Genomic DNA, 56306 nt, shown 5'->3' on the forward strand with positions numbered 1-56306 from the left:
TAGCATCCACCACGACTCGTTGATCACCACGCGTGACTCACGCCGATCCGAAGTCCACCACCCCACGGGGCACTGCCTGGGCCGAGATCCCCGACACGAATTCTGGCCGGACAGTCTATCGTTCGCCGATGTCACGCTCACGGGTGTCATCGGCCATCGGCAGGTAACCGACGCATATCTGGCGCAACTGGCCCGAGCTCACAACGGGCGGCTCGCCACCTTCGACCGCGGTTTGGCCGAGCTGCACAGCGACGTCGCAGAGCTGCTGTCGACCGAGTAGGTCATCAGCGGCTCCTGCACAAGATGATCAGTGAGCGTGCCGCCACGAGGACGGTATGTCCCGCCTCAACCGACAGCTCGCTGCGGCCGGCGGCGTCGGCGGTGTCGATCACCGCGCGCCAGCCCTGCGCGTAGCCGCCGTCAGGGGTGACGAAGTCCACCGGTGTCTCGCCGGCGTTGAAGCACAGTAGAAACGAGTCGTCGACGATGCGCCGGCCGCGGGCATCGGGTTCGGGCAGTGCCTCGCCGTTGAGGAAAACCATGACGCACCTGCCGAATTCGCTGTCCCAGTCCTGCTGGGTCATCTCGTACCCGGCCGGGGTCAGCCAGGCGATGTCGCGCACCTCGTCACCGCCGCGGATCGGTCGGCCTTCGAAGAACCGCCGCCGCCGGAACACCGGGTGAGCGGTGCGCAGCGCGGTCAACGCCCGGGTGAACGCCAGCAGGTCGGCGTTCTTGTCGACCAGCGACCAGTCCATCCACGACAGCTCGGAGTCCTGACAGTAGACATTGTTGTTGCCGTGCTGGGTGCGGCCCAACTCGTCGCCGTGGGCGATCATCGGGGTGCCCTGGCTGATCAGCAGGGTGGCCATGATGTTGCGGACCTGGTGCGCGCGCAGCGCCAGGATGGCGGCGTCGTCGGTCGGTCCCTCGACGCCGCAGTTCCACGATCGGTTGTAGCTCTCGCCGTCGGTGTTGTCCTCGCCGTTGGCCTCGTTGTGTTTCTCGTTGTAGGACACCAGATCCGCCAGCGTGAAACCGTCGTGGCAGGTGACGAAGTTGATGCTGGCACCGGGACGGCGACCGGTCGCCTCGTACAGGTCCGACGAGCCGGTCAGTCGGGAGGCGAACTCGCCGAGGGTTTCCGGCACACCGCGCCAATAGTCGCGCACGGTGTCGCGGTACTTGCCGTTCCACTCCGTCCACAGCCCCGGGAAGTTGCCCACCTGATACCCGCCTTCGCCGACGTCCCACGGCTCGGCGATCAGCTTGACCTGGCTGACCACCGGATCCTGTTGCACCAGATCGAAGAACGCCGAAAGCCGGTCGACGTCGTGCAGTTCCCGGGCCAGCGTCGAGGCGAGGTCGAAGCGGAACCCGTCGACGTGCATCTCGGTCACCCAGTAGCGCAGTGAGTCCATGATCAGCTGCAGGGTGTGCGGATGCCGGGCGTTGAGACTGTTGCCGGTGCCGGTGTAGTCGGTGTAGAGCCGCGGATCGTCATCGGACAGCCGGTAGTAGGCGGCGTTGTCGATGCCGCGGAAGTTGATCGTCGGGCCCAGGTGGTTGCCTTCGGCGGTGTGGTTGTAGACCACGTCGAGGATCACCTCGATGCCGGCCTGGTGGAAGGTGCGCACCATCGCCTTGAACTCCGCTACCGCGCCGCCGGCCTGGCGGCTGGCCGCATACGAGTTGTGCGGCGCGAAGAATCCGACGGTGTTGTAGCCCCAGTAGTTTCGCAGCCCCAGCTGCCGCAGCCGATGATCGTGCAGGAACTGGTGCACCGGCATCAGTTCGATGGCGGTCACGTTCAGCGACTTGAGGTGATCGATGATCACCGGGTGTGCCAACCCGGCGTAGGTGCCGCGCAACTCCTCCGGGACGCCGGGATGGGTCTGCGTCATGCCCTTGACGTGCGCTTCGTAGATGATCGTCTCGTGGTAGGGCGTGCGCGGCGCGCGGTCGGCCGCCCAGTCGAAGAACGGGTTGATCACCACGCTGGTCATGGTGTGCCCCAACGAGTCCAGCGTGGGGGGAGGGCCGTCGGGGTCGTTCAGGTCGTAGGAGAACAGTGCCGGGCCGAAGTCGAAGTCGCCGTGGAACGCCTTCCCGTAGGGATCCAACAACAGCTTGCCGGGGTCGCAGCGTTGGCCAGCGGACGGGTTGAACGGCCCGTGCACCCGGAATCCGTAGTGCTGACCGGGCCCGACGCCGGGCAGATAGGCGTGCCAGACGTACCCGTCGACCTCGTCGAGGCCGATGCGGGTTTCGGTGGTGTCGCGGTCGTCGATGAGGCACAGTTCGACGCGGTCGGCGACCTCGGAGAACACCGCGAAATTGGTTCCGGCCCCGTCGTAGACGGCGCCGAGCGGGTAACTGTGGCCTGGCCAGACCGCGGCGACCGGGCTCACCACCATCCGGTGGCCGCACCCATCTGCCGGCCGAGCTCACCGGTCATGGTGCGCATGTAGGTCGCCGAGAGGTGATGGGAGTCGTGATAGATCAGCACATTGCCCTCCACCGCGCGGCAGATATCGGTGTCGCACACGGCGTCGGACAGATCCAGCGGCTTGAGCAGCGGGAAGCGTTTGACGAAATCCAAGGTGGGGTTGCGGTCGACGAGGACTTCGGAGCGTTTGATGCCGCAGGACTCCGCGTCGCCGCCGGAGGCCAGGCAGTCCGCCGGCTGGAACGGTCGGCCGTCGCGCACCAACCAGGGGGTGTCACGTACCCCGAGGATGGGAATCTTGTTCTCGGACAACCTTTTCCAGATCCCGATGTAGGTTCCCGGCATCACGTCACCGGGTTTGATGTTCCACGGCCGGGTGGCGGTGGTGAACACGTAGTCCGGGTGGTCGGCGATCAGCTTGTCCATGGTCTTGCCCACCCATTCGTAGCATTGCGGGTAAGGCGCGTTGTTGCCCATGATCAGCGGCACCTTCTCGGTGGACAGCGGGCAGCCCATCTTGAGGTAGGTCACCACCTTGAAGTGGTGTCGCTGGCCGAGGATGTCCAGTGCCGGCAGCCAGTGCTCGGCGTGCGATCCGCCGGCCAGCGCAACGGTGCGGCTGGCCTCCGGGTCGCCGTAGGTGCAGTTGATCAGGGCCGGATTGCTGAACGTGCTGATGCAGCCGTCCCGGGTGGAGCGGGGCAGGTCCTTCTTGGCCTCCAGGATGGTGGGCCGCATCCGCAGCTTGGGCACCCGCTGGTGTTTGAGCAGAGCGCGGGCGCCCGGGTAGTCGTCTTTGCTGAGTTTGGCCAGTTCCTTGCCGCTGGCGCGCTGGACGGTGACGTGCTCCCGCCAGGTGAACGACGTCGCCGTCAGCGCCACGCCCAGCAGCACCACCGTGGAGCCCAGCGCCAGCGTCGGTCGCTTCCACCAACCGGGCGACGGCTTGCGCCAGGGGTTGCGCCGCGCCGGAGGGGCGCCGGCGCCGGCCGGACCGCGGTAGCGCAGCGGGTCTTCGACGAGCCGGGTGGTCAGGTAGGCCAGCACCCCGGACAGCAGCAGGATCACCGCCCCCTCGAGTACCGACGCGTGCCGGTTGCCGGTATAGGACAACCAGAAGATCAGCAGCGGCCAGTGCCACAGGTACAGCGAGTAGGCCATCGCCCCGAGCCTGACCAGCGGCCCGCTCGCCAGCCACCGGTTGGGCCACGGCAGTTTGTCGCTGGTGCTGGGGTGCGCCTGGCGGTTGGCCCCGGCCAGGATGAACGCCACCGTGGCGCCGACCGGCACCAGCGCCCAGGGGCCGGGGAACTCTTGCACCCCTTCGATCAGGGCGCCACAGCTCAGGATCGCGGCCAGCGCCAGGGTGGCCACGGTGGTGCGCAGCCACATCGGCCAGCGGATGTAGGGGATGAGCGCCCCGGCCAGGGCGCCGAGCAGCAGTTCCCAGGCGCGGGCGAAGCTGTTGTAGTAGGCCAGCGCCTGGTTGGCCTGGTGCGCGACAATCGCGTACCAAAACGACGCCACCGTCAGCGCGGTGAGCAGCACCACGAAGGCCGAGCGCAGGTGGGTGCGCAGCAGGCGCCGGAAGGCGAACGCGAAGCCGAAGATCAACAGCAGGAAACTGAGGTAGAACTGGCCCTGCACCGACATCGACCAGATGTGTTGCAGCGGGCTGACGGCCTCACCGGCGCGCAGGTAGTCCGAGGCGGTGCGCGCCAACTCCCAGTTCTGGTAGTAGCCGAGGCTGGCCAGGCTCTGGTCGGCGAAGGTCTCCCAGCGGGTCTGCGGCTGGATCCATATCGTCAGCACCGCGCACGCTGCCAGCACCACGACCAGGGCGGGCAGCAACCGGCGAACCAGCCGGATCAGGTCGGGCACCGGGGACAGCGACGAGGACGGGTTCAGCGCCACCCGCAGTAGCTTGCCGCCGAAAAAGAACCCGGACAGCGCCAGGAAGACGTCGACTCCGCCGGAGACCCGCCCGAACCAGACGTGGAACACCGCCACCAAGGCGATCGCGATGCCGCGCAGCCCGTCGAGGTCGTGGCGGTAGAAGCCCGCCTTGCGGGTTCCCATCGCGGCGGCGGTCCCGGCGGCCGGCCCGGCGGCCGGAACGGATCCGGCAACGGACCCTCCGGCGGGGGGTGCCGCAGCAGGTGTTGCCGCCGGTCGCGGCGGGGAGAGGGCAATCATGATCGCCCGATAATCTACCTAACCGGGCGGTAGAAACCGCATTCCAACCGGTGTGACGTCCGCCGGGTGTGTCAGGGGATGACCCGGGTCAGATACGGGACCATGTTGGAGGTACGCGCCGGCGATACGGCGACCGCCGGGCTGGTGCCCTCGATCATCTGATTGTTGCCGAGGTACAGTGCGACGCTTTGCGTGCCGCCCGGCCCGTAGCAGAGCAGGTCGCCGGCCCGGGCCTGCGCGGGCGGGACCTTCTGCCCGACGCTGCACTGTTCGCCGGAGGTGCGCGGCATCTTGATGCCGGCGCCGGCGAACGCGTACTGGATCAGGCCGGAGGCGTCGAACCCGACGGTGGTGGTGTCGGGGATGTCCTCGCCGGGCGCCGGCGTGGTTCCCGGCAGGCCGGGGGTGGTGCTGCCGGCCGCGATGGGGCCCCCGGGCCGGCTGGTGCGGCCGGTGAGATCGGTCAGCGCGCCGCGGGTGGTGGCCGCCCTGGCCCGTGCATTGTTGGTCGGGCCGTTGATGTCGCCGCCGCCGTAGACGAAGGGCACGCCGCGTTGCGACAGCGCGCGCTGGACAACGCGGTCGATGAGCTGGTTCTGGCCGGTCTGCGAGAGCGGGTCGGCCCCGGCCGGGCCGGCGGCGCTCAACGTCGGGGCGATTGCCGCTGCCAGTGCGATCGCGGTGGCGCAGATGCGTTTCATCGGTCATCTCCTTTCGCGCCGGTAATCACGGCAGCATCATTGGTCACTCCTGTCACAGAGCCTACCGGCGCTTACGCGTGGTTCCGCGCCGCTGGGGAGAAATTGGGCAACCTGTGACCGAACGGTTACGCCGGCGGTCGCCCGCATTACTGTCGTCAGTCATGTCCGCGTTGAGTCCCGAGCAGATCAGCGCGATCGACGCCGCACATTTGTGGCACCCCTACAGCACGATCGGGTCCGAAACGCCGGCCCCGACGGTGGCGGTGGCGGCCCGGGGTGCCTACCTGACGCTGATCGTCGATGACGCCCCGGTCGAGGCGCTCGACGCCATGAGCTCCTGGTGGACCGCGATCCACGGGCACGGCCATCCGACGCTGGACGCCGCGCTCACCGCGCAGCTGGGCACCATGAACCACGTCATGTTCGGCGGGCTCACCCACGAGCCGGCCGCCCGGCTGGCACAGCTGCTGGTGGACATCACCCCGGCCGGGCTGGACACGGTGTTCTTCTCCGACTCGGGTTCGGTGTCGGTGGAGGTGGCGGTGAAGATGGCGCTGCAGTACTGGCGCGCGCGCGGCCGCCCCGGCAAGCACCGGCTGATGACCTGGCGCGGCGGCTATCACGGCGACACGTTCACCCCGATGAGCATCTGCGATCCCGACGGCGGCATGCACACGTTGTGGACCGGCACGCATTCGGTGCTGGTCCGGCAGCTGTTCGCCCCGCAGGTGCCCCGCGATTACGACCCGGCCTATGTCGCCGCGTTCGAGGCGCAACTGGAGCGTCACCGCGACGAACTGGCGGCCGTGGTGGTCGAGCCGGTGGTCCAGGGCGCCGGTGGGATGCGCTTCCATGATCCGCGCTACCTGTCGGAGCTGCGCGAGGCCTGCAGCCGGCACGGCGTGCTGCTGATCTTCGACGAGATCGCCACCGGTTTCGGTCGCACCGGTGAGCTGTTCGCCGCCGAGCATGCCGGTGTCAGCCCCGACATCATGTGCGTCGGCAAGGCGCTGACCGGCGGCTACCTCAGCCTGGCCGCCACGCTGTGCAGCACCGAGATCGCCCATGCCATCAGCGGCGGGGAGGCCGGTGCCCTGATGCACGGCCCGACCTTCATGGCCAACCCGCTGGCCTGCGCGGTGTCGGTCGCCAGCACCGAGCTGCTGCTGGGCCAGGACTGGCGGTCCCGCGTCGGTGAGATCGGCTCCGGGCTGACCGCCGCCCTGCAGCCGGCCCGCGACCTGCCCGGCGTCGCCGATGTGCGGGTGTGCGGCGCGATCGGGGTCATCGAATGCGAACGGCCGGTGGACCTGGCGCTGGCCACCCCGGCCGCACTGGCTGCCGGGGTGTGGCTGCGCCCGTTCCGCAACCTGGTGTACGCGATGCCGCCGTATATCTGCACGCCCGAGGAGATCGCCCGGATCGGTGCCGCGATGCTCGGTGTGGTCCGTGCCTTAGCCTGAACGGTGTTCAACGACGAGGGAGCACACGGTGACCCGCACGGACCTGTCGCCACTGGCCTGGCTGGCCGAAGTGGAACAACGCCGTCGGCAGGCCGGGCTGCGCCGCTCGCTGCGGGTGCGGCCCGCGGTCGCCACCGAGCTGGACCTGGCCTCCAATGACTACCTCGGGCTCGCGACGCACCCGGACGTCATTGCCGGCGGCATCGAGGCGCTGCGCATCTGGGGGGCCGGCGCCGGCGGGTCCCGGCTGGTCACCGGCAACACCGAACTGCACGCCCGGTTCGAACAGGACTTGGCCGACTTCGTCGGTGCGCCGGCGGGCCTGGTGTTCTCCTCGGGCTACACCGCCAACATCGGCGCCGTCGTCAGCCTGTCGGGGCCGGGCTCGCTGCTGGTCTCCGACGCTTACTGCCACGCGTCGCTGGTGGACGCCTGCCGGTTGTCGAAGGCGCGGGTGGTCATCACCGGTCACCGTGACGTCGACGCGATGGCCGCGGCCCTGGCCGACCGTGCCGAGGAGCGTGCCGTGGTCATCACCGAGTCGGTGTTCAGCGCCGACGGGGCGCTGGCCCCGCTGCGTGAGTTGCACGAGGTATGCCGCCGGCACGGCGCGCTGCTGATCGTCGACGAGGCACACGCGGTCGGTGTGCGCGGCGACGGCGGCCGCGGCCTGGTACACGAGGTCGGGCTGGCCGGGGCGCCCGACGTGGTGGTGACGACGACGCTGTCCAAGGCGCTGGGCAGTCAGGGCGGGGCGGTGCTGGGACCGGTCGCGGTGCGCGATCACCTCATCGACGCCGCCCGGACCTTCATCTTCGACACCGGCCTGGCTCCGGCGGCGCTCGGCGCTGCGTCGGCCGCCCTAGGCGTGCTGGCCGCGGAGCCGTCGCGCGCCACCGACGTAGTGCGCCACGCCCGCACGCTGGCCGCGGTCTGCGGGGTGCCCGAACGCCCGGAGTCCGCGGTGGTCTCGGTGATCCTCGGCGACGCCGAGACCGCGGTGTCGGCCGCGACCGCCTGCCTGGATGCCGGGGTGCGGGTGGGCTGTTTCCGGCCGCCGACGGTGCCGGCGGGAACGTCGCGGCTGCGGTTGACCGCCCGAGCGTCGCTGACCGAGGCGGATCTGGAGCTGGCCGGCCGGGTGCTGACCACGGTGTTGCGTGATCATCCCGCCGTGACGCGATGACGGTCCTGGTGATCACCGGCACCGGCACCGGTGTCGGCAAGACGATCGCCACCGCGGCGTTGGCCGGTTGCGCACGGCAGGCCGGCCTGGAGGTGGCGGTGGTCAAGCCGGTACAGACCGGCACCGCCGGCGGTGACGACGACCTGGCCGAAGTCGGCCGGTTGTCCGGGGTAACCGACCTGTTCGGGACCGCCCGATACCCGGAGCCGCTGGCCCCGGTCGCCGCCGCGGAGCAGGCCGGGATGGCACTGCCCACCGGCGCCGAGTTGCTGGCCGCGATCCGCGCCGCCGACCGGCCGGGCCGGTTGACCCTGGTCGAAGGCGCCGGCGGGCTGCTGGTTGAACTGGCCGCCGATGGTGTCACACTGCGCGATCTGGCAGTCGATCTCGGCGCCGCCGTGCTGGTGGTGGTCAACGCCGAGCTGGGCACCCTCAACCACACCGCTCTCACCTTGGAATCGCTTGCCGGACAGGGATTGTCGTGTGCCGGCCTGGTGATCGGCAGCTGGCCGGGCCAGCCGGGTCCGGCCGCCGCCGGCAACCGGGCCGCGTTGGGTCGCCTGGCGCCGGTGCGCGCGGTGCTGCCGGAGGGCTGCGGACGGCTCGACGCGTCGCAGTTCTCGGGCATGAGCCGCACCGCGTTCGACACCGGCTGGGTGCGCTCGCTGGTGGGCTGAGCGATGGTGCACTCGATCGAGTTGGTCTTCGACACCGACACCGAGACGGCCATTCGGCGGATCTGTGCGGACCTGGCCGCTGCCGGGGTCCCGAGCCAGGCGCCGGCTGGGCGCCCGCACGTCACCCTGGCGGTCGCCCAACGCATCGATCCGCAGGTCGACGCCGCGCTGACCACGGTGCTGGAGCGGCTGCCGCTGGAATGCGTCCTGGGCGCGACGGTGATCTTCGGGCGCTCCCACGGTGTGCTTGCCCGGCTAGTGGTACCGACCGTCGAGCTGCTGGAACTGCATGCGCAGACGTACCGGGTGTGCGCCCCGCACCTGATTCCCGGACCGATGCCCAACGTCGTGCCCGGCCGGTGGACCGCCCACGTCACGTTGGCCCGGCGCGTCGGCCCAGCGCAGTTGGGCCGCGCCCAGCGCATCGCCGGGCGCGGTGAGATCACCGGCCGATTCGTCGGATTGCGGCGCTGGGACGGCGACAGCCGCACCGCGTACCGGGTCTGACCGCCAGCCGTTGTCAATAACGCGGCCCTGACAAATAGTTTGGGCAGTGGATTTCGGGTATAGTCGAATGTATGTTCGAACAGTCTTCGTCGAGGCTTCCGTCGCCAGAGTCGGTCGCGCGGCTCAATGAGCGGTTTCGGCGGCGTTATCCGGCGGCGACGCCAGAGTCGGCGGCGTTGGTGGATCGGATCTGCGCCTCGGCGCGGGCGGAGAACCGGGCGGCAGCAGCGCACCTGGTGGCGATCGGGGAGTTGTTTGCGCTGCGGTTGAGCCGCTGTGGTGAAACTCAGGACTGGGCGGTCGATACCGAGGCGGCAGTAACTGCGGAGGTGGCGGCGGCGTTGCGGATCAGCCAAGGGCTCGCCGGCAGTCGGTTGCGGTATGCCCGGGCGATGCGTGAGGAGTTGCCGCAGGTGGCGCAGGTGTTTACGGCCGGCGATATCGATATCCGGCTGTTCCAAACCATCGTGTATCGCACAGGTTTGATCACCGATCGTGAAGTGTTGGCGGTCGTCGATAGGCAACTGGCGGCGCAGGTGACGCGCTGGCCGTCGCTGACCAGGAACCGGTTGGCGGCGCGCATCGACAAGATCGTCGCCAAGGCCGATAAGGACGCGGTGCGGCGCCGCAAGGATCGCCAAGCCGAACGCGAGATTCTGTTCGGCACCTTTGCCGAAGGTGGGCTGTCGGAGATCCAGGGCAGCATGTTCACCCCCGATGCGCGTGCGCTGGATAAGGCGTTGGATGCGCTGGCCGCCACGGTGTGTAAACACGATCCCCGCACTCGCGAGCAGCGCCGTGCCGACGCGATGGGCGCGTTGGCGGTGCGAGCCGAGCGGCTGGGGTGCCGTTGTGGTCGCTCCGACTGCGCAGCGTCAGGGCGCCCAGCCGCCTCACCAGTGGTCATTCACATCATCGCTGAGCAGGCCACCGTCGACGGAGCCGGTGATGTGCCGGGCTCCTTAGTCGAAGCTGACGGGCTGATCCCGCCGGAGCTGATCGCTGAACTCGCCCGATCGGCCCGGTTGGTGTCGTTGGTGCACCCCGCTGACGCTCCGCCCGAGTCCGGGTATGCGCCCTCGAAGGCGTTGGCTGACTTTGTGCGGTGTCGGGATCTGACCTGCCGGTGGCCGGGCTGTGATCGGCCGGCGGCTGACTGCGACATCGACCATACGATTCCTCGTGGCGACGGCGGACTCACCCACCCCTCGAATCTCAAATGCTATTGCCGCACACATCATTTGGCGAAGACATTCTGGGGCTGGCGCGATCAGCAACTGCCGGACGGGACGGTGATCCTGACTTCGCCGGCGGGGCAGACCTACGTCACCACCCCGGGCAGTGCGTGGCTGTTCCCGGGCTTGTGTGCACCCACCGCAGAACTACCGACACCGCAGCCACGTGAAGATGACCGCTGTGGTGATCGCATCGCGATGATGCCCCGCCGCCGACGCACCCGCGCCCAACACCGCGCGGCCCGCATCGCCACCGAGCGCAACCAGAATCGCAAGGCTCGCGAAGCACGACGCGCCGCCTTCGAAGCCGTCTGGTTTCCCAAAGTCGACGTCACCGCTGACGACGACCCGCCGCCCTTCTAACGGGGTGAACGTTCCATCTACCTCACCCGTTGCGCCGGCCACCGGGGTCATGAACCACGTCAGCGACTAACTCGGCGAAGCACGGGCTCCTTGGGCTCCATGGCACCGAAGTCTTTGGGACCTCGACGGGTCCTAGCCGAGCGTAGCTCCGGCCCGCATCGCCAGCCCGTCGATCAGCAATCCCAGCCCGAACCCGAATGCGCTGCTCGGGTCGGCCTCGGACGTGATCTCGGCAGCCCCGGCGGCGTCCCACTGCAGGCGGGACTGTTCGTCGGCGGTGAATCCCAAGACGTAGTAGACGACGGTGCGGGCGACCTGCCCGGCCTGATCCGGGTGCACGCCTGCGGCTGTCGCCGCCTCCGCCAGCAGGGCCAGGATGTCAGTGGCCGCCCGGGACTGACCCGCCGCCATGCTGGCCGACACCAGCTCGGCCCCGTCGGTGTGCGATAGCAGCGCATCCCGCAGGCGTTCACCCACGGTCTGGATCCGCCACTGCCAGCCGCCCGGCCCGGGGTCGACGCAGGCCGGCGTCAGCACGCGATCGGCGACCGCGCCCAGCAGTTGCTGCTTGTTGGCGAAGTGCCAGTACAGTGCGCTGGGGCTGACGTTGAGCTCACGCGCCAACCGGCGCATCGACAGATCGGCGATGCCGTAGTCGTCCAACAGGGTGGTCGCCGCGGCGACTATCCGGTCTTTGGAGTCAGGTTTGTGCAGCTGCACCCCGCTACCCTAACCTGAACACCGTTCAAGTCTTTGAGGGGAACACCTTGTGACCCGCGTCGACGGCGATGCAGTGGGGGCACCCGGCGAGGGACGAAGCGATGAGAAGGAGCTACCGCGCATGACAGACGACATCCTGGCGCTGGCGCGTGAACAGGTACTGGAGCGCGGCGAGGCGTTGGGGGCCGATCAGGTCCTCGAGGTGCTGCGGCTGCCCGACGACCGGCTCGAGGAGCTACTGGCGCTGGCCCACGATGTGCGGATGCGCTGGTGCGGCCCCGAGATCGAGGTCGAGGGCATCATCAGCCTGAAAACCGGTGGCTGCCCGGAGGATTGCCACTTCTGTTCGCAGTCGGGGCTGTTCTCCTCGCCGGTGCGCAGCGCGTGGCTGGACATCCCCAGCCTGGTCGAGGCGGCCAAGCAGACCGCCAAGACCGGAGCCACCGAATTCTGCATCGTGGCCGCGGTGCGCGGGCCCGACGCGCGGCTGCTGGCCCAGGTCTCGGCCGGTATCGAGGCGATCCGCAATGAAGTCGACATCCAGATCGCGTGCTCGCTGGGCATGCTGACCCAGGAGCAGGTGGACCAGCTGGCCGCGATGGGCGTGCACCGCTACAACCACAACCTGGAGACCGCCCGCTCCCACTTCCCCAACGTGGTCACCACCCACACCTGGGAGGAGCGGTGGGAGACGCTGCGGATGATCGGCAAGGCCGGGATGGAGGTCTGCTGCGGCGGCATCCTGGGCATGGGCGAGACCCTGGAGCAGCGCGCGGAGTTCGCCGCCGAGCTCGCCGAACTCGACCCCGACGAGGTGCCGCTGAACTTCCTCAACCCGCGTCCGGGCACCCCGTTCGGTGACCTGGAGGTGCTGCCGGCGGCCGATGCGCTGCGCGCCGTCGCCGCGTTCCGGCTGGCGTTGCCGCGCACCATGCTGCGGTTCGCCGGCGGCCGGGAGATCACCCTGGGCGACCTGGGCGCCAAGCAGGGCATCCTGGGCGGTATCAACGCCATCATCGTCGGCAACTACCTGACCACGCTCGGCCGTCCGGCCGAGACGGACTTGGAGCTGCTCGACGATCTCCAGATGCCGATCAAGGCGCTCAACGCCACCCTGTGATGGTTCGTGATCTGCCCGCTCCGGTGGGAGCCGGCGTCTACAACGTCTACACGGGCGTGCAGTGCGACGATCCCGCCGGTGGATCGCTTCCCACGGCCGCCCAATTGGGACTGGAGCCGCCGCGGTTCTGCGGCGCCTGCGGACGCCGGATGATGGTGCAGGTTCGGCCGGATGGCTGGTGGGCCAAGTGTTCTCGGCACGGGCTGGTGGATTCTGCCGACCTGGACACCCGGCGATGAGTATTCCGGGCGCACCGTCGGGCCATGCCGCGCCACGGCTGAGCCGCCGGCGGGCCTGCCTGATCCTCGCCGCGGGATTGGGCATCGCCGGGCTGCCGGTGGGGGCGCTGTGGGGGTGGATCGCGCCACCGGTGCACGGCGTGGTGGCCCTCACCCGGGGCGGTGAGCGGGTACAGGCCTACCTGGGCAACGAGGCCGACCATTTCTTCGTCGCGCCGTTTCTGCTACTGGGCATGTTGGGGGTGGTCGCGGTGGTGGCGGCCACGCTCGCCTGGCAGTGGCGTGCCCATCGGGGCCCCGGCATGGTCGCCGGGCTGTCGGTGGGCCTGACCGCGAGCGCGGCGCTGGCGATGCTGGTCGGCGGCGCGGTGGTGCGCCACCGTTACGGCGTGATCGATGTGGACGGTGCGCCGGTGTCTGCCGAGAATCGGGTGCACTACGTCGTGGAAGGCCCGCCGGTGTTCTTCGGGCACACGCCATTGCAGATCGCGGCCACGTTGCTGTTGCCGGCGGCGACGGCGGCGTTGGTGTACGGCTTGTGCGCCACCTGGAGTACCCGTGATGACCTGGGCGGCTATCCGCCCGAGCCGGCGAGGCGGTTGCCGCCGGCCCCGGCCGTCACAGTGGAAGGCGGCGCAGCGCCCCACCGGTGATCACCCGCGCCGCCACCAGGCCCAGTCGCGCCAAGCCCAGGTAGGTCTTGGGGTTCAGCAGCGTCGGCCACTGGGTCTGCACCGTGCCGGCGGGCAGCGGCCGGTTGGCGAACCGGTCACGCAACCAGTCCAGCACCATCGGCGCCGACAGCGGGTGCAGCAGGATGTGCTCGCTGAGCAGATCGCGGTGATAGGTCAGCCGGGCGCCGGCGGCGATATAGGCCTCCGCCAAGTGGTCGATGTGCACGACGGAGATCACCTGGTCGTGAACTGCTTGCAGCATCAACACCGGCGGTTTCGGAGCATGGTGACCGAGCTTGGTGTCCTCGAAGACGTGTTGTACCGCAGGCAGTTCCACCAGGTCCTGGAGCGGCTGATCGATGAACTCCCCGAGTGACTTGTGGTGCATCCGCATGATGGCGCCGACCGTGGTCATGGACTCCAGTGAACGCATCAATGCCTTGCCCTCGGCGGTGGCGTGGTCGTCGATCACCTTCTGCAAGTCGGGGTAGACCTTCGCCAAGGTGGCGATCATCACCGCGGGCAACCCGGAGAAGAACGTCCCGTCCAACCCGAGGAAGGTGTGCCCGAGATCGCCCACCGGCGACCCGAGCACCGCACCGACGATGTTGAGTTCGGGGGCGTAATCGCCGCCGACTTCCGCCGCCCAGCCGGTGGCCAAACCGCCGCCGGAATAGCCCCACAGGCCCACCGGGTCGTCGCGGGACAATCCCAGTTGCTCGGCGCCCAAGGCGGCGCGCACCCCGTCGAGCACGCAGTAGCCCGGTTCGTACGGTGCTCCCCAGCGGCCGTCCCGCCCCTCGTGGTCGGGGATCGACACCGCCCAGCCCTGCTCGAGGGCCGCGACGATGAGCACGAACTCGAGCTGGGTGAACGAGCCGTAACCCTTGGCTCGCCGGCGCAGCGCATAGGAGGGAAAGCAGCGGCCGTCCACCGCGTCGATCGCGCACTGGTAGGACACGATCGGACAGCGGCGGCTGCGATCACGGTTGGCCGGGACCAGCACCGTTGTGACCGCCGCCTGCGGGACGTTGTTGCGGTCGACGGTGCGGTAGAGCAGCTGGGTGGCGACCAACTGCTGCGGGATCAGGCCGAGAAACGCCAGCTCGACGTCGCGGGAGCGCAACACGGTGCCGGGCACGGCGTGCTGGAAGCCGGCCGGCGGTTCGTAGAACGGGTCCTCGGCCGGCCGCAGCGGGCGGTCGCCGGATGTTAGTGGCTCGTGGGGGGCCTGCCCGATCCACTCGACAGAGGTTTCGCGGGCCAAGCTGTCGAAGTCCATCCCGGCATTGTTGCTTAAGAGGGCACTAAGATTCCAGTCCGACTCACCCTGGCGGCCGCAGTGCCGCGAATTCGTCGGTCACCCGCAACTCGGAATCGGTGAATCGGTACCGGGCGGCCGGGCGTCCGCCACTGCGTCCCGAGCGGGCGGTGGTGCCGGTGCGCGTGATCACCCCTCGGCGAACCAGCACCCGCTGCAGATTGGTGGCGTCGACCTGGTAGCCGAGTACGACGCTGTAGATGTCGCGTAGTGTCGAGATGATGAATTCGGTTGGCGCCAAAGCAAATCCAATATTCGTGTAGGACATCTTGGCCACCAGACGGCTGTGGGCGTGCGCCACCATCGGGGCGTGGTCGAACGCCATCGGCGGAAGGTCGTCGACCGGATGCCAGTGCGTGTCGCCGGGCAGCTCGGGATCGGCAGGGGAGGGCACCAGCCCCAGAAACGTCGAAGCGATGGTGCGTGCGCCCGGAACCCGGCCCGGGTCGGAGAACACAGCCAGCTGCTCAAGGTGGGCGATCTCACGCAGGTCCACCTTCTCGGCCAATAGCCGGCGGGCCGAGGTGGTCACGTCTTCGTCGTCGCGCAACAGTCCACCCGGCAGCGACCACCGTCCGAGCTGGGGTTCTCGAGCCCGCTGCCACAGCAGAACGTTGAGTCGGGGGCGGGGTCCTTGCTGGCCGCCGCCGTTGCCAACCTGGAAGACCGCGGTGAGCACTTCATGCGCGGTGCTAGTATGAACCATGTTTTCGATTGTAAGTCGAAAACCTAATTCGCGAGAGGAGTCACCATGACCACCCTCACCGAGACCGGTGTGCAGGCCGGCCGCCTGGCCGACCGCATCGTCAACTCGCCGGCCGGCTACAGCGGTATCGAGCCCGACCAGGAGTGGGTGGCCGAGATCCTCCGGCTCAAGAAGCAGCGCAACGCCACGATCCTGGCGCACAACTACCAGCTGCCGCCGATCCAGGACATCGCCGACCACGTCGGGGACTCGCTCGGGCTGGCCCGCATCGCTGCCGAGACCGACGCCGACACCATCGTGTTCTGTGGCGTGCACTTCATGGCCGAGACCGCCAAGATCCTGTCGCCGGACAAGACGGTGCTGATTCCCGACGCCCGGGCCGGCTGCTCGCTGGCCGATTCGATCACCGCCGAGGACCTGCAGGCCTGGCGTGACGACCACCCCGGCGCGGTGGTGGTGTCATATGTGAACACCACCGCGGCGGTCAAGGCGCTCACCGACTACTGCTGCACGTCGTCCAACGCCGTCGACGTGGTCAATGCCATCGAGCCGGACCGCGAGGTGCTGTTCCTGCCCGACCAGTTCCTGGGCCAGCACGTCGCGCGGGTCACCGGGCGCAAGAACATGCACATCTGGGCGGGCGAGTGCCACGTGCACGCGGCGATCAACGGCGACGACCTCGAGGAGAAGGCCCGGGCGAACCCGGATGCCGAATTGTTCGTGCACCCCGAGTGCGGCTGCGCGACGTCGGCGTTGTACCTGGTCGGCGAGGGCCACTTCCCCGAGGAGCGGGTCAAGATCCTGTCCACCGGCGGCATGCTCGAGGAGGCCCGGCGCACCCGGGCGCAGAAGGTGCTGGTGGCCACCGAGGTCGGCATGATCTACCAGCTGCAGAAGGCGGCACCGCAGGTCGACTTCGAGGCGGTCAACTCCAAGGCGGCCTGCAAGTACATGAAGATGATCACTCCCGCAGCCCTGCTGCGCAGCCTGACCGAGGGTGCCGACGAGATCCACGTCGACCCCGAGACGGCGCGGCTGGCGGCACGCAGCGTGCAGCGCATGGTCTCGATCGGGCACTCCGCCCCGGTCAGCAAGTGAGCGGTGGCCCCGGCTGGCAGCAGCGTGCCGACGTCGTCGTCATCGGCACCGGGGTCGGCGGGCTGGCCGCCGCCCGCGCCGCACGCCGGGCCGGCCGGGAGGTGGTGGTGCTCAGTAAGGCGGCCACTGGATACGCGGTGACCGCGACACACTACGCCCAGGGCGGGATCGCGGTGGTGCTGCCGGGCACCGACGACTCGGTTCAGGCCCACGTCGCCGACACACTGGCCGCAGGCGCGGGGCTGTGCGACCGCGATGCGGTGACCTCGATTGTCGCCGACGGCTATCGCGCGGTCTCCGAATTGGCCGGTGCCGGTGCGCAATTCGACCAGGATCCCGACGGCAACTGGGCGCTGACCCGCGAGGGCGGGCATTCGCGACGGCGCATCATCCATGCCGGCGGCGACGCCACCGGAGCCGAGGTGCAGCGGGCACTGGATCACGCCGCGGCCGGCCTGGACATCCGTCACGGCCAGCTGGCGCTGCAGATCCTGCGTGACGCCGACACGGTCACCGGTGTGCTGGTGGCCAACGCCGACGGCATCGGGGTGATCCACGCCCCGTCGGTGGTGCTGGCCACCGGAGGTCTGGGCCAGCTGTACCGGGCAACGACCAATCCCGGCGGCGCCACCGGGGACGGCGTGGGCCTGGCGCTGCGTGCCGGGGCCGCGGTGAGCGATCTGGAATTCATCCAGTTTCACCCGACCATGCTCTACAGCGACGCCGCCGGCAGCAGACGCCCGCTGGTCACCGAGGCGGTGCGCGGGGAGGGCGCGAAATTGATCGATGCGCGGGGTGCCTCGGTCACCGCCGGGGTCCACCCGATGGGCGATCTGGCGCCGCGCGACGTGGTGGCGGGCGCCATCGACACCCGACTGCGGGAGACCGGCGACGCCTGCGTCTACCTCGACGCCCGCGGGATCGCCGGCTTCGCGGACCGGTTTCCGACCGTCACCGCGGCCTGCCGCGACGCTGGTATCGACCCGGTGGCCCAACCGATTCCGGTGGTGCCCGGCGCACACTACAGCTGCGGCGGCGTCGTCACCGATGTCACCGGCCGCACCGAGCTGGCCGGGCTGTTCGCCGCCGGCGAGGTGGCCCGGACCGGCATGCACGGCGCGAATCGATTGGCCTCCAACAGCCTGCTGGAAGGGTTGGTGGTCGGGGAGCGCGCCGGGTCGGCGGCGGCCGCTCACGCCGTGGCGGCCGGACCGGTGCGGGCCGTCGCGGCCGAACCGGCCCGGCAGGCCGCCGTCGAGCGACAGACCCTGCAGCGGGCCATGTCCCGCGATGCGTCGGTGGTCCGCGACGCCGACGGACTGCGGCGGCTCGCCGAGCTGCTGTCGGACGCCGAGGAGCGGACTGCCGCTCATCGCAAGGGTTGCGAGGACGCCGCGCTGACGCTGGTGGCCCGAGTGGTCGCCGCGGCCGCGTTGGCGCGCACCGAGAGCCGCGGCTGTCACCATCGGGCCGAATACGCCGGTCCCGACGCCGGCCAGGCCCGCAGCACCACGGTCCGACTGCGTGACGGCGCAGTGGTACTCGAGGAGCCGGTGGCGCTGTGACACTTTCGCAGCCGCTGTCCCAGACCGAACTCGACGAGGCCCGCCGCATCATCGCCCGGGCCCTGGACGAGGATTTGCGGTACGGCCCCGACGTCACCACCACCGCGACGGTGCCGGCCGATGCGGTGACCGAGGCCGCGCTGGTGACCCGGGCCGCCGGTGTGATCGCCGGGGTCGACGTCGCGCTGCTGGTGCTCGACGAAGTACTCGGGCGCGATGCCTACCGGGTGCGCGACCGGGTGGCCGATGGCGCCCGGCTGCAGCCCGGTGCGGTGGTGCTGAGCCTGCAGGCCGACACCCGCGGGCTGCTGACCGCCGAACGCACCATGCTCAACCTGATCTGTCACCTGTCCGGGATCGCCACGGCCACCGCGGCCTGGGTGGACGCCATCAGCGGAATCGCCGGCACGTCGGCGCAGATCCGCGACACCCGTAAGACGCTGCCGGGCCTGCGGGTGCTGCAGAAGTACGCGGTGCGCGTCGGTGGCGGGGTGAATCACCGGATGGGGCTGGGAGATGCCGCGCTGATCAAGGACAACCATGTCGCCGCGGCCGGATCGGTGGCCGCGGCGCTGCGCGCGGTCCGCGCCGCCGCCCCCGAGGTGGCCTGCGAGGTCGAGGTCGATTCACTGGAACAGTTCGACGAGGTGCTCGCCGAGGGGCCCGAGCTTGTGCTGTTGGACAACTTCCCGGTGTGGGCGACCCAGACCGCGGCGCAGCGACGCGACTCCCGGGCGCCCGGGGTGCTGCTGGAGTCATCCGGCGGACTGACCCTGGACAGTGCGGCCGCCTACGCCGCCACCGGTGTCGACTATCTGGCCGTGGGTGCGCTCACCCACTCGGTCCAGGTGCTCGACATCGGCCTGGACATGTAGCTTCTTTCCGCCGAGAAGACGTCAGGCGATGTCGGTGACCAGCACCGCCACCTTGCGGTTCTGCAGCCGGACTGCCCACGGCAAGGACGCGTCGGCGGTACCGGCCGGCAGGATCCGGGGATTGGTCAGGTGCAGCTCGCTGCGGAACAGTCGCACGTCGGCCTCCCCGGCGGCCAGCACGTTCTTGACCCAGTCGGCCTTGCCGTGGCCCAGGGCGATCGCCAGCACATTTCCCTTCCGATAGGTCGTCACCACCGTTTCGTAGGGCTTACCGGATTTGCGGCCCCGATGCTTGATCACCGACATGCCCGGCAGGAACTTGGACAGCGGTTTGACCACCGGGTTCATGTATTTGATCTGCAGTCGGTCCAACCACGGCGGGAACACCACCGGCAGCTTGGACGCGTCACCGGCACTCTTGTCGACAGCCATACGGACTCCGTTCCTCATGGGTACTTCAGGTGATGTCTGCGGCCAGTATCCCGACCCACCGCGCTCCCGCCCGCGCGATCAACGGCAGGCCGTCGGTATCACCGCCGACGGGCACGATCCGCGGGTTGGTGATGTGGACGTCGCGCCGGAACAGGCGCACGTCGGCCTCGCCGGCGGCCAGCACGTTCTTGACCCAGTCGGCCTTGCCGTGACCGAGCAGCACCGTTAGCACCGGCCCTTTGCAGAACGCGCGCACCACGGTCCGGTACGGGTTGCCGGATTTGCGGCCCCGATGTTCGATGACCGCGAAGGTGGGGAGGTGGAATCGTTTGACTAGGGGGCTTTCGATCGTGCGCTGCAGGTAGTCCAGCCAGTCCGGAAAGATGTAGGGCACCCCGGGAACGCTCTTCGGGTGATTGTTGGTGGACAACCGGCGACTCCGTTCCCGAGCTCACATGTGCCGTCCACCCTAGCCGGGTTGTCGACCGCACCGGAGCGGCTTCAACCGCCGTCGAGTGAGCGGTTTGGTCGCCTTCCCGGCCCGAATCCCGGCCAAACCGCGCACTCGACTCCCAGGGCGCCGACCGACGGGGCGAAATCCGCTTGAGCTGTTCTGGGACAATGGTCGGCGTGACCACACCGCTGATGTCGCGCATCGATTTGCGTGGCGCGAACCTGTCGGCAGCTTCGCTGCGGGCCGCCCTGCCGCGCGGCGGTGTCGACGTCGAGGCGGTGTTGCCACAGGTGCGCCCGATCGTCGAGGCGGTCGCGGAACGCGGCTCGGCCGCGGCGCTGGAGTTCGGCGAATCGTTCGACGGGATACGCCCGGCCGCGGTCCGGGTGCCCGAAGCGGCACTGGAGGCCGCGCTGGCCGAGTTGGACCCGGCGGTGCGCGCCGCCCTGGAGGTGGCGATCAGCCGCGCCCGCGCGGTACACGCCGACCAGCGACGCACCGACACCACCACCATGCTGGCCCCGGGCGCGACCGTCACCGAACGCTGGATTCCGGTCGAGCGCGTCGGGTTGTACGTGCCGGGAGGCAACGCCGTCTACCCGTCCAGCGTGGTGATGAACGTGGTACCGGCCCAGACCGCGGGAGTGGACTCGCTGGTGATCGCCAGCCCGCCGCAAGCGGACCTGCAGGGCCAGTTTCAAGGCCTGCCGCACCCGACGATCCTGGCCGCGGCCCGCCTGCTCGGCGTGGCCGAGGTCTGGGCGGTCGGTGGCGCCCAGGCGGTGGCGCTGCTGGCCTATGGCGGCACCGACACCGATCAGGCAGAGCTGGTTCCGGTCGACATGATCACCGGGCCCGGCAACATCTACGTGACCGCCGCCAAACGGCTGTGCCGTTCCCAGGTCGGCATCGACGCCGAAGCCGGACCCACCGAGATCGCGATCCTGGCCGACCACACCGCCAACCCGGCGCATCTGGCCGCGGACCTCATCAGCCAGGCCGAGCACGACGAGCTGGCCGCCAGCGTGCTGGTCACCACCAGTCCGCAACAGGCCGACGCGACCGACCGCGAAGTGACCGCGCAACTCGAGACCACCGTGCACCGCCAGCGGGTCGTCACCGCACTGACGGGACGCCAATCGGCGATCGTGCTGGTCGACGACCTGGACGCCGGTATCCGGGTTGTCAATGCCTACGCCGCCGAGCACCTGGAGATCCAGACCGCCGACGCCGCCGCGGTGGCCGCCCGGATCCGTTCGGCCGGAGCTATTTTCGTCGGCCCGTACGCCCCGGTCAGCCTCGGTGACTACTGCGCGGGCTCCAACCACGTGCTGCCGACGGCGGGTAGTGCACGGCACTCCAGCGGGTTGTCGGTGCAGACCTTCCTGCGCGGTGTCCACGTGGTGGACTACACCGAGGCCGCGCTCAAAGATGTCAGCGGGCACGTGATCGCGCTGGCCGACGCCGAGGATCTGCCCTCGCACGGCGAAGCGGTCCGGCGGAGGTTCGAGCAGTGACCCGGCCCGGAGGCGAGATCACACTGGCCGACCTGCCGCTGCGCGACGATCTACGCGGCAAATCACCCTATGGGGCGCCGCAACTCGAGGTGCCGGTGCGGCTGAACACCAATGAGAATCCGCACCCGCCCAGTGCGGCGCTGGTCGACGACGTCGCGGCTTCGGTACGGCAGGCCGCGGCCGAGTTGCACCGCTATCCCGACCGTGACGCGATGGCGCTGCGCACCGATTTGGCCGGTTATCTGAGCGCCCAGACCGGCGTCGAGGTCGGCCCGGAGAACGTCTGGGCGGCCAACGGCTCCAACGAAATCCTGCAGCAACTGCTGCAGGCGTTCGGCGGCCCCGGCCGCAGCGCGATCGGCTTCGTCCCGTCATATTCGATGCACCCGATCATCTCCGACGGCACCCAGACCCGGTGGCTGGCCGCGAACCGGGCCGAGGACTTCGGTTTGGACGTTGCCGTCGCGGTCACCGCGATCACCGACAGCAGGCCCGACGTGGTGTTCGTCGCGAGCCCGAACAACCCGTCGGGCCAGAGTATTTCGTTCGACGAGCTGCGCAGGCTGCTCGACGCGGCACCGGGAATCGTGATCGTGGACGAGGCCTACGGGGAGTTCTCGTCGCAGCCCAGCGCGATCGGGCTGATCGGTGACTATCCGGCGAAGCTGATCGTCACCCGCACCATGAGCAAGGCCTTCGCGTTCGCCGGTGGCCGGCTCGGCTATCTGATCGCCGCCCCGGCGGTGATCGAGGCGATGCTGCTGGTGCGGTTGCCCTATCACCTATCGGTGGTCACCCAGGCCGCCGCCCGTGCCGCGCTGCGGCACGCCGACGACACGCTGGGCAGCGTTGCGCAGCTCGTCGCCGAACGCGAACGTGTCTCGGCCGCGTTGGCCGCCATGGGATTTCGGGTCATTCCCAGCGACGCCAACTTCGTGCTGTTCGGCGAATTCGCCGACGCGCCCGCAACGTGGCAGCGCTACCTGGATGCCGGCATCCTCATCCGCGACGTCGGCATCGCCGGATACCTGCGCGCCACCACCGGACTGCCGGAGGAGAACGACGCGCTGCTGGCCGCCAGCCAACGCCTGGCGGCCACCGAACTCGCACAAACATTAGGAGCCTCATGACCGGCAGCCGCCGCGCCCGGATAACCCGCACCACCCGCGAATCCGACATCGTGGTCGAACTCGATCTGGACGGCACCGGAGTCGTCGACATCGACACCGGGGTGCCGTTCTACGACCACATGCTGACCGCGCTGGGCAGCCACGCCAGCTTCGACCTGACGGTGCGCGCCAAGGGCGACATCGAGATCGAGGCGCACCACACCGTGGAGGACACCGCGATCGTGCTCGGCCAGGCCCTCGGCCAGGCACTCGGCGACAAGCAGGGGATCCGCCGGTTCGGTGACGCGTTCATCCCGATGGACGAGACGTTGGCGCACGCCGCCGTCGATGTGTCCGGGCGGCCCTACTGCGTGCACACCGGCGAGCCCGACCACCTGGTGCACACCACGATCGCCGGTACGCAGGCGCCGTACCACACCGTGATCAACCGGCATGTGTTCGAGACGCTGGCCTCCAATGCGCGCATCGCGCTGCACGTCCGGGTGCTCTACGGGCGCGATCCGCACCACATCACCGAGGCCCAGTACAAGGCGGTCGCCCGTGCGCTGCGCCAAGCGGTGGAGCCCGACCCGCGGGTGACCGGCGTGCCGTCCACCAAGGGTGCTCTGTGACCGCCGAACCCGCGGTGGTGATCCTGGACTACGGCTCGGGCAACCTGCGCTCGGCCCAGCGTGCCCTGCAGCGCGCCGGCGCGGTGGTCGAGGTCACGGCGGATGCCGACGCGGCGGCCGCAGCGGACGGTCTGGTGGTCCCGGGCGTCGGGGCGTTCGCGGCGTGCATGGCCGGACTGCGCCAGGTGCACGGCGAGAAGATCATCGCCGAACGGGTGGCTGCCGGTCGCCCGGTGCTGGGCGTGTGCGTCGGAATGCAGATCCTGTTCGCCCGCGGCGTGGAGTTCGGCGTCGAGACGGCCGGCTGCGGCCAGTGGCCGGGCGTGGTCAGCCGGCTGGACGCCCCGGTGATCCCGCACATGGGCTGGAATGTCGTCGACGCCGCACCCGGCAGCACGCTGTTCGCCGGGATGGCTGCCGACACCCGGTTCTACTTCGTGCACTCCTATGCCGCGCAGCACTGGGAGGGCCGCCCGGAGGCTTTGGTGACCCGAGCGACCCATCAGGTACCGTTCCTGGCGGCTGTCGAGGACGGGCCGTTGGCCGCCACCCAGTTTCACCCCGAGAAGAGCGGGGATGCCGGGGCGAGACTGCTGAGCAACTGGGTGGAGGCACTGTGAGTACGTCTGTGAACAACGCACTGGTTCTGCTGCCGGCCGTCGACGTCGTCGACGGCCGTGCGGTGCGGCTGGTGCAGGGCAAAGCCGGCAGCGAGACCGAGTACGGCTCGGCGCTGGATGCCGCGCTGGGCTGGCAGCGTGACGGCGCCGAATGGATTCACCTGGTCGACCTGGACGCCGCCTTCGGGCGCGGTTCGAACCGAGAGCTGCTCGCCGATGTGGTTGGGCGCCTTGACGTCAAGGTCGAACTGTCGGGCGGCATCCGGGATGACGAGTCGCTGACGGCTGCGCTGGCCACCGGTTGCGCCCGGGTGAACCTGGGCACGGCCGCGTTGGAGAACCCACAGTGGTGCGCACGCGCCATCGCCGAGCACGGCGAGAAGGTCGCGGTCGGGCTGGATGTGCAGATCGAGCCCGGCCATCCCGAGGGCGCGCACCGACTGCGGGGCCGCGGTTGGGAGACCGACGGCGGTGATCTCTGGCCGGTTCTGGAACGCCTTGACCGTGAAGGCTGTTCGCGCTACGTCGTCACCGATGTGACCAAGGACGGCACGCTGGGCGGTCCCAACCTGGAACTGCTCGGCGAAGTCGCCGCCCGCACCGACGCACCGGTGATCGCATCCGGGGGAGTGTCCAGCCTCGATGACCTGCGCGCCATCGCCACGTTGGTGGACCGCGGCGTCGAGGGCGCGATCGTCGGCAAAGCGCTCTACGCCGGACGGTTCACGCTGCCCGAGGCGCTGGCCGCGGTGCGGGGCTAGGACCGCACGTGGCGCTGGACACCGCAGAACTGGACGCCCTGGTCGTCGAGGCGTCGAGAATCCTGGATGTCGCGGCGCAGCCCTTCCTCGAGGGCCACCGGGCCGGCTCGGCAGTTCGCAAGGGGGGCAACGACTTCGCTACTGAGGTCGACCTGGCTCTGGAGCGTCAGATCACCGAGGGGCTGGTGTCGGCGACCGGAATCGGTGTGCACGGCGAAGAGTTCGGCGGTCCACCGATCGACTCGCCGCTGGTATGGGTGCTGGACCCGATCGACGGCACGTTCAACTACGCCGCCGGATCGCCGATGGCCGCGATTCTGCTGGGTCTGCTGCGCGACGGTGAACCGGTCGCCGGGCTGACCTGGCTGCCGTTCACCGACCAGCGCTATACCGCGGTGGCCGGTGGCCCCCTGCTGCGCAACGGGGTGGCGCAGCCGAGGCTGGGTCCGGCGGCGCTGTCGGACTCGTTGGTCGGCGTCGGCACGTTCAACGTCGACTGGCGTGGACGCTTCCCGGGCCGCTACCGGCTCGAGGTGTTGACCGGCCTGAGCCGGGTGACGTCGCGGCCGCGGATGCACGGTGCCACCGGAATCGACCTGGCCTATGTCGCCGACGGTACCCTCGGCGGCGCGATCAGTTTCGGCGACCACATCTGGGACCACGCCGCCGGAGTCGCCCTGGTGCGCGCCGCCGGCGGCATCGTCACCGACCTGACCGGTGCGCCCTGGACGGCCCAGTCGCGCTCGGCACTGGCCGCCGCACCGGGGGCGCACACCGAGATCCTCGACATCCTTTCCGCCGTCGGTGCACCGGAGGACTACTGACATGCAGCAGCACAGCGGTTCAGCGAGGCTCGACGCAGGAGAGGCGAAGCTAGGACCGATGCATAAGCACAGCGGTTCAGCGAGGCTCGACGCAGGAGAGGCGAAGCTAGGACCGATGCATAAGCACAGCGGTTCAGCGAGGCTCGACGCAGGAGAGGCGAAGCTAGGACCGATGCATAAGCACAGCGGTTCAGCGAGGCTCGACGCAGGAGAGGCGAAGCTAGGACCGATGCATAAGCACAGCGGTTCAGCGAGGCTCGACGCAGGAGAGGCGAAGCTAGGACCGATGCATAAGCACAGCGGTTCAGCGAGGCTCGACGCAGGAGAGGCGAAGCTGGGACCGATGCATAAGCACAGCGACGTCGCGGTGCGGGTCATCCCGTGCCTGGACGTCGACGACGGCAGGGTCGTCAAGGGTGTGAACTTTGCGAACCTGCGCGATGCCGGCGATCCGGTCGAGCTGGCGGCGGCCTACGACGCCGAGGGCGCCGACGAACTGACCTTCCTCGACGTCACGGCGTCGTCGTCGGGCCGGGCCACCATGCTCGAGGTGGTCGCCCGCACCGCCGACCAGGTGTTCATCCCGCTCACCGTGGGCGGCGGGGTGCGCACCGTGGCCGACGTCGACGTGCTGCTGCGGGCCGGCGCGGACAAGGTGTCGGTGAACACCGCCGCCATCGCCCGCCCGGAGCTGCTGGCCGAGCTAGCCCGCCACTTCGGCTCGCAGTGCATCGTGTTGTCGGTCGACGCCCGCACGGTTCCGGCCGGATCGGCGCCCACCCCGTCCGGGTGGGAGGTCACCACCCACGGCGGTCGGCGCGGCACCGGCATCGATGCGGTCGAGTGGGCGGTGCGCGGTGTGGAGCTCGGGATCGGTGAGATCCTGCTGAACTCGATGGACGCCGACGGCACCAAGGCGGGGTTCGATCTGCCGATGTTGCGCGCGGTGCGGGCGGCGGTGAGCGTGCCGGTGATCGCCAGTGGGGGTGCCGGCGCGGCCGAGCATTTCGCGCCGGCGGTCGCCGCCGGCGCCGATGCGGTGCTGGCGGCCAGCGTGTTTCACTTCCGGGAGCTGACGATCGGACAGGTCAAGGCTGCGATGGCGGCCGAAGGAATCGTGGTGCGATGAGTGAACGCCGTTTGGATCCGGCGATCGCGGCCCGGCTCAAGCGCAATGCCGAGGGATTGATCGCCGCGGTGGCACAGCAGCGGGGCAGCGGCGAGGTCCTGATGGTCGCCTGGATGGACGACGCTGCGCTGGCCCGCACCCTGGCAACCCGTGAGGCGACGTATTTTTCGCGGTCCCGCAACGAGCAGTGGGTCAAGGGCGCCACTTCCGGGCACACCCAGTACGTACATGCGGTGCGGCTGGACTGCGACGGTGACACGGTGCTGTTGGAAGTCGATCAGACCGGCGGCGCCTGTCACACCGGAGACCGCAGTTGCTTCGACGCTGACGTGTTGCTCGGTCCCGCAGATTGATTCACCCGCGGCGGCCGGGCGGTATGCTGGCCGACTGTGAACTCCGACGAGCCTGACGACTGGTACCGGTTGGAACACCAGCAACGGCCCAGAGGTTTGGAGCTGGAGCGGCTCTCGGCGCAGATCGACGCCCACTACGCCAAGGGGACGGTCAGCGACATCGAGGCGCACATGCCCCGCGACGGGTCGCGGATCGTTGCGCTGACGAATCAGTTGAGTGAGTCGCAGGCGAACCTGGAATCTACGTCGGCGCGTTTCAACGAGTTGGCATCGGAAATCCCCGGCGATATCGTCGGATTAAGTGAACGACTGTCCGGAATTCTCAACGGGGCGGTCGCCGAGGCCGATGATATTCGTGCTGAGGCTCAGCGCTTCGCCGACGAGGTGCGCAGCGCCGCCGAGAACGAGGCGGCCGCGATCCTCCAAGACGCCGAGGCGCAACGCCGAGAGGCGGCTGAGTTGCGGGCCGAGCTGGAGACCCAGCACAAGCAATTGCGCACTCAGGCCGCCCAGCTGCGCCGACAGGCCGTGATGAGCGCCGCCGAGATCATGCGAGAAGCCGAGAACCACGCTTCGGCGATCTTGACCGAGATGAATCAGGCGATCAACAGCCACGTGGCCGACGCCCAGCAGCGCCTGGCCGAACTCATCGACGCGCGGGCGAAGATCGTCAACCAGATAGAGCGCACGACGTTTCAAGTGAATCGCAGGCCCGAAGTTAACGACGCAAACCCGGTTAACGACGCCGTTCCGGTCAGCCGGGAATCGACGCCACCGCCCAGGGAATCCTGGTTTCGCGAGAATCGTCCCCACTGACCCCATTTTTTCGCTATCGTAAATTTCGGCTGACACCCAGCCATCATCTGCTACGCTCACCTCGCACGGCGGCTTGACCATGCCTGTTGAGCTGCCCTTATTCGGCGAACAGTCGGCTAGACGCCCGGTGTTGTCGAGCCGAGGGCAAATCCTGTCGGGAGGAGTTGAACCGGTGGTGCCAGCGATTCCGGAATTCGAAATGCAGCTACGCGGGTTCGATCGCAATGAGGTCTCCAATTACATTGCCCGGCTCCATCATGAAATCGGAATTCTGCAGGAGAACACCAAATCGCTCGACGCCGTCAAAGCGCAGGCCCGATTTGACCGTGAGCAACTCGCCGCCGAGGTGAAACGGCTTCAGCACGACATTGTGCGGATGACCGCCGACGCCGAGGCCGAACGTCAAGAACTCACCGCGGAACTGCGGCGACTGCAAAGCCAGTTCGAGCAGGTCAGCGCTCCGGTCGACTCGGTGGAAGGCATGTCGGATCGCATCTCGCGGATGATGCGGCTCGCCTCCGAGGAAGCGCGGCGCACCAAGGAGTTGGCCCAACAGGACGCCGAGTCGCTGACCGCGGAACTTCGTGAGCAACTGGAGGCCGCCAGGCTTGACCGGGCCGCCGCCGGCGAGGCATTGGCTGAGCTGCAGGCTTCCGCGAACTCGCGGCGGGCGAAGATCCTCGAGGTCGCAACCGCCGAAGCCGAGGAGATCCTGCGACTCGCGCACCGGGAACGCGCCCGGATCACGCAGGAGATCGAAGCCGCCGAACGCAGCCGCCGAGAGGTCTACCAGCGGCTGGCCGAAGACGACGAGCGCAACCGCCGGGCGGCGCAGGAGGCCCTCGACGAGCAGGTCAAGCTGGCCTGGGAGGAAGACGAGCACAACCGGCGGGAGGCGCGGCGGCGGCTGGACCAGAAGATGCAGGCCGCATGGGAACAGACCGAGGCCAGTATCGCCAGGCTCGACAACGAAGCCCGGCTGGAGGCCTCGACGCTGATCGCCACGGCCCGGCGCGAGGCCACAGTGCTCAGCGATCGCGCGCGGACGGCGGTGGAGCTACTGGGGCGAGAGCGTGCCGACATCCTCACGCACCTCAACGCGATCAGGAGCTGGATCGACACCGCCGTCGGCGACAACGGCGAGCGGCATTCATCGGCTTGACGCAAACGGCGAATCGTCCGGGCGGGCAAAAGAGTCCTCATTTCGCGAAAGCTGTCCGCACTTGAGCTGAAGTCTGCCCCCGATGAGACCGGTGACACGCTCTGCCAGGTCTGATACGCTCCGTCGCACGGTGCGTTGAGTGCGCATGCCCATTTAGCTTCGCGCGCAAGCCAACTCAGTTGCACGCTGCTTGGCTGTCGAACCGAGAACCGAACCTGACGGGTACCTAGGAGTAACGCCGGTGGCGCTGGAGATTCCGGAATTCGAAACGCAGATGCGCGGTTTCGATCGCAATGAAGTAGCCGACTACATCGCTCGCCTCCACCGGGAAATCGACATTCTGCAGGACCGCAACAAATCCCTCGAAGCCGCCAAGTCGCAAACTCGATTCGACCGGGAGCAACTCAGCGCGGAGGTCACGCGGCTGCAGAACGACATCGTGCGGCTGACGGCTGAGGCCGAGTCCGAACGGCAACGTCTCACCGGCGAACTGTCGCAACTGCAAAGCCAGTTCGAGCAGGTCACCGGTCCGGTCAACTCGGTGGAGGGCATGTCGGACCGGATCGCGCGGATGATGCGCATCGCCTCCGAGGAAGCGCGGCGCACCAAGGAATTGGCCCAACAGGACGCCGAGTCGCTGACCGGACAACTGCGCGAGCAGTTGGAGGCCGCCAGCCACGACCGTGCCGCCGCCAGCGAGGCGCTGGCCGAATTTCAGGCTTCCACCAACGCGCGCCGGGCGAAGATCCTCGATGCCGCGACCCAGGAGGCCGAGGAGATCCTGCGGATTGCGCACGAGGAGCGCAGCCGCATCGCACAGGAGATCGAAGAGGCCGAGCGCAGCCGACGCGAGGTCTACCAGCGGCTGGCCGAGGAAGACGAGCGCAACCGCCGGGCGGCGCAGGAATCCCTCGACCAGCAGATCAAGCTGGCCTGGGAAGAAGACGAGCGCAACCGCCGCGAAGCCCAGCACCGGCTGGACCAGAAGATGCAGGCGGCCTGGGAGCAGGCCGAGGCGAACATCGCCAAGCTCGACAAGGAGGCTCGGCTGGAGGCGTCCACGCTGATCGCCACCACCAAACGCGAGGCCAAACTGCTCACCGAGCGCACCCAGTCCGAAGTGGATCTGTTGGTACGGGAACGCTCCGGGATCGTCACCCACCTCACCGAGATCCGCAACTGGATCGACACCGCCGTCGGCGACAACCTGCGGGCACCCGAAGACGTCCCGCCGGCCGCTTCCGACGAAGCACCCGAAGCCGAACAAGCCGACGACAACGACACCGCTGACGACAACGACACGGCCACCGACGAGTAGACATCCCCAACCCGCCGGGCCGGCCCGGCGGTCTAGGCGGAGGAACGCGCCCGCAGCAGCTCCAGCGCCTTGTCGGCGTGGGCATCCATGGCGAACTCGCTGGCGATCACGCCCAGCACCGTGCGATCGGTGTCGATGACGAACGTGGTCCGCTTCACCGGCAGCAGCTTGCCCAGCAGCCCGCGCTTGACGCCGAACCGGGCGGCCACCGTGCCGTCGGTGTCGGACAGCAGCGGGTAGTCGAAGCCCTGCTGATCGGCGAACTTGGCCTGCTTGGCCACCGCGTCGGCGCTGATGCCCACCCGTTGCGCCCCCACCGCGGCGAACTCGCCGGCCAGATCCCGGAAGTGGCACGCCTCCTTGGTGCAGCCGGGAGTCATCGCCGCCGGGTAGAAGAACAGCACCACCGGCCCGTCGGCCAGCAGCGCACTGAGTCGCCTCGGTGTTCCGGTCTGGTCGGGGAGCTCGAAGTCGGCCACGGTGTCGCCAGTGTTCATGGCCGCCAGGCTACTCCCGGCCGCACGGGTGGGGTCTGGGAAGATGGGCCCGTGCACACCCCCAGCAGCGCCGGCGTCACCTCCCGGGCGGACTTTCGGGCGCTGGCCGCCGAGCACCGCGTGGTCCCCGTGCTCCGCAAGGTGCTGGCCGATGCCGAGACGCCGCTGTCCGCCTACCGCAAGCTGGCCGCGAACCGGCCCGGCACCTTCCTGCTGGAATCGGCCGAGAACGGCCGGTCCTGGTCGCGGTGGTCGTTCATCGGCGCCGGGACGTCGTCGGCGCTGACGGTCCGGGACGGCGAAGCGGTGTGGTTGGGTCCGGTGCCGCAGGACGCCCCCACCGGCGGCGACCCGCTGCAGGCGCTGCGCGAGACGCTGGCACTGCTGGAAACGGCCGCCATTCCCGGGCTGCCGCCGCTGTCGAGTGGCTTGGTGGGCTTTTTCGCCTACGACATGGTGCGCCGGCTGGAACGTCTTCCGGAGCTGGCCGTCGATGACCTGCAGCTGCCCGACATGCTGTTGCTGCTGGCAACCGACATGGCCGCGGTCGACCACCACGAGGGCACCATCACGCTCATCGCCAATGCGGTCAACTGGAACGGCACCGACGAGCGGGTCGACGAAGCCTACGACGACGCGATCGCACGGCTCGACGTGATGACCGCGGCGCTGAGTCAGCCGCTGGAGTCCAGTGTCGCCACCTTCGACCGGCCCGAGCCGGTCTACCGGCGGCAGCGCACCCCCGAGGAGTACGGCACCATCGTCGAGCGGCTGGTCGGTGAGATCGAGGCCGGCGAGGCGTTTCAGGTGGTGCCCTCGCAACGTTTCGAGATGGACACCGACGTAGCTCCCATCGACGTCTACCGGATGCTGCGGGTGTCCAATCCGAGCCCATACATGTATCTGCTGCAGGTGCCCGACGACGTTGGGGGAGTGGCCTTTTCGATCGTGGGATCCAGCCCCGAGGCGCTGGTGACCGTCCAGGACGGCCGCGCGACCACCCATCCGATCGCCGGGACCCGCTGGCGCGGTGCGACCGAGGAGGAAGACCAGCTCCTGGGCAAGGACCTGTTGAACGACGAGAAGGAGCGCGCCGAGCACCTGATGCTGGTCGACCTCGGCCGCAACGACCTGGGGCGGGTATGCGTCCCGGGCACGGTGCGGGTGTCCGACTACAGCCACATCGAGCGCTACAGCCACGTCATGCACCTGGTCTCCACGGTCACCGGGCTGCTCGCGCAGGACCGCACCGCACTGGACGCGGTGACAGCCTGCTTCCCGGCCGGCACGCTGTCCGGGGCGCCCAAGGTGCGGGCCATGGAGTTGATCGAGGAGGTCGAGAAGACCCGCCGCGGGCTGTACGGCGGCGTCGTCGGCTATCTCGACTTCGCCGGCAACGCCGACTTCGCGATCGCGATCCGCACCGCCCTGCTGGCCGGCGGTACCGCCTACGTGCAGGCCGGCGGCGGCGTGGTGGCCGACTCCAACGGCCCCTACGAGTACACCGAGGCCTCCAACAAGGCCCGCGCGGTGCTGGCCGCGATCGCGGCTGCCGAAACGCTGACGGTACCGGGCAGCGATGACTGAGGACGGGGTCCGCGGCGGCAAGCGGGCGCTGCGGGTGGCGCAACTGCTGCTGGTGCTGGCCGCCGGCGGGTTGTGGGGCGCCGCTCGGCTGCCATGGGTGCTGATCCGCTCCTTCGACGGGCTGGGACAGCCCAAGGACATCACGGTCAGCGGCGCGTCCTGGTCGACGGCGCTGGTGCCGTTGGCCTGGGTGTGCCTGGCCGCCGCGGTCGCCGCGGTGGCGGTGCGGGGCTGGAAATTGCGGGTGCTGGCGGTGTTGATGGCCGCGGTGAGCCTGGCGGCCGGCTATCTGGCCGTCAGCATGTGGGTGGTGCGCGACGTCGCGCTCCGCGCCCTCGATATCGCCGAGATCCCGCTGACATCGCTGCTGGCGGCCGACCGCCGCCTCACCGGGGCGGTGTTGAGCTTGCTGGCGGCGCTGGGTGTGCTGGCCGCTGCGGCGTTGCTGATGCGGGCCGCCGCCCATCACACGAACGACAACGCCAAATACGAGACGCCGGCGGCGCGGCGGGCGGTGACGCGGGACGCCGACGCCGCCGCGGGGACCCCGGAGATGTCGGAACGAATGATGTGGGACGCGCTCGACGAGGGTTGCGACCCGACAGAACCGCCACCCGGGCCGGCGGCCGAGGGCCGGTGACACCGGTGACGGTGACGGTGGTTACCCTTCGATGAAGGTCCCGGACAAGGGGAGCCAAGCGGGAGAGGAACCGGCAGACATGAGTTCGGCAACCGTGCTCGACTCCATCATCGAGGGAGTCTGCGCCGACGTTGCCGCCCGGGAGGCCGTCGTCAGCCTGGCGGAAGTCAAGGCGGCAGCCGAGGCCATGCCCGCGCCGCGCGACGTCATGGCGGCCCTGCGAGAGCCTGGAATCGCGGTCATCGCCGAGGTCAAGCGCGCCAGCCCGTCCAAGGGGCAACTGGCCCCGATCGCCGACCCGGCCGAACTCGCCTGCGCCTACGCCGAGGGCGGAGCCCGCGCTATCAGCGTGCTGACCGAGGAGCGCCGCTTCAACGGCTCGCTCGCCGACCTCGACGCGGTGCGTGCCGCGGTGTCGGTTCCGGTGCTGCGCAAGGACTTCATCGTGCGGCCCTACCAGATTCACGAAGCTCGCGCCCACGGCGCGGACATGCTGTTGCTGATCGTGGCGGCGCTCGAACAGCAGGCGCTGGTCTCGATGCTCGACCGCACCGAGTCGCTCGGGATGACCGCCCTGGTCGAGGTGCACACCGAGGAAGAGGCCGACCGGGCCCTGACCGCCGGCGCCAAGGTGATCGGGGTCAACGCCCGCGACTTGCACACGCTGGAGGTCGACCGGGACTGCTTTGCGCGGATCGCGCCGGGCCTGCCGACCGAGGTGGTCAAGATCGCCGAGTCCGGCGTGCGCGGCACCGCGGACCTGCTGGCCTATGCCGGTGCCGGTGCGGACGCCGTCCTCGTCGGCGAGGGACTGGTCACCAGCGGCGACCCGCGGGCGGCCGTTGCCGATTTGGTCAGTGCGGGTAAGCATCCGTCCTGCCCGAAGCCCGCCCGCTAAATGTCGGATACCGCGCACCCGAACCTTCCGCGCGCCAGCGCCGGAGTCGCCGAACCCAGCCGGCACGACCCCGATGCCCGCGGGCACTTCGGCGCCTACGGCGGCCGCTACGTCGCCGAGGCGTTGATGGCGGTCATCGAAGAGGTCACCGCCGCCTACGACAAGGTGCGCAACGACCGGGAGTTCCTCGACACCCTCGACAACCTGCAGACGCACTACACCGGCCGGCCCTCGCCGCTGTACGAGGCGCAGCGCCTGACCGCCCACGCCGGCGGCGCCCGCATCTTCCTGAAGCGCGAGGACCTGAACCACACCGGCTCGCACAAGATCAACAACGTGCTGGGCCAGGCCCTGTTGGCGCGGCGGATGGGCAAGACCCGGGTGATCGCCGAGACCGGCGCCGGCCAGCACGGGGTGGCCACCGCCACCGCCTGCGCCCTGCTGGGCCTGGAGTGCGTGATCTACATGGGAGCCGTCGACACCCGCCGCCAGGCGCTCAACGTGGCCCGGATGCGGCTGCTGGGTGCCGAGGTGGTCTCGGTGGAATCGGGCTCGCAGACGCTCAAGGACGCCATCAACGACGCGTTCCGGGACTGGGTGACCAACGCCGATCGAACCTACTACTGCTTCGGGACCGCGGCCGGGCCGCACCCGTTCCCGACCATGGTGCGCGACTTCCAGCGGATCGTCGGGCTGGAGGCCCGCACGCAGATCCAGCAACTGGCCGGCCGGCTGCCCGATGCCGTGGTGGCCTGCGTCGGCGGCGGGTCGAACGCCATCGGCATCTTCCATGCGTTCATCGACGACCCCGCGGTGCGGCTGATCGGCTACGAAGCCGGCGGCGACGGCGTGGCCACCGGTCGGCACGCCGCGACGTTCGCCGGTGGCTCCCCGGGGGCGTTTCAGGGCTCGTTCTCCTACCTGCTGCAGGACGAGGACGGGCAGACCATCGAGTCACACTCGATCTCGGCGGGTCTGGACTATCCCGGCGTCGGCCCGGAGCACGCCTGGCTGCGCGAGACGGGGCGCGCCGAGTATCAGCCGATCACCGACGCCGAGGCGATGGAGGCGTTCGGAATACTCTGCCGCACCGAGGGAATCATCCCGGCGATCGAATCAGCGCACGCGGTGGCCGGCGCGCTCAAGCTGGCCGCCGAGCTGGGCCCGGGCAAGGTCATCGTGGTCAACCTGTCCGGACGCGGCGACAAGGACGTCGAAACCGCGGGCAAGTGGTTCGGACTGCTGGGCGACGATGACAATGCAGCGCGAAGCGATGCCGACGAACGGCGCGTGATCCAGAACGAGGGTGGGCCGGCATGACCGGCCACACCGGCGACCGGCTGGCCCCGATGTTCGCCGCGTGCCGGGCCGAGGGGCGCGCCGCGCTGATCGGCTACCTTCCCACCGGGTACCCGGATGTGCCCGGGTCGGTCGCGGCCATGACCACACTGGTCGAATCGGGTTGCGACCTCGTCGAAGTCGGCGTGCCCTACTCCGATCCGGGAATGGACGGCCCGACCATCGCGCGGGCCACCGAGGTGGCCCTGCAGGGCGGCGTCCGGGTCCGCGACACCTTGACCGCGGTCGAGGCTATCGCTGGTGCCGGTGGCCGTGCGGTTGTGATGACCTATTGGAATCTGGTGCTGCGCTACGGCGTCGATGCGTTCGCCCGCGATCTGGCCTCGGCCGGTGGGCTGGGGCTGATCACGCCCGATCTGATCGTCGACGAGGCCGACGACTGGCTGGCGGCATCCGAGCAGCATGGGCTGGATCGCATCTTCCTGGTGGCGCCGTCGTCGACACCGCAGCGATTGGCCGAGACCGCGCATGCCTCAAGCGGATTCGTCTACGCGGCGTCGACGATGGGTGTCACCGGTGTCCGCGACACGGTGTCGAACGCAGCGCCGGAGCTGGTGCGCAGGGTCCGGGAGGTCTCCGACATTCCGGTCGGGGTGGGCCTGGGTGTGCGTTCCGGCGCACAGGCCGCCGAGATCGGCACCTATACCGACGGTGTCATCGTCGGCTCGGCGCTGGTCACCGCGCTCGCCGATGGCCTGGGTGCCTTGCGCTCGCTGACCGAAGAACTGGCATCCGGTGTGCGTCAAAGGATTCCACAGCCATGACGTTGAACTGGCTCACGTACTTTCCCAGTCCGGCTCGCGGTGTCTGGCATCTCGGTCCGGTCCCGATCCGCGCCTATGCCCTGTGCATCATCATCGGCATCGTCATCGCCCTGCTGATCGGTGACCGCAGGTGGCGGGCGCGGGGCGGTGAACCGGGGGTCATCTACGACATCGCGTTGTGGGCCGTACCGTTCGGCTTGATCGGTGGGCGGCTGTACCACCTGATGACCGACTGGCGAACCTACTTCGGTGAGGGCGGCGCCGGCTGGGAGGCGACGCCGCGGATCTGGGACGGTGGCCTGGGGATCTGGGGTGCGGTGGCACTCGGTGGGATCGGCGCATGGATCGGCTGCCGGCGTCGCGGGATCCCGTTACCGGCGTTCGGTGACGCGGTCGCGCCCGGCATCGTGTTGGCGCAGGCGATCGGCCGGCTCGGCAATTACTTCAACCAGGAGCTCTACGGCCGGGAGACGACCTTGCCGTGGGGCCTGGAGATCTTCTGGCGGGAGGACGCCGCCGGGGTACGCGATCCGCACCTGCTCGACGGTGTGTCGACCGGCGAACTGTACAAGATCGTGCAACCGACGTTCCTGTACGAATTACTCTGGAATTTGGCCGTTTTCGCGGTGTTGATCTATGCCGACCGGCGGTTCCGCATGGGTCACGGCCGGCTGTTCGCGCTCTACGTCGCCGGTTACTGCATCGGGCGCTTCGGCATCGAACTGCTGCGCGACGACGCGGCCACCCACATCGCCGGGATCCGGGTCAACTCGTTCACATCGACGTTCGTGTTCATCGGAGCGGTGGTCTACATTCTGCTCGCCACCAAGGGCCGCGAGGACCCCGAGGTCATCCGTCGCGCGTGGGAACCCGGCGCACCGGACGACCAGGCCGCTGTGGCCGAACCCGAGCCGGCACCGGAAGAAGAGCTGGTGGCGGTCGGCGCTGCGAACGGCGTCGGGTCCGTGGTCCGGATACCGAATCGGCTTGCCGGCGAGGACGAAACCGAGCCGGACGAGGCCGGTGCCGACGACACCGTGGGCCCGGGCACCGACGACGCAGAGGCCTCCGACACCGAGGCAGGCGACGGTACCGACGTCGAAGGCGACGAGACCACCGAGCTCGAGGCTGACACCGACCGCGACGGCGTCGTCGAGCAGGCTGACGAAGCCGACGAGGCCGAACCCGAGGACGTTGCCGAAGACGACGGCAGCGTCGCCGACGAACCGGCCGAGGGTGACGAAGTCGCCGAGGGTGACGAAGTCGGCGAGGGTGACGAGGTCGCCGAACCGGTGGACCAGGCCGACGAGGACACGGCGGAGGCCACCGAGGAATCCGTCGCGGACGGCGCCGAAGTCGTCGAGGACACCGAAGATCTTGTGGCGGCACCGGAGCCCGACGAAGCTGCAGAGACCGAAACCGACCCGGTCGCCACAGCCGACGACGATTCCGACGATGATTCCGACGGCGGCGCCGACGGGGAAACCGACGTCGACAGCGACGAGGACACGGCTGAGGCCGACGCGGCCGACGTGGCTGACGGGGACGACGAGCCCGACCAGCGCTGATTTCGCTCCGACCGGCATCGCCGGTTTTTCTGGCATGCTGCAAGACATGACCGATCCGTCGTGGCCGCCGGCAGGTCCGCCGGACGGTTGGCAGCACCACCCGCACCAGCCCGGCTATCCGCCCCCGTATCCGGGCTACCCCGACGCGTTGGCGCCGCACGGCCGCCATCCGGTCACCGGGCAGCCGTACTCGGACAAGTCGAAAGTGATCGCAGCGCTGCTGCAGCTTCTGGGCTTGTTCGGCTTCCTCGGATTCGGGCGTATCTATCTGGGCCAAACCGCGCTGGGTATCGCGCAGTTGCTGGGCTGTCTGCTCTTCACCGCGGCGACGTGGGGCATCGGTGCCGCGGTCCCGATCATCTGGGGCATCGTCGATGCGATTCTGATGCTCGCCGGGCGGGTGAGCGACAAGCAGGGTCGACCGCTGCGCGACGGGACCTGACGCGCCAGACGGCCGCTCGCCACGCGGCTTTCGGCCGGCGCCAACCGTTCCTGAGGGGAGCGGCTCAGTCGGCCCGACTATGCTTGGGTCGTGAATCGACGCGGCAAGATCGTCTGTACTCTCGGTCCGGCGACCCACTCCGCGGAGATGGTCCGAGCATTGGTCGACGCGGGCATGGATGTGGCCCGGCTGAACTTCAGCCACGGCGACCACAAAGACCATCAAGCCTCTTACCAATGGGTGCGCAGCGCTTCGGATGCGACCGGGCGGGCGGTCGGTGTGCTGGCCGACCTGCAGGGACCCAAGATCCGGCTGGGACGCTTCGCCGACGGCTCCGCCTACTGGGCCAACGGCGAGACCGTCCGCATCACGGTCTCCGACTGTCCGGGCGGCCATGATCGGGTATCCACCACCTACAAACACCTCGCGGCCGACGCCGCACCCGGCGACCGTGTCCTGGTCGACGACGGCAAGGTCGGCCTGGTGGTGGAACACATCGACGGCGAAGACGTGGTGTGCACCGTCACCGAGGGCGGCACGGTCAGCAACCACAAGGGCATATCGCTGCCGGGCATGAACGTCTCCGCTCCCGCGCTGTCCGAGAAGGACATCGAAGACCTGGAATTCGCGCTGAACCTCGGCGTCGACATGGTGGCACTGTCCTTCGTGCGCTCGCCGTCGGATGTGGAGCTGGTGCACGAGGTGATGGACCGGGTCGGTCGCCGGGTCCCGGTGATCGCCAAACTGGAGAAGCCGGAGGCCATCGAGAACCTCGAGGCCGTGGTGCTGGCGTTCGACGCGGTGATGGTGGCCCGCGGCGACCTGGGGGTGGAGCTCGCACTCGAAGAAGTGCCGTTGGTGCAGAAGCGCGCCATTCAGGTGGCGCGCGAGAACGCCCGCCCGGTCATCGTCGCGACCCAGATGCTGGAGTCGATGATCTCGAATTTCCGGCCCACCCGCGCCGAGGCGTCCGACGTGGCCAATGCGGTGCTCGACGGCACCGACGCGGTGATGCTGTCCGGTGAGACGGCCGTCGGCAAGTACGCTCTGGAGGCGGTACGGACGATGAGCCGGATCGTGTGCGCGGTGGAGGAGAATTCCACTGCGGCACCGCCGTTGTCGCATATTCCGCGGACCAAGCGCGGGGTGATCTCGTATGCGGCCCGCGAGATCGGCGAGCGCCTCGACGCCAAGGCACTGGTGGCGTTCACCCAGTCCGGTGACACCGTTCGCCGGCTGGCCCGGCTGCACACCCCGCTACCGCTGCTGGCGTTCACCGCGCTTCCCGAGGTCCGTAGCCAGCTCGCAATGACCTGGGGCACTGAGACTTTCATTGTTCCGCAGATGCAGTCGACCGATGGGATGATCCGTCAGGTCGACAAGGCACTGCTGGACCTGGGCCGTTACAAGCGCGGCGACCTGGTGGTGATCGTCGCGGGCGCGCCGCCGGGCACCGTCGGTTCGACCAACCTGATCCACGTGCACCGGATCGGCGAGGACGACGTCTAGTGCCGGCCGAGCCGAACACGGACTTCCAGGAGCTGTTGGCCGTTTTGGACCTCGAGGCCACCGAACCCGACGTGTTCACCGGATCGCACCCGAGCAAGACGCCGCTGCGCACTTTCGGCGGACAGTTGATGGCGCAATCGTTCGTGGCCGCGAGCCGTACCGTCTCGGAGCACCTGCCGCCGGGCGCGTTGTCGGTCCACTTCATCAACGGCGGGGATCCGGGCCGCGACATCGAATTCCGGGTCCACCGGCTGCGCGACGAGCGGCGGTTCGCCAACCGCCGGGTCGACGCGTTGCAGGGTGACACCCTGATCGCCACCGCGATGGTCTCGTATCTCTCCGGTGGTCGCGGGCTCGAGCACGGCGCGGAAGCGCCCGCGGTCGCCGATCCGGAGACGCTGCCCCGGGTCCGGAAGCTTCTGGAGGGCTACGAGGAGGTCGTGCCCGGCTTCGTCAATGCGCCGCACCCGATCGACTGGCGCTACGCCAACGATCCCGCCTGGGTGATGCGGGACAAGGGAGGGCAGCTCGCCCATAACCGGGTCTGGATGAAGGCCGACGGGGTGTTGCCCGAGGATCCGGTGCTGCACACCGCGCTAATGGTGTACTCGTCGGACACCACGGTGCTCGATTCGATCATCACCACCCATGGGCTGTCGTGGGGTTTCGACCGGATCTTTGCCGCGAGCGCCAACCACACCCTGTGGTTCCACCGGCCGGTGCGTTTCGACGACTGGGTGCTGTACGCGACGTCATCACCGGTGGCTGCGGACTCCCGCGGGCTGGGCGCCGGGCACTTCTTCGACCGATCCGGGCAGGTGATCGCCACCGTCACCCAGGAGGGTGTCCTGATGTACTTCCCCAACGCCAAGCGCTGAGCGACTGCCGGCGCGGCTTGGCCGCCCTTGCGGTCTTCGTTAGGCCGGCATCAGTGCCGAGTCCGACGACTCCTGCACCATAGGGGCTTCGGCGGTGCCGAACTTGTTCTCGAAATGCTCACGGAACCGGTCGGTGCACTGCTGCTGGGCGGCCGCGTCCGATCCCGCTTTCGTCATGCAGTCCACGTAGTCGCCGCCGCCGGCCGTCCGCCAGATGCCGACGTAGACGAAGATGCAGCCGATTCCGGCGACGACCGCCAGGGCGCCGAGCACGATGCCGGAGATCGCGACCCCGCCGTTGTCGGCTTCACCGCGTTTGGCGCGGCCGCGGCCGATGAACCCGAGGACCACCGCCACGATCCCCAGCACCACACCGCCGACCACCGACAATGCGGTCACGATTCCGGCGATGGCGACCACCAGGGCGGCGATGCCCGCACCGTTGCGGGGGGCGCTGACCTGGCCGGGCGGTGGGTAGCCCGGATAGGTCCCGGGCGCCGGATATGGGTACGGGTACGCCGGCGGGGGGTAACCACCGCCGGCCGGAGGCCAGGACGGTTGAGACTCGGGCATTGCGCGCGCTCCACATCAGGGCATTCGACAGGTGTCAGCAGGGTCAGATCTCAGAGTACCCGCGTCGGCCCGTTCGGGCGCTGGAGCAGGCGGGCGCCCGCTAGGGGCCCGACAATGCCGTGGCGACGTTGCGGGCGGCCCGTCGGATGCTGATGGCGGTGATGATCTCGGCGATGCCGATGACGATCAGCCAGCTGCCGACGACCAGCGCCAGGATCCACAGCGAGGTGAACGGCGCGGCCAGGGTCACCAAGCCGGCCAGCAGGCTGAGCACGCCCATGAAGATCTGCCAGCCGCGGCCGGGCAGTTCCGGGTCGCTGATACCGGCAACGGCGGTGGCCACACCGCGGAAGATGAAGCCGACCGCGATCCAGATGGCCAGCAGCAGCACCGCCAGCGCTTCCTCGTCGGAATTGAAATGCCGGAAGCACAGCACGGCCAGGATCAGCGACGCCGCCCCGCTGATGAAGAGCAGCACCCGGCCGCCCACCGACATCACCGGCAAGCTGAACGCGAAAATCGTCTGTGCCACACCGGTTATCAGCAGGTAGACGCCGAACAGAATCGCGGCAACCAGGATCGAGTTACCGGGCCGAGCCAGTATCAGCACGCCCAGCACCAGGGCGAGGACACCGGAGACCAGCGTCGATTTCCACAGATGCGGTAGCAGCTTCGGGACGGCCGTCGTTTCCATGCCCGGAGTTTGGCACATGGGCCGCTGGAGGGGGCGGTTTCAGCGTTACCGGCGTGCCGTGTCCCGGGCGTAGATTTCGGCGAGGAACTGCTCGACGGCCACCGCGGTGTGCGCCGCCCGTGGCGAGCCGAAGATGTCGAATGCGTGCTGGGCCACCGGCAACTCCGCATAGACAACGGGGTTCGCGCTGACATGGCGCAACCGGGCGGTGAACGCGCGGGCCTGCTCGACCGGGACCAACGAATCGTTGCTGCCGTGCAGCACGAAAAACGGCGGGGCGTCAGCCGAGATGTACGTCATCGATGACGCGGTGCGATAGGTGTCGGGGAACCGGCGCCGGCTCTGTTTGAACACATACGCGCTGAGCGCCGGTGCCAGCAGCGGATGCAGATCGGTCTCGCCGGTGAAGTCGTAGACGCCGTAGAACGGAACGGCCGCGCGCACGCTGGTGTCGGCATCGGCGAAGCCCGGCTGGAACTGTGGATCGCCCGCGGTCAGTGCGGTCAGCGAGCACAGGTGGCCGCCCGCCGAGCCGCCGGTGACCGCGACCCAGTCCGGGTCGCCGCCGTAGTCGGCGATGTGGGCTTTGGTCCAGGCCAGCGCCCGCTTGACGTCGATGATGTGGTCCGGCCACGTGGAGCGGGGGCTGAGCCGGTAGTTGATCGACACGCACACCCAGCCCCGTTCGACTAGATGGCTCATCAGCGGATGCGCCTGACCGCGTTTGCTTCCCACCATCCAGGCGCCGCCGGGGACCTGCAGCAGGACGGGAGCGCGGCCGTCGCGGGGCAGGTCTCGGTGCCGCCATACGTCGAGGGTGTTGCGGCCGCCGTATTCGCCGTAAGGAATGTCGGCATCGGTGGCGTAGTCGCGGTAGACCCGCATCATGCGCACCAGACCGGGTGCCTTGGCGATCTCGCCGTCCGGGCCCGGTCGCTTCCAGAGCTCGCGGCCGTCGGTGCGCCGATCCGCACCGAGTTCGGCGTCCAACGCAGCGGTCAGCGGTCGATTCGCGGTGCGACCGAGATGGTTGAGCCCGAGCAGGCCCAGCCAGGACAGCACCGAAACCAGCCAACTGAACCGTCGTACCCGCGGCGGCAGCCCGCGCGATACCGCTGCCAACGCCGCGGACTGCCCGGCCACGAGTTGCAGCGGAAGCTCCGAGGCGAACACGCCGAACGCGAACGCATACAGCGACGGATAGCCGTGCTTGCTGAGCGGGCGGTAGCCATTGAGCGTGGTGGCGAGTCCGGCGAGCGAGCCGAATACAGCCAACAGCCTCGTCATTGCGCTCCTTCGCATTGGGGGATGACCCTCCGGCACCCTACCGAAACCGGTCGAATCGCCCCGTCAGCGCGCAGGCACCGACAGTGATCGTGACGCCGGACCGCGGGAGGCCGGCGGGCGCGCGCCGACCAGGAACCAGGTATGCATGACGCCCTTGCCCTTGACGTCGACGTCGCCGCGCTCCTCGAACACGAATTCGCTGGTCAACCGCTCGTAGACGTCCTGTGGAACCTGGATACGGTTCGGTACGCCGGTCGACTCCATCCGGGAGGCGAGGTTGACCGCGTCCCCCCACACGTCATAGAAGAACCGGCGATTGCCGACCACGCCGGCGACCACCGGGCCGGCGGCCAGACCGATCCGCAGCGACACCGGCCGGCCCAGCGGATCGCGCAGTTCGGCAATGGTGCCGGCGATGTCGAGGGCCAGTTGCGCCAGCGCGTGCAGATGGTCCGGTCGCGGATCGGGGACTCCGCTGACCACCATGTAGGAATCACCGCTGGTCTTGATCTTCTCCAGCCCGTGCCGATCGACGAGCCGATCCAGCCCGGTGTAGATCTCGTTGAGGAATTCGACCAGCTGCCCAGGGTCGGTCTGGCTGGCCCGCCGGGTGAAGTCGGCGATATCGGCGAACAGCACCGAGGCATCGGGATAGCTGTCGGCGATGACGTCGACCGCCGGGTTCTTCAGCCGGTTGGCTACGGCGGTGGGCAGAATATTCGCCAGCAGCGCTTCGGACCGATCGTATTCGGCCTCCATCGCCGCTTCGGCGTGGCCGATCTCGCGCAGCGCGTACCAGATGGTGGCGATCACTATGAAGCACGCCGAGACCACCACCAGGGCGAAGGACAGGTCGCGCAGCCAGGCCGGCTGATCCAGCTTGTAGGTGGGAACCAGGAACTGCAGGGCGATCGTCAGCGCCGCACCGATGCCCGCCACCACCGCGGCCAATTTGATCCGGTCCACGCCGAGAATGAGCACGCTGATCGACGCCGAGGCCAGGAAGTAGAACTGGACACCCGATCCGGTCCCGACCACCCAGCAGATTACGAAGGTCGTCAGGTAGGCGATGCCGACGAACGCCAGGGGCGCGATCAGCTCGCCGTAGTGGTAGAGCAGCGGGGTCAGCACAAAGGCGGCGGCGGCGATGAGATTGAGCGCACCGATCCACCAGTAAGCGGGGTCCGCCCAGATCTCCAGCAGTCCGAAGCCCGCGCTGATGATCGCGGCGAGGCCGGCGGAGACCTTGAGGATCCGCAGCCGCTGCGACAGCCGCGCTGCGTAGTGGCGGGTGCGCGCCGGCATGCAACGCCAGTGCCGGTCGGAAGGCTGGGATTCCGCCGATACCGCGAGAAACCGCTTGACGGTCACCTTCAACAGCCTAATCCCGTGAGGTGCGGAGCTGGGCTTTCATTCGGCGGCTAGGGTCACCGAGCATGGTGCTGCGTTCCATTGCGCTGTTCGTGCTGGCCGCCGTCGCGGAGATCGGCGGTGCCTGGCTGGTCTGGCAGGGGGTGCGTGAGCACCGCGGGCTGCTGTGGGCCGGGGCCGGTGTGATCGCCTTGGGCCTGTACGGCTTTGTGGCGACGCTGCAGCCCGACGCCCATTTCGGCCGGATCCTGGCCGCCTACGGTGGGGTGTTCGTCGCGGGCTCACTGGCCTGGGGCATGGCCTTCGACGGTTTCCGGCCCGACCGCGCCGACGTTCTCGGCGCGCTGATCTGCCTGCTGGGCGTGGGTGTGATCATGTACACGCCCCGCTGAGCCCGAAGCAGCAGGGGACTCGCCCGTGCGGGTCTCCGGCGCGATGTACGGTCGGTGACCGGGTGTTTCTCAGTGCCCTCGGTGAGATTCGAACTCACACTGTACGGGTTTTGAATCCGTTTCCTCTGCCAGTTGGGATACGAGGGCCGAGCGCCTGCGCGCGGGTCTCCACGATAGACGATGCCCCGAAGGGTTGCCGCCGCCGGCAGGCGCGACAGAATGGGGTGATGACTGCGTCGACATCCGAGGGCGCTCCGCGTCCTGCCCGCCGGGTCCTGATCGCCGAGGACGAAGCGCTGATCCGGCTCGACCTCGCCGAAATGCTGCGGGAAGAGGGCTACGAGGTCGTCGGCGAGGCCGGCGACGGCCAGGAGGCCGTCGAGCTGGCGGAGCTGCTGCGCCCCGATCTGGTGATCATCGACGTCAAGATGCCGCGCCGCGACGGCATCGACGCGGCGTCCGAGATCGCCGGAAAACGCATCGCGCCGATCGTCATGCTCACCGCATTCAGCCAGCGCGACCTGGTGGAACGGGCCCGCGACGCCGGGGCGATGGCCTATCTGGTCAAACCCTTCTCGGCCGGGGACCTGGTGCCCGCCATCGAGCTGGCGGTCAGCCGCTCGGAGGAGATCACCGCGCTGGAACGCGAAGTCAGCAGCCTGTCGGAGCAACTCGAGACCCGCAAGCTCATCGAGCGCGCCAAGGGACTGCTGCAGAGCAAGCAGGGCCTGAGCGAGCCGGACGCATTCCGGTGGATTCAGCGGGCGGCGATGGACAAGCGGACCACGATGCGCCAGGTGGCCGAGGTCGTGCTGGAAACCCTCGACACGGCGGCGAACCCCCCGACCTGACCACCGTTGCCCTGGTTCAACCAGTAGTCTCGATGACGTGCAGCGCAGAATCATGGGCATCGAGACCGAGTTCGGTGTCACCTGCACCTTCCACGGCCACCGGCGACTGTCACCCGACGAGGTGGCACGGTATCTGTTCCGCCGGGTGGTGTCCTGGGGTCGCAGTTCGAATGTGTTCCTGCGCAACGGCGCCCGGTTGTATCTGGATGTCGGTAGTCATCCGGAGTACGCCACCGCCGAATGCGACAACCTGGTGCAGCTGGTCACCCACGACCGGGCCGGCGAACGGGTGCTCGAAGACCTGCTGATCGATGCCGAGCAGCGGCTGGCCGATGAGGGGATCGGCGGCGACATCTACCTGTTCAAAAACAACACCGACTCGGCGGGCAACTCCTACGGCTGCCACGAGAACTACCTGATCGTCCGCGCCGGGGAGTTCTCCCGGATCTCCGACGTGCTGCTGCCGTTCCTGGTGACCCGCCAACTGATCTGCGGCGCCGGCAAGGTGCTGCAGACCCCCAAGGCCGCCACCTTCTGTCTGTCGCAGCGCGCCGAGCACATCTGGGAGGGCGTGTCGAGCGCCACGACCCGATCGCGTCCCATCATCAACACCCGCGACGAGCCGCACGCCGACGCCGAGAAGTACCGCCGGCTGCACGTCATCGTCGGGGACTCCAACATGTCCGAGACCTCCACCCTGCTCAAGGTGGGCAGCGCGGCACTGGTGCTGGAGATGATCGAGGCGGGGGTGCCCTTCCGCGACTTCTCGCTGGACAACCCGATCCGGGCGATCCGCGAGGTCAGCCACGACGTCACCGGCCGACGCCCGGTGCGGCTGGCCGGCGGGCGCCAGGCCGGCGCGCTGGACATCCAGCGCGAGTACTACGGGCGGGCGGTGGACTACGTGCAGACGCGGGCCAGCAACCCGCAGCTCGAGCAGGTCATCGACCTGTGGGGCCGCCAGCTCGACGCCGTCGAAACCCAGGATTTCGCCAAGGTGGACACCGAGATCGACTGGGTGATCAAACGAAAGCTGTTCCAGCGCTACCAGGATCGCTACGACATGGAGCTGTCCGATCCGAAGATCGCGCAGCTGGACCTGGCCTATCACGACATCAAGCGGGGCCGCGGGGTGTTCGATCTGCTGCAGCGCAAGGGGCTGGCCGCCCGGGTCACCACCGACGAGGAGGTCGACGAGGCGGTCGACACGCCGCCGCAGACCACCCGCGCCAAGCTGCGCGGCGAATTCATCAGTGCCGCACAGGCCGCCGGCCGGGACTTCACCGTCGACTGGGTGCACCTCAAGCTCAACGATCAAGCCCAGCGCACCGTGCTGTGCAAAGACCCGTTCCGGTCGGTCGACGAGCGGGTCAAGCGCCTGATCGCCAGCATGTAGCACCCACTTCCGACCGACCCGCCCGCCGCCACCGCCTATCCTCCTTGCATGGCGACTGCCAAAGTCGAACGACTACTGAATCTGGTCATCGCATTGCTGTCCACGCGCGGTTATCTCACCGCGGAGAAGATCCGCGCCACCGTGATCGGCTACGGTGACAGCCCCAGCGACGAAGCGTTCTCCCGGATGTTCGAGCGGGACAAGAACGAGCTGCGGGATCTGGGCATTCCGCTGGAAACCGGGAAGGCTTCGGTGTTCGACACGGTCGACGGCTACCGCATCAACCCCGATGCTTACGCGCTGCCCGCCATCGAGCTCACCACGGAGGAGGCCGCCGCGGTTGCCGTGGCGGTCCAGCTGTGGCAGTCGCCCCAGCTGCGGGCCAATGCCCAGGGGGCGGTGGCCAAACTGCACGCCGCCGGTGTCGAGGTGGACCCGGCGCGCGCCGACGTACTGGTGGCGCCCCCGGCGGCGCTCCCGGGCATCCACCGAGCCGAGCCGGCGCTGGGCGCCCTGATGGACGCCGTGCAGGCGGGGCAGGCCGTGCAGTTCGGCCACCGCCCGTCGCCGGTCGATCCGTACGTCACCCGCACCGTCGAGCCGTGGGGGGTGGTGACCCACGGCGGCCGCTGGTATCTGGTCGGCCATGACCGCGATCGCGATGCGGTGCGCACCTTCCGGATGTCACGGATCGCCGACGAGGTCACCCCGATCGGGTCGCCGGGTTCGGTCACCCGCCCCGACGGCGTCGACCTGCGCGCGATCGTCGCCGAGGCCGTCGGCGAAGCCCCGACCGGGCTGCAGGCCCGGATCTGGGTCGCCGACGGCCGGGCGGTGGCATTGCGCCGGGCCGGCGCCGTGCTGGGCCGGCAGGCGCTCGCCGGCCGCGACGGCGACATCGTCGGCGTCGACATCGGCACCCACGACCGGCTGGCCCGCGATATCGCCGGGCACGGCGCCGACGCCGTCGTGCTGGATCCGCCGTCACTGCGCGACGACGTGGTGGCCCGGCTGACCGCCAGCGCCCGGGGGGTGCTCGCGTGAGCCAACTGTCCAAGCGGCTGGTCCGGCTGCTGAACATGGTGCCGTATCTGCAGGCGCGGCCCGGCATCACCAAGAAGCAGGCCGCCGCCGAGCTCGGCGTGAGCCTGGCGCAGCTGCAGGCCGACCTGCATCAGCTGGTGATGTGCGGCATGCCCGGTTACGGGCCGGGAGAGCTGATCGACGTGACGTTCTACGACGACCGCCTCGACGTGCACGAGACCGCGGGGGTGGATCGGCCGTTGCGGCTGACGTCGCCGGAGGCCACCGCCATGCTGATGGCGCTGCGGGCGTTGGTCGACATGCCCGGCATCGTCGACCCCCGAGCGGCACGCAGCGCGATCGCGAAGATCGAGAACGCCGCCGGCGAGGCCGCCCACCGGGCAACCGACGCCGCGGACGAGGACGACCCGGTCGCCGCGGTCGTCCGTGACGGCGTGCACCGCCGCCGGGCGATCAGCATCGACTACTACGCCGCCTCGCGGGACACGTCGTCGCGCCGGGTCGTCGACCCCATCCGGGTGGTGCTGATCGCAAACCACAGCTACCTGGAAGCCTGGTGCCGCGACTCCGCCGGGGTGCGGTTGTTCCGCTTCGACCGCATCGACGACGCCGAGCTGCTCGACGAACCCGCGGCGCCGCCGGAACCGGCACGCCAGGCCGAGACCGACACCTCGCTGTTCGACGCCGACCCGTCCCTGCCGGTCGCCACCGTGAGGGTGGCGCCGGCGGCGGCCTGGATGTTCGAGTACTACCCGATGCGACTGGTCGGTGATTCGGCCGACGGCTGGCGGGAAGCGGAGATGACCTACGCATCCGACGAATGGTTGACGCGGCTGCTGCTGGGCATGGGTGACGAGGTGCAGATCGTGGCACCCGAGTCGGTGGTCGACCGGGTGCGCGAGGCCGCGGCCGCCGCGCTGGCGGCCTACGGGGAAGTACGCGCGTGACCGCATTCAGTGCCGGGATGCTGATAGCCGATGTCGTCTTCCTGGCCGTGGTGATAGGCGTGGTGGTCGGCATCGTTTTCCTGGTCAAGGCCAAGTCGAAGCCGGCGGGCCAATCAGCGGTGCCCCCGGCTTGGTATCCGGATCCCGCCGACCCGGAACTGCTCCGCTACTTCGACGGTCAGAGCTGGACGGGGGCCACCCGTCCGCGGCGTGCGCCGCCGGGGTCCTGAGCTGCGGTAGCATCGATACGACGTCTGGAGGTAAGCAAAGTGAACGCTTTAGGACCGTCGCACCTGGCGATCCTCGCCGTCGCCGTGATCATCTTGTTCGGCGCCAAGCGCCTGCCCGACGCGGCGCGCTCGCTCGGTAAGTCGATGCGCATCTTCAAATCCGAGGTCCGCGAGCTGCAGAACGAGGCCAAGCCGGATTCGACCGCCAACTCGACCACCGTCTCCTCCGAGCGGGTCGATCCGCCGGCGGCCGGCGGTCCCTCGGCGTAGCCCGGCATCGCCGTCGCGGCATCCGCGTCTGATCTACTGTGCCCACGCTCGGAGCTCTGCGGCGGCTGGACCCGCGACTGCGTCGCAGCCGCACCAATCCCGACGGGACGATGTCGCTCGTCGATCACCTGCGTGAGCTGCGGACCCGGCTGCTGATCTCGCTTGCCGCGATCGTGGTCACCACCATCATCGGCTTCGTCTGGTACGGTCGGCCGTTGTTCGGGCTGGAGAGTCTCGGTGAGTGGCTGCGCCACCCGTACTGCGAGCTGCCGGCGTCCTCGCGCGCCGCGATCGCACCCGACGGGCAGTGCCGACTGCTGGCCACCGCGCCCTTCGACCAGTTCATGCTGCGGCTCAAGGTCGGGCTGGCCGCCGGAGTCGTGCTGGCCTGTCCGGTCTGGTTCTACCAGTTGTGGGCGTTCATCACGCCGGGGCTGTACCGCAAGGAGCGGCGCTTCGCGGTGGTGTTCGTCGTGTCTGCGGCGGTGCTGTTCGTCACCGGCGCCATCCTGGCCTATCTGGTGCTCTCCAAGGCGCTGGGTTTTCTGCTGACCGTGGGCAGCGATGTTCAGGTGACCGCGCTGTCCGGTGACCGCTATTTCGGATTCCTGCTCAACCTGCTGGTGGTGTTCGGCATCAGCTTCGAGTTCCCGCTGCTGATCGTCATGCTCAACCAGGTCGGGGTACTGAGCTACGCCCGGTTGAAGGAGTGGCGGCGCGGCCTGATCTTCGCGATGTTCGTGTTCGCGGCCTTCTTCACCCCCGGGTCGGACCCGTTCTCGATGATCGTGCTCGGCTGCACGTTGAGCCTGCTGCAGGAGTTCGCCATCCAGATCGCCCGACTGCACGACAAGCGCAAGGCCCGGCGGGAGGCCACCACGCAGCTACCCGACGACGCAGCCTCGCCGCTCGAGGCGCCGGCACCCGTGACAACCCCGCATGAGTAGTCCTCCCGGCACTCCCGGCGCCACTGAGCTCACGCGGTTCACCGCGGACCTGCCGTTCGGACTCGACGACTTCCAGCGCCGCGCGTGCCTGGCGCTGGCGGACGGTCGGGGAGTGCTGGTCTGCGCACCGACCGGCGCGGGCAAGACCGTGGTCGGCGAGTTCGCGGTGCACCTGGCGCTGGCCGCCGGCGGAAAGTGCTTCTACACCACCCCGATCAAGGCATTGAGTAACCAGAAGCACACCGACCTGGTGGCCCGTTACGGCGAGCACCGGGTCGGTTTGCTGACCGGCGATCTGTCGGTCAACGCCAACGCGCCGGTGGTGGTGATGACCACCGAGGTGTTGCGCAACATGCTCTACGCGGATTCACCCGCGCTGCAAGGGCTTTCCCACGTGGTGATGGACGAGGTGCACTTTCTGGCCGACCGGATGCGGGGCGCGGTCTGGGAGGAGGTCATCCTGCACCTGGCCGACGAAGTGCGGTTGGTCAGCCTCTCGGCGACGGTCAGCAACGCCGAGGAGTTCGGCGGCTGGATCCAGACGGTGCGCGGGGACACCGCTGTCGTCGTCGACGAGCACCGCCCGGTGCCGCTGTGGCAGCACATGATGGTCGGCAAGCGGCTTTTCGACCTGTTCGAGTCACGACCCGACACCGACGGGCAGGGAGCCGCCGGCCGGCCTCGCGTCGACCCACAACTGTTGCGGCACATCGCACATCGTCGCGAAGCCGACCGGCTCACCGACTGGTCGCCACGACGCCATGGCGGTCGGGGCGGCCCGGGGCGGCCGAGCTACCGGCCCCCGATGCGCCCGGACGTGATCGCGGTGCTGGATTCGGCCGGACTGCTGCCCGCGATCACCTTCGTGTTCTCCCGGGTCGGTTGCGATGCCGCCGTCAAACAGTGCCTGCGCTCACCGCTGCGGCTGACCACCGAGTCGGAGCGCGCCCGCATCGCCGAAGTGATCGACCACCGCTGCGGCGACCTCGCCGACGACGACCTGGACGTGCTGGGCTACTACGAATGGCGGGAGGGGCTGCTGCGCGGGCTGGCCGGCCACCACGCCGGGCTGCTGCCGGTGTTTCGCCACACCGTCGAAGAGCTGTTCGCCGCCGGCCTGGTCAAGGCCGTGTTCGCCACCGAAACCCTGGCGCTGGGCATCAACATGCCGGCCCGCACCGTGGTGCTCGAACGGTTGGTCAAGTTCAACGGTGAACAACATGCCGCCCTGACGCCGGGCGAATACACCCAATTGACGGGCCGGGCCGGGCGGCGCGGCATCGACGTCGAGGGCCACGCGGTGGTGCTGTGGCATCCGGGGGAGAGCACCGCCGACCCCGAGCAGGTGGCCGGCCTGGCGTCCACCCGTACCTTCCCGTTGCGCAGTTCGTTCGCCCCGTCCTACAACATGACGATCAATCTGGTCCAGCAGATGGGCCCCGAGCAGGCCCACCGGCTGTTGGAGCAGTCGTTCGCCCAGTACCAGGCCGACCGGTCCGTCGTCGGCCTGGTGCGCGGCGTCGAACGCGGCGAACGGACCCTCGAGGAGATCGCCGCCGAACTCGGCGGCCGCCATTCGCCGGTGCTCGACTACGCCCGGCTGCGGGCGGAGATCTCCGAACGGGAACGGGCCCAGGCGCGCGCCTCACGGCTGCAACGCCGTCGGGCCGCCAGTGACGCCCTGGCCGCGCTGCGCAAAGGCGACATCATCACCCTCGCGCGCGGTCGCCGCGGCGGTCTGGCAGTGGTGTTGCAGGCCGATCGGGATTCGGACGAGCCGCGGCCACTGGTGCTCACCGAGCATCGCTGGGCGGGCCGGATCTCCGCGGCGGACTACTCCGGCGCCGAGGGTCCGATCGGCTCCATGAACCTGCCCAAGCGGGTGGAGCACCGCCAGCCGCGGGTCCGCCGCGATCTGGCCTCGGCGTTGCGGTCGGCGGCAGAAGGTCTGGCGGCGCCGAAGCCGCGCGGCCGACGCGGCGGCGGGGCCCAGGAGGACCCGGTGGATCCGGAGCTGGCCGCACTGCGGCAACGGATGCGCGACCATCCCAGCCACAGCGACGCCGACCGCGAGGACAAGGTCCGCACCGCCGAGCGTTACCTGCGCGTGGAGGCCGACAATGCGCAACTGCGCAAGAAGGTCGACGCGGCGACCAACTCGCTGGCCCGCACCTTCGACCGGATCGTCGGCCTGTTGGCCGAACGCGGCTTCATAACGACCGGTGACGGCGATCCGAAGGTGACCGCGGATGGCCGGATGTTGGCCCGGATCTACAGCGAGAGCGACCTTTTGGTCGCCGAATGCCTACGCACCGGCGCGTGGGACGGGTTGGGGCCCGCCGAACTGGCCGCGGTCGTCTCCGCGGTGCTCTATGAGTCCCGCGGTGCGGACGGCCCGGACGGCCCTCCGACCCCGTACCCGCCCACCGAGCCGGTGCGCCGCGCACTGCACCGGACCCGCAAGCTCTCGGCGACGCTGCGAGCCGACGAGAGCCGGCACCGTATCGCCCCCGGCCGCGAACCCGACGAAGGGTTCGTCGCCGCCGTGTACCGCTGGGCCCGTACCGGCGACCTGGCGTCGGCGTTGGACGCCTCGGAGGGATTGGCGGCCGGTTCCGCGGCGTCGTTGTCGGCGGGTGACTTCGTGCGCTGGTGCCGCCAGGTGCTCGACCTGCTGGATCAGCTGCGCAATGCGGCGCCCGGCGCCGAATTGCGGACGACCGCAAAACAGGCGATCGACACGGTTTTACGCGGCGTCGTCGCCGTTGACGCCGGGTAGGCTGGTCCGGGCGCTACGGTGGAGAGCCGGCGGTGATCAGCACCCGCTACGTGAGAGGACTTGAGGAACAACGATGAGCGGACCGCAGGGATACGACCCGACGCAGCCGTGGCAGCCTCAGCAGCCCGGGCAGCCCGAAGAGCAGCCCGGCAGCGGGCAGGGACCTGCAGCCGGCGCCGAGCAGCAGTGGCAGCCGCCGGCCTACACGCCGTCGCAGTACCCGCAGTCCTACCCGTCGGCACCGCAGTATCCCGGCTACCCGCAGCCGGAGCAGTACGGCCAGCCCGGCGGTTACGGCCAACCCACCCAGTACGGCCAGCCCGGCGGTTACGGCCAACCCACCCAATACGGCCAACCCGGCCAGTACGGTCAACCCGGCCAGTACGGTCAGCCCGGCCAGTACGGTCAGTACCCGCAGCAGCCGGGCCAGTTCGGCCAGCCCGGCTCCGGCGGCAAGCGCCCGACGGCGCTGGTGGGCACCGTGCTCGCCGCGTGCCTGGGCATCGCCGCACTGGTGGTGCTGGTGCTGGGCTTCTGGAAGCCCGGGTTCTTCGTGACCACCAAACTCGATATCGACAAGGCGCAGCAGGGCGTGCAGCAGATCCTGGCCGACCAGACCAACGGCTACGGCGCCAAGAACGTCAAGGACGTGCGCTGCAACAACGGTCAGAGCCCGGTGGTCAAACAAGGCGACACGTTCAACTGCGAGGTCAGTATCGACGGCACCAAACGCCAGGTGACCGTCACCTTCCAGGACAACTCCGGCACCTACGAGGTCGGCCGGCCCAAGTAGTCCGCGTTGACCCGGCTCAGTCCGGCAGCGTGTCCAGGGCCCGCTGCAGCCGGGCGATCGAAGACCCGACACCGAGTCGGTCCGCCAGCTCGGCGACCCGGGCCGGGTCGGCAGCCACCCGCGGCAGGGTGTCCGAGGGCGTCGACAGCGTGACCAGCGCGTCGGTGGCCACCCGCACCACCGGACCGGCGGCGGCGATGTAGTCGCGGGCCGCCTGCAGCTTGGCCCGCACCCCCTTGGCCATCGCGGAAGCCGGATCGGCGGCAGCTGCCAGGACCGCCGCCAACGAACCGTACTGGGCCAGCAGCCCGACCGCGGTCTTCTCGCCGACGCCGGGCACTCCGGGCAGCCCGTCGGACGGATCACCGCGCAGCAGCGCCATTTCGGCGTAAGCGGCGCCGGCCCGCTGCGCCGGCAGCCCGTAGCGCTCGGCCACTTCCGCGGGCCCGAACAGCGTCGCCCGTGCCAGCCCGCGTCCCAGGTAGAGCACCGACACCGGTACCGGCTGCTCAGCGACAACCTGCAGCAGATCCCGATCCCCGCTGACGACGATCACCGGGTCACGCCGCTCGGCTGCCGCCAGCGTGCCCAGTACGTCGTCGGCCTCGTGGTCGGGGGCGCCGGCGGTAGCGATCCCGAAGGCAGCGAGCAGTTCGATGATCATGTCCACCTGCGGACTGAGCTCGTCGGGGACCTCCTCGATGTCGGTGGCATCGGCGTCGTCCGGTGCTTCTTGGGCCACCCGGTGCGCCTTATAGGACGGCACCAGGTCCACCCGCCACTGGGGACGCCAGTCCAGATCCAGACAGACCGCCAGCCGACCGGGTTCGTGGCGGGTGATCAGGGTGGCCACCGAGTCGAAGAAGCCGCGCACCGCGTTCACCGGCCGACCGTCGGGCGCGGTGATCGAGGACGGCACCCCGAAATAGGACCGGAACCACATACTGGCACCGTCGAGCAACAGCACGGGAGCAGGCATGGCAGCCACCCTATTTGCCGCTAGTCACCCCGCGAAACGGAACACCACGACACCTCTCAGGCGTGTCGCGTCGTGAGTTTCCCACTCGCCGACCGGATAGCCTGATGTGCGTGACTTCCCGGTTCGACAGCAGCGTCTACGCCCACCGCCTGGCCGCCGCGGCAGCCGCCACCGCGGAGGCCGGCCTGGCCGGCCTGGTGATCACACCGGGCTATGACCTGCGCTACCTGACCGGGTCGCGGGCTCAGACCTTCGAACGGCTCACCGCGCTGGTATTGCCGGCGTCGGACCCGCCCACCATGGTGGTGCCGCGACTGGAGCTGGCGGCGCTGCGCGGATCCGCGGTGGCGGATCTGGGCGTGGCGGTGCGCGACTGGGTCGACGGCGAGGACCCCTACCGCATGGTGGGTGAGGCGCTGGGGGGCCGGCCGGCGACCGCGGCGGTCACCGATGCGATGTCGGCGCTGCATCTGCTGCCGCTGATCGATGTTCTCGGCGCCACCCCGGTGCTGGCCACCGATGTGCTACGTCAACTGCGAATGATCAAGGACCCCAGCGAGATCGACGCGCTGCGCAAGGCCGGCGCGGCGATCGACCGGGTGCACGCCCGGGTACCGGAGTTTCTGGTGCCGGGCCGCACCGAAGCCGACGTCGCCGCCGACATCGCCGAGGCGATCGTGGCCGAGGGCCATTCGGAGGTGGCCTTCATCATCGTCGGTTCGGGCCCGCACGGCGCCGACCCCCACCACGAGTGCTCGCAGCGTGAACTTGCCGCCGGCGACATCGTGGTCGTCGACATCGGCGGCCCGGTCGAACCCGGATACCACTCCGACTCGACTCGGACCTACAGCTTGGGTGAGCCGGAACCGGAGGTGGCCCAACGGTATTCGGTGTTGCAGCGAGCGCAACGTGCCGCGTTCGACAGCGTCCGTCCGGGAGTCACCGCGCAGCAGGTCGACGCCGCGGCACGCGATGTGCTGGCCGAGGCGGGGCTGGCGGAGTACTTCGTGCACCGCACCGGCCACGGCATCGGCCTGTCGGTGCACGAAGAGCCTTACATCGTCGCCGGTAATGACCTCGCGCTGGCGGCCGGGATGGCGTTCTCGATCGAACCCGGCATCTACTTTCCCGGCGAGTGGGGCGCACGTATCGAGGACATCGTGATCGTCACCGCCGACGGCGCCGAGTCACTGAACAACCGGCCCCACGAGCTGGCGGTGGTCGAGGTCTAGCGGGTACCGCGGTCGAGCAGATCTGCCGACCCCAGCACCCGTTCCACCTGCACCTCGATCACCACGCGCTGCGGGTTGACCCGCGGCGTCCGGTATCGCTGGGCGTAGCGCAGCTCGGCGTCGCGGACCGCGGCGACAGCGTCGTTGACCGTCGCGC

The 56306-nt window shown here is 69.1% G+C and carries 58 protein-coding genes and 1 tRNA gene (1 of these 59 running past the window's edge); 43 read left to right on the forward strand and 16 right to left on the reverse strand.

All coding sequences use genetic code 11. The features are described 5' to 3' along the window. Positions 1-280, forward strand: a 280-nt coding sequence (locus tag BST10_RS13260; protein WP_479724660.1) for a PIN domain-containing protein, incomplete at its 5' end; no start/stop codon positions are given. 4 nt (positions 281-284) lie between these two features. Here the strand turns inward: BST10_RS13260 and glgX are convergent. The 3 genes from glgX to ripD form a co-directional block, all read right to left on the reverse strand. Beyond that, positions 285-2417, reverse strand: coding sequence for a glycogen debranching protein GlgX (gene glgX, locus BST10_RS13265; RefSeq protein WP_083038247.1), 2133 nt, complete (start codon positions 2415-2417; stop codon positions 285-287). Beyond that, positions 2408-4645, reverse strand: coding sequence for an acyltransferase family protein (locus tag BST10_RS13270; RefSeq protein ID WP_371869109.1), 2238 nt, complete (start codon positions 4643-4645; stop codon positions 2408-2410). The genes glgX and BST10_RS13270 overlap by 10 nt, the downstream gene beginning before the upstream one ends. A 71-nt stretch (positions 4646-4716) precedes the next feature. Continuing rightward, entirely contained in the window at positions 4717-5346 is a 630-nt protein-coding gene (ripD, locus tag BST10_RS13275) for an NlpC/P60 family peptidoglycan-binding protein RipD (RefSeq protein ID WP_083038251.1), read from the reverse strand. Between the two features lie 161 nt (positions 5347-5507). Between ripD and BST10_RS13280 the strand changes: the two genes are divergently transcribed. From BST10_RS13280 to BST10_RS13300, 5 genes are all read left to right on the forward strand, one after another. Next, on the forward strand, positions 5508-6809 hold the full coding sequence (locus tag BST10_RS13280) for an adenosylmethionine--8-amino-7-oxononanoate transaminase (protein ID WP_109559512.1): 1302 nt from the start codon (positions 5508-5510) through the stop codon (positions 6807-6809). Between the two features lie 28 nt (positions 6810-6837). Next, the gene (locus BST10_RS13285; RefSeq protein ID WP_083038253.1) at positions 6838-7995 is read left to right on the forward strand and encodes an 8-amino-7-oxononanoate synthase; all 1158 of its coding nucleotides are present in this window, start codon (positions 6838-6840) and stop codon (positions 7993-7995) included. Next, positions 7992-8672, forward strand: a complete 681-nt coding sequence (bioD, locus tag BST10_RS13290; RefSeq protein WP_083038255.1) for a dethiobiotin synthase — start codon at positions 7992-7994, stop codon at positions 8670-8672. The genes BST10_RS13285 and bioD overlap by 4 nt, the downstream gene beginning before the upstream one ends. Positions 8673-8675: 3 nt before the next feature. Next, positions 8676-9179 (forward strand): 2'-5' RNA ligase family protein, encoded by a 504-nt coding sequence (locus BST10_RS13295; protein ID WP_083038257.1) that lies wholly within the window; start codon positions 8676-8678, stop codon positions 9177-9179. Positions 9180-9250: 71 nt separating this feature from the next. Then, positions 9251-10777 (forward strand): HNH endonuclease signature motif containing protein, encoded by a 1527-nt coding sequence (locus BST10_RS13300; protein ID WP_083038259.1) that lies wholly within the window; start codon positions 9251-9253, stop codon positions 10775-10777. A 132-nt stretch (positions 10778-10909) separates the two neighbouring features. Here BST10_RS13300 and BST10_RS13305 read toward each other — a convergent pair whose 3' ends face one another. Next, complete coding sequence (locus BST10_RS13305) at positions 10910-11497, reverse strand: TetR/AcrR family transcriptional regulator (RefSeq protein ID WP_083038261.1); 588 nt, start codon at positions 11495-11497, stop codon at positions 10910-10912. Between the two features lie 121 nt (positions 11498-11618). On the opposite strand from BST10_RS13305, the gene bioB reads away from it, so the two are divergent. From bioB to BST10_RS13320, 3 genes are read left to right on the forward strand one after another with little or no spacing between them, the layout of a single operon-like run. After that, entirely contained in the window at positions 11619-12617 is a 999-nt protein-coding gene (bioB, locus tag BST10_RS13310; RefSeq protein WP_013829089.1) for a biotin synthase BioB, read from the forward strand. Next, positions 12617-12856 (forward strand): biotin synthase auxiliary protein BsaP, encoded by a 240-nt coding sequence (gene bsaP / locus BST10_RS13315; protein ID WP_193466455.1) that lies wholly within the window; start codon positions 12617-12619, stop codon positions 12854-12856. Before bioB ends, bsaP begins: the two co-directional genes overlap by 1 nt. Continuing rightward, positions 12853-13509, forward strand: coding sequence for a DUF2567 domain-containing protein (locus BST10_RS13320; protein WP_013829087.1), 657 nt, complete (start codon positions 12853-12855; stop codon positions 13507-13509). Before bsaP ends, BST10_RS13320 begins: the two co-directional genes overlap by 4 nt. Here BST10_RS13320 and BST10_RS13325 read toward each other — a convergent pair. Both BST10_RS13325 and BST10_RS13330 read right to left on the reverse strand, forming a co-directional pair. After that, positions 13475-14812, reverse strand: coding sequence for a lipase family protein (locus tag BST10_RS13325; RefSeq protein ID WP_083038263.1), 1338 nt, complete (start codon positions 14810-14812; stop codon positions 13475-13477). The two genes, BST10_RS13320 and BST10_RS13325, sit on opposite strands and share 35 nt — an antisense overlap. A gap of 43 nt (positions 14813-14855) precedes the next feature. After that, positions 14856-15557 carry an NUDIX hydrolase gene (locus tag BST10_RS13330; RefSeq protein WP_083038265.1) on the reverse strand — a complete coding sequence of 234 codons (702 nt, stop codon included), beginning with the start codon at positions 15555-15557 and terminating at the stop codon, positions 14856-14858. Between the two features lie 45 nt (positions 15558-15602). Between BST10_RS13330 and nadA the strand changes: the two genes are divergently transcribed. The 3 genes from nadA to nadC are packed head-to-tail and all read left to right on the forward strand — an operon-like array spanning position 15603 to position 19095. After that, positions 15603-16655 carry a quinolinate synthase NadA gene (gene nadA, locus BST10_RS13335; protein WP_083038267.1) on the forward strand — a complete coding sequence of 351 codons (1053 nt, stop codon included), beginning with the start codon at positions 15603-15605 and terminating at the stop codon, positions 16653-16655. Beyond that, positions 16652-18220: an L-aspartate oxidase gene (locus tag BST10_RS13340; RefSeq protein WP_083038269.1), complete on the forward strand. Its 1569-nt coding sequence runs from the start codon at positions 16652-16654 to the stop codon at positions 18218-18220. Before nadA ends, BST10_RS13340 begins: the two co-directional genes overlap by 4 nt. Next, positions 18217-19095, forward strand: a complete 879-nt coding sequence (nadC, locus tag BST10_RS13345; RefSeq protein ID WP_013829082.1) for a carboxylating nicotinate-nucleotide diphosphorylase — start codon at positions 18217-18219, stop codon at positions 19093-19095. Before BST10_RS13340 ends, nadC begins: the two co-directional genes overlap by 4 nt. A 21-nt stretch (positions 19096-19116) precedes the next feature. On the opposite strand, the gene BST10_RS13350 is transcribed toward nadC, so the two are convergent. Continuing rightward, positions 19117-19527, reverse strand: coding sequence for a nitroreductase family deazaflavin-dependent oxidoreductase (locus BST10_RS13350; protein ID WP_013829081.1), 411 nt, complete (start codon positions 19525-19527; stop codon positions 19117-19119). 25 nt (positions 19528-19552) lie between these two features. Further along, on the reverse strand, positions 19553-19957 hold the full coding sequence (locus BST10_RS13355) for a nitroreductase family deazaflavin-dependent oxidoreductase (RefSeq protein WP_041317976.1): 405 nt from the start codon (positions 19955-19957) through the stop codon (positions 19553-19555). 191 nt (positions 19958-20148) lie between these two features. On the opposite strand from BST10_RS13355, the gene hisD reads away from it, so the two are divergent. The 11 genes from hisD to BST10_RS13410 all read left to right on the forward strand — a co-directional run bounded on the left by hisD (position 20149) and on the right by BST10_RS13410 (position 30222). Then, positions 20149-21498, forward strand: coding sequence for a histidinol dehydrogenase (hisD, locus tag BST10_RS13360; RefSeq protein ID WP_083038271.1), 1350 nt, complete (start codon positions 20149-20151; stop codon positions 21496-21498). Beyond that, entirely contained in the window at positions 21495-22628 is a 1134-nt protein-coding gene (locus BST10_RS13365) for a histidinol-phosphate transaminase (protein ID WP_013829078.1), read from the forward strand. Before hisD ends, BST10_RS13365 begins: the two co-directional genes overlap by 4 nt. Beyond that, positions 22625-23239, forward strand: a complete 615-nt coding sequence (gene hisB / locus BST10_RS13370) for an imidazoleglycerol-phosphate dehydratase HisB (RefSeq protein ID WP_083038273.1) — start codon at positions 22625-22627, stop codon at positions 23237-23239. Before BST10_RS13365 ends, hisB begins: the two co-directional genes overlap by 4 nt. Beyond that, entirely contained in the window at positions 23236-23859 is a 624-nt protein-coding gene (gene hisH / locus BST10_RS13375) for an imidazole glycerol phosphate synthase subunit HisH (RefSeq protein ID WP_083038275.1), read from the forward strand. The genes hisB and hisH overlap by 4 nt, the downstream gene beginning before the upstream one ends. 20 nt (positions 23860-23879) lie before the next feature. Then, complete coding sequence (gene priA / locus BST10_RS13380; RefSeq protein WP_083038330.1) at positions 23880-24620, forward strand: bifunctional 1-(5-phosphoribosyl)-5-((5-phosphoribosylamino)methylideneamino)imidazole-4-carboxamide isomerase/phosphoribosylanthranilate isomerase PriA; 741 nt, start codon at positions 23880-23882, stop codon at positions 24618-24620. Positions 24621-24628: 8 nt separating this feature from the next. After that, positions 24629-25444, forward strand: a complete 816-nt coding sequence (locus BST10_RS13385; protein WP_013829074.1) for an inositol monophosphatase family protein — start codon at positions 24629-24631, stop codon at positions 25442-25444. Positions 25445-25787: 343 nt separating this feature from the next. After that, positions 25788-26573: an imidazole glycerol phosphate synthase subunit HisF gene (gene hisF, locus BST10_RS13390; RefSeq protein ID WP_013829073.1), complete on the forward strand. Its 786-nt coding sequence runs from the start codon at positions 25788-25790 to the stop codon at positions 26571-26573. After that, entirely contained in the window at positions 26570-26926 is a 357-nt protein-coding gene (gene hisI / locus BST10_RS13395) for a phosphoribosyl-AMP cyclohydrolase (protein WP_013829072.1), read from the forward strand. Before hisF ends, hisI begins: the two co-directional genes overlap by 4 nt. A gap of 96 nt (positions 26927-27022) precedes the next feature. After that, positions 27023-27742: a M protein gene (locus tag BST10_RS13400; RefSeq protein ID WP_232062436.1), complete on the forward strand. Its 720-nt coding sequence runs from the start codon at positions 27023-27025 to the stop codon at positions 27740-27742. 79 nt (positions 27743-27821) lie between these two features. After that, a complete protein-coding gene (locus BST10_RS13405; RefSeq protein ID WP_232062437.1) occupies positions 27822-28904 on the forward strand; it encodes a coiled-coil domain-containing protein in 1083 nt (360 codons plus the stop codon). Between the two features lie 241 nt (positions 28905-29145). Continuing rightward, the gene (locus BST10_RS13410; RefSeq protein ID WP_013829069.1) at positions 29146-30222 is read left to right on the forward strand and encodes a coiled-coil domain-containing protein; all 1077 of its coding nucleotides are present in this window, start codon (positions 29146-29148) and stop codon (positions 30220-30222) included. A 32-nt stretch (positions 30223-30254) separates the two neighbouring features. On the opposite strand, the gene BST10_RS13415 is transcribed toward BST10_RS13410, so the two are convergent. Beyond that, complete coding sequence (locus BST10_RS13415; RefSeq protein ID WP_013829068.1) at positions 30255-30719, reverse strand: peroxiredoxin; 465 nt, start codon at positions 30717-30719, stop codon at positions 30255-30257. A gap of 51 nt (positions 30720-30770) precedes the next feature. Here BST10_RS13415 and BST10_RS13420 point away from each other — a divergent pair, with 51 nt between their 5' ends. The 9 genes from BST10_RS13420 (at position 30771) to BST10_RS13460 (ending at position 40364) form a co-directional block, all read left to right on the forward strand. After that, positions 30771-32306: an anthranilate synthase component I gene (locus BST10_RS13420; protein ID WP_083038277.1), complete on the forward strand. Its 1536-nt coding sequence runs from the start codon at positions 30771-30773 to the stop codon at positions 32304-32306. Continuing rightward, positions 32299-32946: a TIGR02234 family membrane protein gene (locus BST10_RS13425; protein ID WP_013829066.1), complete on the forward strand. Its 648-nt coding sequence runs from the start codon at positions 32299-32301 to the stop codon at positions 32944-32946. The genes BST10_RS13420 and BST10_RS13425 overlap by 8 nt, the downstream gene beginning before the upstream one ends. A gap of 79 nt (positions 32947-33025) precedes the next feature. Then, positions 33026-33844, forward strand: a complete 819-nt coding sequence (trpC, locus tag BST10_RS13430) for an indole-3-glycerol phosphate synthase TrpC (protein WP_013829065.1) — start codon at positions 33026-33028, stop codon at positions 33842-33844. Further along, a complete protein-coding gene (gene trpB, locus BST10_RS13435; protein WP_013829064.1) occupies positions 33845-35164 on the forward strand; it encodes a tryptophan synthase subunit beta in 1320 nt (439 codons plus the stop codon). It begins immediately after the preceding gene. Further along, positions 35161-35967, forward strand: a complete 807-nt coding sequence (trpA, locus tag BST10_RS13440) for a tryptophan synthase subunit alpha (RefSeq protein ID WP_013829063.1) — start codon at positions 35161-35163, stop codon at positions 35965-35967. The genes trpB and trpA overlap by 4 nt, the downstream gene beginning before the upstream one ends. Continuing rightward, on the forward strand, positions 35964-37535 hold the full coding sequence (lgt, locus tag BST10_RS13445; protein ID WP_083038279.1) for a prolipoprotein diacylglyceryl transferase: 1572 nt from the start codon (positions 35964-35966) through the stop codon (positions 37533-37535). Before trpA ends, lgt begins: the two co-directional genes overlap by 4 nt. A 34-nt stretch (positions 37536-37569) precedes the next feature. Then, complete coding sequence (locus BST10_RS13450; protein WP_083038281.1) at positions 37570-37977, forward strand: NINE protein; 408 nt, start codon at positions 37570-37572, stop codon at positions 37975-37977. A 90-nt stretch (positions 37978-38067) separates the two neighbouring features. Continuing rightward, positions 38068-39486, forward strand: coding sequence for a pyruvate kinase (gene pyk / locus BST10_RS13455; protein WP_013829060.1), 1419 nt, complete (start codon positions 38068-38070; stop codon positions 39484-39486). Then, positions 39486-40364 (forward strand): acyl-CoA thioesterase II, encoded by an 879-nt coding sequence (locus BST10_RS13460; RefSeq protein ID WP_013829059.1) that lies wholly within the window; start codon positions 39486-39488, stop codon positions 40362-40364. Before pyk ends, BST10_RS13460 begins: the two co-directional genes overlap by 1 nt. A 39-nt stretch (positions 40365-40403) precedes the next feature. Here BST10_RS13460 and BST10_RS13465 read toward each other — a convergent pair whose 3' ends face one another. The 4 genes from BST10_RS13465 to BST10_RS13480 all read right to left on the reverse strand — a co-directional run bounded on the left by BST10_RS13465 (position 40404) and on the right by BST10_RS13480 (position 44289). Continuing rightward, on the reverse strand, positions 40404-40937 hold the full coding sequence (locus tag BST10_RS13465; RefSeq protein ID WP_013829058.1) for a DUF4190 domain-containing protein: 534 nt from the start codon (positions 40935-40937) through the stop codon (positions 40404-40406). Positions 40938-41037: 100 nt separating this feature from the next. Then, complete coding sequence (locus BST10_RS13470) at positions 41038-41649, reverse strand: HdeD family acid-resistance protein (protein ID WP_041317968.1); 612 nt, start codon at positions 41647-41649, stop codon at positions 41038-41040. 27 nt (positions 41650-41676) lie between these two features. Beyond that, positions 41677-42933: an alpha/beta hydrolase gene (locus BST10_RS13475; protein ID WP_041317965.1), complete on the reverse strand. Its 1257-nt coding sequence runs from the start codon at positions 42931-42933 to the stop codon at positions 41677-41679. A gap of 48 nt (positions 42934-42981) precedes the next feature. After that, positions 42982-44289, reverse strand: coding sequence for an adenylate/guanylate cyclase domain-containing protein (locus BST10_RS13480; RefSeq protein ID WP_205277394.1), 1308 nt, complete (start codon positions 44287-44289; stop codon positions 42982-42984). Between the two features lie 65 nt (positions 44290-44354). Between BST10_RS13480 and BST10_RS13485 the strand changes: the two genes are divergently transcribed. Continuing rightward, a complete protein-coding gene (locus BST10_RS13485) occupies positions 44355-44681 on the forward strand; it encodes a YnfA family protein (RefSeq protein ID WP_013829054.1) in 327 nt (108 codons plus the stop codon). Positions 44682-44754: 73 nt separating this feature from the next. On the opposite strand, the gene BST10_RS13490 is transcribed toward BST10_RS13485, so the two are convergent. Continuing rightward, positions 44755-44828 (reverse strand) — tRNA-Leu (locus tag BST10_RS13490). A gap of 80 nt (positions 44829-44908) precedes the next feature. Between BST10_RS13490 and BST10_RS13495 the strand changes: the two genes are divergently transcribed. The 9 genes from BST10_RS13495 (at position 44909) to BST10_RS13535 (ending at position 53938) form a co-directional block, all read left to right on the forward strand. After that, complete coding sequence (locus BST10_RS13495; RefSeq protein ID WP_083038284.1) at positions 44909-45532, forward strand: ANTAR domain-containing response regulator; 624 nt, start codon at positions 44909-44911, stop codon at positions 45530-45532. 37 nt (positions 45533-45569) lie between these two features. Beyond that, positions 45570-46928, forward strand: coding sequence for a Pup--protein ligase (gene pafA / locus BST10_RS13500; protein WP_013829052.1), 1359 nt, complete (start codon positions 45570-45572; stop codon positions 46926-46928). Between the two features lie 48 nt (positions 46929-46976). After that, on the forward strand, positions 46977-47972 hold the full coding sequence (locus tag BST10_RS13505; protein WP_083038286.1) for a helix-turn-helix transcriptional regulator: 996 nt from the start codon (positions 46977-46979) through the stop codon (positions 47970-47972). Next, positions 47969-48919 (forward strand): helix-turn-helix transcriptional regulator, encoded by a 951-nt coding sequence (locus BST10_RS13510; RefSeq protein ID WP_013829050.1) that lies wholly within the window; start codon positions 47969-47971, stop codon positions 48917-48919. Before BST10_RS13505 ends, BST10_RS13510 begins: the two co-directional genes overlap by 4 nt. Further along, complete coding sequence (locus BST10_RS13515; protein WP_013829049.1) at positions 48916-49149, forward strand: DUF2510 domain-containing protein; 234 nt, start codon at positions 48916-48918, stop codon at positions 49147-49149. Before BST10_RS13510 ends, BST10_RS13515 begins: the two co-directional genes overlap by 4 nt. Positions 49150-49188: 39 nt before the next feature. Next, positions 49189-49419: a Sec-independent protein translocase subunit TatA gene (gene tatA / locus BST10_RS13520; protein WP_013829048.1), complete on the forward strand. Its 231-nt coding sequence runs from the start codon at positions 49189-49191 to the stop codon at positions 49417-49419. Between the two features lie 110 nt (positions 49420-49529). Continuing rightward, positions 49530-50366 carry a twin-arginine translocase subunit TatC gene (gene tatC, locus BST10_RS13525; RefSeq protein ID WP_013829047.1) on the forward strand — a complete coding sequence of 279 codons (837 nt, stop codon included), beginning with the start codon at positions 49530-49532 and terminating at the stop codon, positions 50364-50366. Then, on the forward strand, positions 50359-53145 hold the full coding sequence (locus tag BST10_RS13530) for a DEAD/DEAH box helicase (protein ID WP_083038288.1): 2787 nt from the start codon (positions 50359-50361) through the stop codon (positions 53143-53145). Before tatC ends, BST10_RS13530 begins: the two co-directional genes overlap by 8 nt. A gap of 73 nt (positions 53146-53218) precedes the next feature. Further along, positions 53219-53938, forward strand: coding sequence for a DUF4333 domain-containing protein (locus tag BST10_RS13535; RefSeq protein ID WP_013829045.1), 720 nt, complete (start codon positions 53219-53221; stop codon positions 53936-53938). Positions 53939-53954: 16 nt separating this feature from the next. Here BST10_RS13535 and BST10_RS13540 read toward each other — a convergent pair whose 3' ends face one another. Beyond that, a complete protein-coding gene (locus tag BST10_RS13540) occupies positions 53955-54917 on the reverse strand; it encodes a 5'-3' exonuclease (protein WP_041317954.1) in 963 nt (320 codons plus the stop codon). A gap of 104 nt (positions 54918-55021) precedes the next feature. Between BST10_RS13540 and BST10_RS13545 the strand changes: the two genes are divergently transcribed. Then, positions 55022-56149, forward strand: coding sequence for a M24 family metallopeptidase (locus tag BST10_RS13545; RefSeq protein WP_083038289.1), 1128 nt, complete (start codon positions 55022-55024; stop codon positions 56147-56149). Here BST10_RS13545 and BST10_RS13550 read toward each other — a convergent pair. Further along, positions 56146-56306: the end of a F420-dependent biliverdin reductase gene (locus BST10_RS13550; RefSeq protein ID WP_013829042.1), read on the reverse strand. It continues 253 nt past the right edge of the window; 161 of the gene's 414 nt are visible here — the last part of the coding sequence; its start codon lies off the right edge, out of view — the gene reads right to left on this strand; the stop codon is at positions 56146-56148. The two genes, BST10_RS13545 and BST10_RS13550, sit on opposite strands and share 4 nt — an antisense overlap.

The sequence above is a fragment of the Mycolicibacter algericus DSM 45454 genome, from assembly GCF_002086455.1.
Taxonomy (GTDB): domain Bacteria; phylum Actinomycetota; class Actinomycetes; order Mycobacteriales; family Mycobacteriaceae; genus Mycobacterium; species Mycobacterium algericum.

What these genes read in the sequence shown, in the direction of transcription:
- glgX (WP_083038247.1), bottom strand. Translation starts at nt 2,417, where the DNA reads ATGGTGGTGAGCCCGGTCGCCGCGGTCTGGCCAGGCCACAGTTACCCG.
- BST10_RS13270 (WP_371869109.1), bottom strand. Translation starts at nt 4,645, where the DNA reads ATGATTGCCCTCTCCCCGCCGCGACCGGCGGCAACACCTGCTGCGGCA.
- ripD (WP_083038251.1), bottom strand. Translation starts at nt 5,346, where the DNA reads ATGAAACGCATCTGCGCCACCGCGATCGCACTGGCAGCGGCAATCGCC.
- BST10_RS13280 (WP_109559512.1), top strand. Translation starts at nt 5,508, where the DNA reads ATGTCCGCGTTGAGTCCCGAGCAGATCAGCGCGATCGACGCCGCACAT.
- bioD (WP_083038255.1), top strand. Translation starts at nt 7,992, where the DNA reads ATGACGGTCCTGGTGATCACCGGCACCGGCACCGGTGTCGGCAAGACG.
- BST10_RS13295 (WP_083038257.1), top strand. Translation starts at nt 8,676, where the DNA reads ATGGTGCACTCGATCGAGTTGGTCTTCGACACCGACACCGAGACGGCC.
- BST10_RS13300 (WP_083038259.1), top strand. Translation starts at nt 9,251, where the DNA reads ATGTTCGAACAGTCTTCGTCGAGGCTTCCGTCGCCAGAGTCGGTCGCG.
- bioB (WP_013829089.1), top strand. Translation starts at nt 11,619, where the DNA reads ATGACAGACGACATCCTGGCGCTGGCGCGTGAACAGGTACTGGAGCGC.
- bsaP (WP_193466455.1), top strand. Translation starts at nt 12,617, where the DNA reads ATGGTTCGTGATCTGCCCGCTCCGGTGGGAGCCGGCGTCTACAACGTC.
- BST10_RS13320 (WP_013829087.1), top strand. Translation starts at nt 12,853, where the DNA reads ATGAGTATTCCGGGCGCACCGTCGGGCCATGCCGCGCCACGGCTGAGC.
- BST10_RS13325 (WP_083038263.1), bottom strand. Translation starts at nt 14,812, where the DNA reads ATGGACTTCGACAGCTTGGCCCGCGAAACCTCTGTCGAGTGGATCGGG.
- BST10_RS13330 (WP_083038265.1), bottom strand. Translation starts at nt 15,557, where the DNA reads ATGGTTCATACTAGCACCGCGCATGAAGTGCTCACCGCGGTCTTCCAG.
- nadA (WP_083038267.1), top strand. Translation starts at nt 15,603, where the DNA reads ATGACCACCCTCACCGAGACCGGTGTGCAGGCCGGCCGCCTGGCCGAC.
- BST10_RS13350 (WP_013829081.1), bottom strand. Translation starts at nt 19,527, where the DNA reads ATGGCTGTCGACAAGAGTGCCGGTGACGCGTCCAAGCTGCCGGTGGTG.
- hisD (WP_083038271.1), top strand. Translation starts at nt 20,149, where the DNA reads ATGGTCGGCGTGACCACACCGCTGATGTCGCGCATCGATTTGCGTGGC.
- hisB (WP_083038273.1), top strand. Translation starts at nt 22,625, where the DNA reads ATGACCGGCAGCCGCCGCGCCCGGATAACCCGCACCACCCGCGAATCC.
- hisF (WP_013829073.1), top strand. Translation starts at nt 25,788, where the DNA reads ATGCATAAGCACAGCGACGTCGCGGTGCGGGTCATCCCGTGCCTGGAC.
- hisI (WP_013829072.1), top strand. Translation starts at nt 26,570, where the DNA reads ATGAGTGAACGCCGTTTGGATCCGGCGATCGCGGCCCGGCTCAAGCGC.
- BST10_RS13405 (WP_232062437.1), top strand. Translation starts at nt 27,822, where the DNA reads ATGCCTGTTGAGCTGCCCTTATTCGGCGAACAGTCGGCTAGACGCCCG.
- BST10_RS13415 (WP_013829068.1), bottom strand. Translation starts at nt 30,719, where the DNA reads ATGAACACTGGCGACACCGTGGCCGACTTCGAGCTCCCCGACCAGACC.
- BST10_RS13425 (WP_013829066.1), top strand. Translation starts at nt 32,299, where the DNA reads ATGACTGAGGACGGGGTCCGCGGCGGCAAGCGGGCGCTGCGGGTGGCG.
- trpC (WP_013829065.1), top strand. Translation starts at nt 33,026, where the DNA reads ATGAGTTCGGCAACCGTGCTCGACTCCATCATCGAGGGAGTCTGCGCC.
- trpB (WP_013829064.1), top strand. Translation starts at nt 33,845, where the DNA reads ATGTCGGATACCGCGCACCCGAACCTTCCGCGCGCCAGCGCCGGAGTC.
- trpA (WP_013829063.1), top strand. Translation starts at nt 35,161, where the DNA reads ATGACCGGCCACACCGGCGACCGGCTGGCCCCGATGTTCGCCGCGTGC.
- lgt (WP_083038279.1), top strand. Translation starts at nt 35,964, where the DNA reads ATGACGTTGAACTGGCTCACGTACTTTCCCAGTCCGGCTCGCGGTGTC.
- BST10_RS13450 (WP_083038281.1), top strand. Translation starts at nt 37,570, where the DNA reads ATGCTGCAAGACATGACCGATCCGTCGTGGCCGCCGGCAGGTCCGCCG.
- BST10_RS13465 (WP_013829058.1), bottom strand. Translation starts at nt 40,937, where the DNA reads ATGCCCGAGTCTCAACCGTCCTGGCCTCCGGCCGGCGGTGGTTACCCC.
- BST10_RS13470 (WP_041317968.1), bottom strand. Translation starts at nt 41,649, where the DNA reads ATGTGCCAAACTCCGGGCATGGAAACGACGGCCGTCCCGAAGCTGCTA.
- BST10_RS13475 (WP_041317965.1), bottom strand. Translation starts at nt 42,933, where the DNA reads ATGCGAAGGAGCGCAATGACGAGGCTGTTGGCTGTATTCGGCTCGCTC.
- BST10_RS13485 (WP_013829054.1), top strand. Translation starts at nt 44,355, where the DNA reads ATGGTGCTGCGTTCCATTGCGCTGTTCGTGCTGGCCGCCGTCGCGGAG.
- BST10_RS13495 (WP_083038284.1), top strand. Translation starts at nt 44,909, where the DNA reads ATGACTGCGTCGACATCCGAGGGCGCTCCGCGTCCTGCCCGCCGGGTC.
- BST10_RS13505 (WP_083038286.1), top strand. Translation starts at nt 46,977, where the DNA reads ATGGCGACTGCCAAAGTCGAACGACTACTGAATCTGGTCATCGCATTG.
- tatC (WP_013829047.1), top strand. Translation starts at nt 49,530, where the DNA reads ATGTCGCTCGTCGATCACCTGCGTGAGCTGCGGACCCGGCTGCTGATC.
- BST10_RS13530 (WP_083038288.1), top strand. Translation starts at nt 50,359, where the DNA reads ATGAGTAGTCCTCCCGGCACTCCCGGCGCCACTGAGCTCACGCGGTTC.
- BST10_RS13535 (WP_013829045.1), top strand. Translation starts at nt 53,219, where the DNA reads ATGAGCGGACCGCAGGGATACGACCCGACGCAGCCGTGGCAGCCTCAG.
- BST10_RS13540 (WP_041317954.1), bottom strand. Translation starts at nt 54,917, where the DNA reads ATGCCTGCTCCCGTGCTGTTGCTCGACGGTGCCAGTATGTGGTTCCGG.
- BST10_RS13545 (WP_083038289.1), top strand. Translation starts at nt 55,022, where the DNA reads ATGTGCGTGACTTCCCGGTTCGACAGCAGCGTCTACGCCCACCGCCTG.